Origin of the sequence: Streptomyces pimonensis (assembly GCF_041380215.1) — a bacterium.
In the GTDB taxonomy this organism is placed as follows: domain Bacteria; phylum Actinomycetota; class Actinomycetes; order Streptomycetales; family Streptomycetaceae; genus Streptomyces; species Streptomyces pimonensis.
Window position 1 is genome coordinate 1 of record NZ_JAHWZY010000013.1, and the last position, 57,671, is coordinate 57,671.

General features: G+C 70.6%; 41 protein-coding genes and 1 tRNA gene (1 of these 42 running past the window's edge). 22 read left to right on the plus strand and 20 right to left on the minus strand.

Features of this window, described 5'->3' with window-relative positions:
- Positions 1 to 44: 44 nt before the first annotated feature.
- The 3 genes from KYY02_RS14990 to KYY02_RS15000 all read right to left on the minus strand — a co-directional run bounded on the left by KYY02_RS14990 (position 45) and on the right by KYY02_RS15000 (position 1,934).
- The gene (locus KYY02_RS14990; RefSeq protein WP_371238436.1) at positions 45 to 386 is read right to left on the minus strand and encodes a hypothetical protein; all 342 of its coding nucleotides are present in this window, start codon (positions 384 to 386) and stop codon (positions 45 to 47) included.
- Positions 387 to 1,509: 1,123 nt separating this feature from the next.
- Positions 1,510 to 1,740 (minus strand): DUF7848 domain-containing protein, encoded by a 231-nt coding sequence (locus KYY02_RS14995; RefSeq protein ID WP_371238437.1) that lies wholly within the window; start codon positions 1,738 to 1,740, stop codon positions 1,510 to 1,512.
- Entirely contained in the window at positions 1,737 to 1,934 is a 198-nt protein-coding gene (locus KYY02_RS15000) for a hypothetical protein (RefSeq protein WP_362199496.1), read from the minus strand. The genes KYY02_RS14995 and KYY02_RS15000 overlap by 4 nt, the downstream gene beginning before the upstream one ends.
- A 154-nt stretch (positions 1,935 to 2,088) precedes the next feature.
- On the opposite strand from KYY02_RS15000, the gene KYY02_RS15005 reads away from it, so the two are divergent.
- Positions 2,089 to 2,811: a GntR family transcriptional regulator gene (locus tag KYY02_RS15005; protein WP_371238438.1), complete on the plus strand. Its 723-nt coding sequence runs from the start codon at positions 2,089 to 2,091 to the stop codon at positions 2,809 to 2,811.
- 70 nt (positions 2,812 to 2,881) lie between these two features.
- Here the strand turns inward: KYY02_RS15005 and KYY02_RS15010 are convergent, their stop codons facing one another.
- A complete protein-coding gene (locus KYY02_RS15010; protein WP_371238439.1) occupies positions 2,882 to 3,727 on the minus strand; it encodes a GntR family transcriptional regulator in 846 nt (281 codons plus the stop codon).
- Between the two features lie 259 nt (positions 3,728 to 3,986).
- Here KYY02_RS15010 and KYY02_RS15015 point away from each other — a divergent pair, with 259 nt between their 5' ends.
- The 5 genes from KYY02_RS15015 to KYY02_RS15035 all read left to right on the plus strand — a co-directional run bounded on the left by KYY02_RS15015 (position 3,987) and on the right by KYY02_RS15035 (position 8,569).
- Positions 3,987 to 4,313: an SCO3933 family regulatory protein gene (locus tag KYY02_RS15015; RefSeq protein ID WP_202483932.1), complete on the plus strand. Its 327-nt coding sequence runs from the start codon at positions 3,987 to 3,989 to the stop codon at positions 4,311 to 4,313.
- Complete coding sequence (locus KYY02_RS15020; protein WP_371238440.1) at positions 4,313 to 5,641, plus strand: FtsK/SpoIIIE domain-containing protein; 1,329 nt, start codon at positions 4,313 to 4,315, stop codon at positions 5,639 to 5,641. Before KYY02_RS15015 ends, KYY02_RS15020 begins: the two co-directional genes overlap by 1 nt.
- 138 nt (positions 5,642 to 5,779) lie before the next feature.
- Complete coding sequence (locus KYY02_RS15025; protein WP_371238441.1) at positions 5,780 to 7,126, plus strand: replication initiator; 1,347 nt, start codon at positions 5,780 to 5,782, stop codon at positions 7,124 to 7,126.
- Positions 7,119 to 7,304 (plus strand): helix-turn-helix domain-containing protein, encoded by a 186-nt coding sequence (locus KYY02_RS15030; protein ID WP_047465243.1) that lies wholly within the window; start codon positions 7,119 to 7,121, stop codon positions 7,302 to 7,304. The genes KYY02_RS15025 and KYY02_RS15030 overlap by 8 nt, the downstream gene beginning before the upstream one ends.
- Entirely contained in the window at positions 7,301 to 8,569 is a 1,269-nt protein-coding gene (locus KYY02_RS15035; protein ID WP_371238442.1) for a tyrosine-type recombinase/integrase, read from the plus strand. The genes KYY02_RS15030 and KYY02_RS15035 overlap by 4 nt, the downstream gene beginning before the upstream one ends.
- 137 nt (positions 8,570 to 8,706) lie before the next feature.
- Here KYY02_RS15035 and KYY02_RS15040 read toward each other — a convergent pair whose 3' ends face one another.
- Positions 8,707 to 9,348, minus strand: coding sequence for a hypothetical protein (locus KYY02_RS15040; protein ID WP_371238443.1), 642 nt, complete (start codon positions 9,346 to 9,348; stop codon positions 8,707 to 8,709).
- Positions 9,349 to 19,203 (minus strand): LamG-like jellyroll fold domain-containing protein, encoded by a 9,855-nt coding sequence (locus KYY02_RS15045; protein ID WP_371238444.1) that lies wholly within the window; start codon positions 19,201 to 19,203, stop codon positions 9,349 to 9,351.
- A 564-nt stretch (positions 19,204 to 19,767) separates the two neighbouring features.
- On the opposite strand from KYY02_RS15045, the gene KYY02_RS15050 reads away from it, so the two are divergent.
- The gene (locus KYY02_RS15050; protein WP_371238445.1) at positions 19,768 to 21,753 is read left to right on the plus strand and encodes a DUF8189 domain-containing protein; all 1,986 of its coding nucleotides are present in this window, start codon (positions 19,768 to 19,770) and stop codon (positions 21,751 to 21,753) included.
- Between the two features lie 72 nt (positions 21,754 to 21,825).
- On the opposite strand, the gene KYY02_RS15055 is transcribed toward KYY02_RS15050, so the two are convergent.
- From KYY02_RS15055 to KYY02_RS15070, 4 genes are all read right to left on the minus strand, one after another.
- Positions 21,826 to 22,629 (minus strand): HNH endonuclease family protein, encoded by an 804-nt coding sequence (locus tag KYY02_RS15055; RefSeq protein ID WP_371238446.1) that lies wholly within the window; start codon positions 22,627 to 22,629, stop codon positions 21,826 to 21,828.
- Positions 22,630 to 22,939: 310 nt separating this feature from the next.
- Entirely contained in the window at positions 22,940 to 26,473 is a 3,534-nt protein-coding gene (gene mfd / locus KYY02_RS15060) for a transcription-repair coupling factor (RefSeq protein WP_371238447.1), read from the minus strand.
- 327 nt (positions 26,474 to 26,800) lie between these two features.
- Positions 26,801 to 29,380 carry an ABC transporter permease gene (locus KYY02_RS15065; RefSeq protein ID WP_371238448.1) on the minus strand — a complete coding sequence of 860 codons (2,580 nt, stop codon included), beginning with the start codon at positions 29,378 to 29,380 and terminating at the stop codon, positions 26,801 to 26,803.
- Complete coding sequence (locus tag KYY02_RS15070; RefSeq protein WP_371238449.1) at positions 29,377 to 30,165, minus strand: ABC transporter ATP-binding protein; 789 nt, start codon at positions 30,163 to 30,165, stop codon at positions 29,377 to 29,379. Before KYY02_RS15070 ends, KYY02_RS15065 begins: the two co-directional genes overlap by 4 nt.
- Before the next feature lie 437 nt (positions 30,166 to 30,602).
- On the opposite strand from KYY02_RS15070, the gene KYY02_RS15075 reads away from it, so the two are divergent.
- Positions 30,603 to 32,096 carry an MFS transporter gene (locus KYY02_RS15075; RefSeq protein WP_371238450.1) on the plus strand — a complete coding sequence of 498 codons (1,494 nt, stop codon included), beginning with the start codon at positions 30,603 to 30,605 and terminating at the stop codon, positions 32,094 to 32,096.
- 68 nt (positions 32,097 to 32,164) lie between these two features.
- On the opposite strand, the gene KYY02_RS15080 is transcribed toward KYY02_RS15075, so the two are convergent.
- The 3 genes from KYY02_RS15080 to KYY02_RS15090 form a co-directional block, all read right to left on the minus strand.
- Entirely contained in the window at positions 32,165 to 33,049 is an 885-nt protein-coding gene (locus KYY02_RS15080; RefSeq protein ID WP_371238451.1) for a V-type ATP synthase subunit E family protein, read from the minus strand.
- Between the two features lie 203 nt (positions 33,050 to 33,252).
- Positions 33,253 to 35,787, minus strand: a complete 2,535-nt coding sequence (locus tag KYY02_RS15085; protein ID WP_371238452.1) for an SUKH-4 family immunity protein — start codon at positions 35,785 to 35,787, stop codon at positions 33,253 to 33,255.
- 9 nt (positions 35,788 to 35,796) lie between these two features.
- Positions 35,797 to 36,786, minus strand: a complete 990-nt coding sequence (locus KYY02_RS15090; protein ID WP_371238585.1) for an SMI1/KNR4 family protein — start codon at positions 36,784 to 36,786, stop codon at positions 35,797 to 35,799.
- A gap of 351 nt (positions 36,787 to 37,137) precedes the next feature.
- On the opposite strand from KYY02_RS15090, the gene KYY02_RS15095 reads away from it, so the two are divergent.
- A complete protein-coding gene (locus KYY02_RS15095) occupies positions 37,138 to 37,650 on the plus strand; it encodes a YwqJ-related putative deaminase (RefSeq protein ID WP_371238453.1) in 513 nt (170 codons plus the stop codon).
- 44 nt (positions 37,651 to 37,694) lie between these two features.
- Positions 37,695 to 38,225 (plus strand): SUKH-3 domain-containing protein, encoded by a 531-nt coding sequence (locus KYY02_RS15100; RefSeq protein WP_371238454.1) that lies wholly within the window; start codon positions 37,695 to 37,697, stop codon positions 38,223 to 38,225.
- A 12-nt stretch (positions 38,226 to 38,237) separates the two neighbouring features.
- On the opposite strand, the gene KYY02_RS15105 is transcribed toward KYY02_RS15100, so the two are convergent.
- Positions 38,238 to 39,539 carry a sensor histidine kinase gene (locus KYY02_RS15105; RefSeq protein ID WP_371238455.1) on the minus strand — a complete coding sequence of 434 codons (1,302 nt, stop codon included), beginning with the start codon at positions 39,537 to 39,539 and terminating at the stop codon, positions 38,238 to 38,240.
- Between the two features lie 297 nt (positions 39,540 to 39,836).
- Between KYY02_RS15105 and KYY02_RS15110 the strand changes: the two genes are divergently transcribed.
- From KYY02_RS15110 to pth, 5 genes are all read left to right on the plus strand, one after another.
- Positions 39,837 to 39,913 (plus strand) — tRNA-Gln (locus tag KYY02_RS15110).
- 110 nt (positions 39,914 to 40,023) lie between these two features.
- On the plus strand, positions 40,024 to 41,469 hold the full coding sequence (gene glmU, locus KYY02_RS15115; RefSeq protein WP_371238456.1) for a bifunctional UDP-N-acetylglucosamine diphosphorylase/glucosamine-1-phosphate N-acetyltransferase GlmU: 1,446 nt from the start codon (positions 40,024 to 40,026) through the stop codon (positions 41,467 to 41,469).
- Between the two features lie 88 nt (positions 41,470 to 41,557).
- Positions 41,558 to 42,538, plus strand: coding sequence for a ribose-phosphate diphosphokinase (locus KYY02_RS15120; protein ID WP_371238457.1), 981 nt, complete (start codon positions 41,558 to 41,560; stop codon positions 42,536 to 42,538).
- Between the two features lie 215 nt (positions 42,539 to 42,753).
- Positions 42,754 to 43,347, plus strand: a complete 594-nt coding sequence (locus tag KYY02_RS15125; protein WP_371238458.1) for a 50S ribosomal protein L25/general stress protein Ctc — start codon at positions 42,754 to 42,756, stop codon at positions 43,345 to 43,347.
- Positions 43,348 to 43,442: 95 nt separating this feature from the next.
- Positions 43,443 to 44,057 carry an aminoacyl-tRNA hydrolase gene (pth, locus tag KYY02_RS15130; RefSeq protein WP_371238459.1) on the plus strand — a complete coding sequence of 205 codons (615 nt, stop codon included), beginning with the start codon at positions 43,443 to 43,445 and terminating at the stop codon, positions 44,055 to 44,057.
- Between the two features lie 658 nt (positions 44,058 to 44,715).
- Here pth and ppc read toward each other — a convergent pair.
- Positions 44,716 to 47,448, minus strand: a complete 2,733-nt coding sequence (gene ppc / locus KYY02_RS15135; protein ID WP_371238460.1) for a phosphoenolpyruvate carboxylase — start codon at positions 47,446 to 47,448, stop codon at positions 44,716 to 44,718.
- A gap of 291 nt (positions 47,449 to 47,739) precedes the next feature.
- Here ppc and KYY02_RS15140 point away from each other — a divergent pair, with 291 nt between their 5' ends.
- From KYY02_RS15140 to KYY02_RS15155, 4 genes are read left to right on the plus strand one after another with little or no spacing between them, the layout of a single operon-like run.
- Positions 47,740 to 48,753 carry an acyl-CoA desaturase gene (locus tag KYY02_RS15140; protein WP_371238461.1) on the plus strand — a complete coding sequence of 338 codons (1,014 nt, stop codon included), beginning with the start codon at positions 47,740 to 47,742 and terminating at the stop codon, positions 48,751 to 48,753.
- Positions 48,750 to 49,427 (plus strand): TetR family transcriptional regulator, encoded by a 678-nt coding sequence (locus KYY02_RS15145; protein WP_371238462.1) that lies wholly within the window; start codon positions 48,750 to 48,752, stop codon positions 49,425 to 49,427. The genes KYY02_RS15140 and KYY02_RS15145 overlap by 4 nt, the downstream gene beginning before the upstream one ends.
- 41 nt (positions 49,428 to 49,468) lie before the next feature.
- A complete protein-coding gene (locus tag KYY02_RS15150) occupies positions 49,469 to 49,723 on the plus strand; it encodes a type II toxin-antitoxin system Phd/YefM family antitoxin (protein ID WP_371238463.1) in 255 nt (84 codons plus the stop codon).
- Positions 49,720 to 49,971 carry a type II toxin-antitoxin system RelE family toxin gene (locus KYY02_RS15155; RefSeq protein WP_371238464.1) on the plus strand — a complete coding sequence of 84 codons (252 nt, stop codon included), beginning with the start codon at positions 49,720 to 49,722 and terminating at the stop codon, positions 49,969 to 49,971. Before KYY02_RS15150 ends, KYY02_RS15155 begins: the two co-directional genes overlap by 4 nt.
- Before the next feature lie 2 nt (positions 49,972 to 49,973).
- Here KYY02_RS15155 and KYY02_RS15160 read toward each other — a convergent pair whose 3' ends face one another.
- Complete coding sequence (locus KYY02_RS15160; protein WP_371238465.1) at positions 49,974 to 50,792, minus strand: trans-aconitate 2-methyltransferase; 819 nt, start codon at positions 50,790 to 50,792, stop codon at positions 49,974 to 49,976.
- Positions 50,793 to 50,909: 117 nt separating this feature from the next.
- On the opposite strand from KYY02_RS15160, the gene KYY02_RS15165 reads away from it, so the two are divergent.
- Positions 50,910 to 51,407, plus strand: coding sequence for a MarR family winged helix-turn-helix transcriptional regulator (locus KYY02_RS15165; protein ID WP_371238466.1), 498 nt, complete (start codon positions 50,910 to 50,912; stop codon positions 51,405 to 51,407).
- Here the strand turns inward: KYY02_RS15165 and KYY02_RS15170 are convergent.
- Positions 51,366 to 52,133, minus strand: a complete 768-nt coding sequence (locus tag KYY02_RS15170; RefSeq protein WP_371238467.1) for a LuxR C-terminal-related transcriptional regulator — start codon at positions 52,131 to 52,133, stop codon at positions 51,366 to 51,368. The two genes, KYY02_RS15165 and KYY02_RS15170, sit on opposite strands and share 42 nt — an antisense overlap.
- A 293-nt stretch (positions 52,134 to 52,426) precedes the next feature.
- Here KYY02_RS15170 and KYY02_RS15175 point away from each other — a divergent pair, with 293 nt between their 5' ends.
- Positions 52,427 to 52,882 (plus strand): GNAT family N-acetyltransferase, encoded by a 456-nt coding sequence (locus tag KYY02_RS15175; RefSeq protein ID WP_371238468.1) that lies wholly within the window; start codon positions 52,427 to 52,429, stop codon positions 52,880 to 52,882.
- Between the two features lie 220 nt (positions 52,883 to 53,102).
- Here the strand turns inward: KYY02_RS15175 and galK are convergent, their stop codons facing one another.
- The 3 genes from galK to galT are packed head-to-tail and all read right to left on the minus strand — an operon-like array spanning position 53,103 to position 56,342.
- The gene (galK, locus tag KYY02_RS15180) at positions 53,103 to 54,275 is read right to left on the minus strand and encodes a galactokinase (protein ID WP_371238469.1); all 1,173 of its coding nucleotides are present in this window, start codon (positions 54,273 to 54,275) and stop codon (positions 53,103 to 53,105) included.
- Between the two features lie 28 nt (positions 54,276 to 54,303).
- Positions 54,304 to 55,284, minus strand: coding sequence for a UDP-glucose 4-epimerase GalE (gene galE, locus KYY02_RS15185; protein ID WP_371238470.1), 981 nt, complete (start codon positions 55,282 to 55,284; stop codon positions 54,304 to 54,306).
- Positions 55,281 to 56,342: a galactose-1-phosphate uridylyltransferase gene (galT, locus tag KYY02_RS15190; RefSeq protein WP_371238471.1), complete on the minus strand. Its 1,062-nt coding sequence runs from the start codon at positions 56,340 to 56,342 to the stop codon at positions 55,281 to 55,283. Before galT ends, galE begins: the two co-directional genes overlap by 4 nt.
- 176 nt (positions 56,343 to 56,518) lie before the next feature.
- On the opposite strand from galT, the gene KYY02_RS15195 reads away from it, so the two are divergent.
- A protein-coding gene (locus tag KYY02_RS15195) for a sodium:solute symporter family protein (RefSeq protein ID WP_371238472.1) crosses the window boundary here: on the plus strand, positions 56,519 to 57,671 show its 5' portion. It continues 527 nt past the right edge of the window; only the first 1,153 of its 1,680 coding nucleotides appear in the window; the start codon lies at positions 56,519 to 56,521; the stop codon falls past the right edge of the window.

The following is a 57,671-nucleotide window of genomic DNA, read 5'->3' on the forward strand; positions in this document are numbered from 1 at the left end:
AGGTACGCCAAGGCATACCTAATGACGCTTTTGATTTGCTGTCGCTACCGAGGCAGCCGAGAGAGCATCTGCGCGAGCTCGTCAGGGAACTCTGACAAGTGCGGCTCGGCACAGTACCTCACGGTGCAGGCGGCAGAGAGCAACTCCATCTCCGAGTAATCTCCGCTTGACAGCATTCTCGCAGACATTCCCAAAGGAACCATGAAGTCCGACTGAGCGCCGTCCGATAGCGAATCGAGAAGATCGGAATCCTCTGAGAGGGCGAACTCCACGATTGATTTGAGGGCACCCTTCAGTTCGGAGATATCCACATTTCTGGAAATCTCTATCATGTCTTCGTATTCGGCGAAACCGAAGCGATTCACTCGGAGGTGCTGCCTACTCACATCATTTCCCTCAGTAGCTGATTCCCTGGTGATCCAGCCTAGGTTGACAGACCAGTGAACATGGGCTGGCGGGGGTTCCGTGGGCGCCACCCGGCGGAGAGTTCAATCCTCTCACCTTCACCACTTCGAACGTCCCGCCTCTGAGCCCAGCGGCACCCTCGGCGGCCTCAGCCTGAATGAGACACATCGTCTCTGCGCATCCCGCATGGTAACGGCCATCTTCCGGCGTGAACCGCCGAACAAGGGAGTCCACTTCCCCGCCAGGAGTTGGAATCAGATCATGACCTGAATGACCGAAATAGGTTCGCCCTGACGGAGAGGTGTATTTCGCCGCAAAGAACGGACCGTCTGCCTTGTTGAACCCCGGGCGCAGACTGTCTGCGTACTCCGCCAGCGATGTGTTGCAGTTGTGAACGAGGACCGGCGTGGCCCCCGCCAGCACATAGTACGTGTGCGTGCCGGGCGGTCGTCACCTGCATTTTCGCTGGTCAGCGAGTTCCGGCCGGTCCGTGGGTGTGCGTGGAAGTGCCGTGTTGTGCGCCTGTGTTGCCGTCGGCGTTGCCGTCAGACGGCTACGCGTGTGAGGGCGGTGGAGTGGGCTTTGGCCGGTGTCCTGCCCGGGCTGGGGTCGGGCATGGTCAGGGGGCCGTACGCTGGCCCGGCAACTCGGGCAGGTCGTGATCCTGCCCGGAATTTGAACGAGTGGCCCCCTGGCCTTGCCCGACGCGGGCCCCGGCCCGGGGAGGTGGGTAAAGCCCACGGAGCCGACCGGCCCCACCTCCGGGCCTCCGCCCCGGCCAACTCCCCGCCGTCGCTTTGCCGTCGGCCTGGCGTTCGCCGTGCGGGCGCGTCCGCCTTCTCCTCGCTTCCGGCACAACGCTGTGCTGTTTTTGCGCGGCCTGGTCGCTGGCCGGCCCGCGGTGGCGGAGCCGAGAGCGGGCCGGATGGGCGGCCGTGCCGCGCGCGACCCGCGTCAGCGGGTCGCCTTGAAGACGTAGAGAAAGTTTGGACGCATCCCGCTTTGGCGGTATGCCCTGGCTGTCGGTTGAGCGTCCGGCAGGGCTGCTGGCCTGGCGCGATGGCCTGTGGGGTGTGGGTCCTGTTCCGGCTGGCGGTGGTGGTTCTATTCGGCTCGGGTGACCTTGGCGTGGTCGGTGAAGACGCGTCTGAACAGGTCGTGGCCGGTGCGTCCGGTGTGGCGGAGCGCCCAGTCCTGTGCGGCTTCCTGCTCGGCATGGGGTCCGGATTCGGCTCCGCAGCCGCCGGTGACGCAGAACGCCTCGTAGGTGATGCCGCCTTCGGGCGCGTGGCGGATGGTGTGAACGATGTGCCGGTATACCGCGCGGGTGCTCACTGGTGCCCCTCCGGGTGACGTCGCATGTAAACGTTGCAGTCGCTGACAGTGGTCATGTCGCCGACCACGCGGGCCCGGTCGCGCACGTTGGCCAGTTCGGCACAGCCAGCGCAGCCTTCGACGGGCGTCGGCTCCAGTTCCAGACGCAAGGGCAGTTCGACCGGCGGGGTCGAGTACCTGGTCGGCTCCGTCATACACATCGCCACCTCTCGAACATCACATGGCCGACCTCTTGACAGGCCGGTGCTCTAGTTCAGTATTCGAGTGGCCGAAGCGCTCCCGCTACGGTTCGTAGTGCACTAGTGTGCTCCCACTGACATCACGTCAACTCAACGGAGGGCACACCTTATGCCCAGTCCCAAGACGTTCACGAAGATCGCGGATCACTTCCGGGAGCGCATCCTGTCGGGAGAGCTTGAGCCCGGCGCCAAGCTGCCGACTAACCGGGAGATCGCCGGGCAGTGGCAGGCCGCAGCCGCCACCGTCTCGCGGGCCTTGCAGGCTCTCCAGGTGGAGAACTTCATCCGCACTACTCCCCGGGGTACCTACGTCGCTGATGACCCGCGCTGGACGCTGTCGGCGCGGGACAGGCTGGCCCGGGTCCAGCGGGTGAAGTCGTTCCTGGCGGAGGGCGAGACGAGCCGGGTGACGGCTGCCGAACTGATTACGCCGCCGTTGTACGTGGCAGAGATCTTCGATCTGGAGGCCGAGGATCAGGTGGTCCGACGCGAGTGGCTGGCCGGACGGGGCAAGACCCGGACCGTGTTCGCCGTGACCTGGTACCCGGCCCCGTTCGCCGCCCTCGTGCCGGACCTGCTGAACACCGCCCCGGGCCGCAATCACGGACTGTCCGCCCGGGTTCTGGAAGCCACCGGGCGCACGATCACCCACGCCCGCGACGACATGCACGCCCGCCCCGCCGACGCCCGCGAAGCCAGCGCCCTGGGTCTGCCGGTCGGCTCCCCGATCCTGGCCGGCGCCCACCGCTGGTCGGACGCGGAGGGGATCATCGAGTACGGGGAGTGGTGCCTGCCGCCCCGGTTCACCATCGGCTACGAGTACCAGCCCTGACCGATCGAAGCGAAGCGTCCCCGAAAGCCAGCCTGCGGCCTTCGGGGACGCTGTCGTTCACGTGTCCGCCTCAGTCCGCGTCGCGGCCTTCGAGACGTTCGACGCGTTCCTCCAGCTCCTCGATCCGCTCCAGGGCTCGTTCCAGCTTGTAGGTCAGATCCGCTACTCCGGACGCCGCCGGGAACTCGTTCTGCGGAGCAGTCGACGGTTCGCCCGACTGGTCTGCCGGCTGCACCGTGACCGGCGCTTCTGTGCCGAACTCGCCCCCCACGACGGCATACGCCATCGACCCGTTCCGCTGGTGGGCCTTCTTCATCCTGCCCTCCAGGGCGAGAAAGGTCAGGGCCTGGTCTGCGGATTCCGGGTCGCCGCCGATCATTTCGACCACGTCGTCCACGGTGACCCTGGCTCCCCTGGCCAGTGATCCGTCCCTGATCTTGCGGACCAGGCGGCCGTGGATGAGCTGAGTGGCGAAGCCGTGGTCGTCCCAGTCACGTACGTAAACCTCATCGCCGGGCAGCTCGCCGGGGAAGCGCAGGAGGAAGTTGCCCGCCAACAGGGCGATAGCGTTGGTGACCACGTTGAGCGGCACCGCGTAATGCTCCGCCAGGACCTCGCGGGCGGGCAGCCTGGCACCGGGGGCCAGAGCGCCGGAGTAGATCTGCTGCTGGAGATCGCCGGCGACCTTCTCGAAGGCGTCCTCGAAGTCGGCCGAGCGCGTGACGAACGTGCCGCGCCCCTGGCGCGCGATGACCCAGCCCTCATTCCTGAGCAGCCGGATCGCCTTCTGCACGGTCAGGCTCGACGCCTTGTAGGTCTGCATGAGCTGGCTCTGCGTCGGCAGGAGCTGACCGGGCCGTAGCTCGCCGTCCCGGATCTGCTGCCGCAGGTCGTCCGCAATGCGTTCGAACGTCAAGCGCGCTTCGTCAGCAGCAGCCATGTCCATCCCTGGTCCCAGTCCGATTCCACCCGTCGCAGACCGCCCGCTGACTGTCGTGTTTCACCAGCTCAGCGGCCTCACGGGGTCAGGGTAGCCGCCTGATGGATGGACCACCGCAAGAATGGATGGAACTCAATAGGGATGGAATTCGGATGGAATGAAGGTATGGTTGCGGCACGCGATCACCCACACGGGTGACTTGCACCCCTCTACCTGGAGGTTTGCCGTGAAGACCATGCCCATTGACCAGTCCCAGGCCCTGGTGATCCTGGCCTCCGAGTCCCGCCCGCACTTCAAGGACCGCGAAGGCCAGCAGCCCGCGATCGACCGGCCCACCGGCGCCCACCTGCACCTGGTGGACGTGATGTTCGCCTTCAACGGCCGCGCCGAAGTGATCACCGTGAAGGTCCCGGAGCCCGGTCTCGGCAAGGGCCTCAAGGTCGGCCTGCCGGTCGTCTTCACCGGGCTTGTCGCCTCGGCCTGGGAGAACGAGATCAACGGCAAGGACCGGCACGGCATCTCCCTGCGCGCCGACGCCGTCACTGCCAAGGCGGGCGCCTGATGACTGGGAATCCCCTTGGGCTCGCGCTCATGGCCGTGGTCGGCCTCGGCGCTTTCGGACTGCTGGGCCGGGCCGGGTTCTGCTTCGCCCGCTGGTACCGGGCCGATGCCGAGACCCGGGTCAGTCTGCGGCAGGCGCGGCGGCTGCGGTGGGGCTGGAAGCGGCTCGCCCCGATGCTGGGCCTGGCGGTCAAGGACGCCACCCCGACCGTGCTCCAGCAGTACGGCCCGCAGGACCAACCGACCAAGCCGCGCGTGCTGGTGCCACGCCTGCACACCCGCGCCGACGCCTTCGGCGTCACCGTCAGCGCCGATGCCCTGCCGCAGGTCGGGCTGAGCGCCTGGCAGGAGGCCAGCGAGGGCCTGTGCGACGCCTGGGGAATGCGGCGCATCCGGATCAGCCAGCCCAAGCCCGGAGTGATCGTCGCGCGCGGCTTCCGGCGGGAGCCGTTGGAGGCGGTGATCCGCTCACCACTGCTCGGCCCGGACGGCTCCCCGGTGTGCCGACCGGGGCAGTTCGTCTCCACCGATGACGTGCTACTCGGCTGGGACGAGGACGGCACCCCGATCGTGCTCAACCTCGCCTACTCCGCCCACGCCCTGGTCGCCGGCCTCACCCGCTCCGGCAAATCGATCACCGTCAACACCCTGCTCGCCTACGCATCCCTGATGGGAGACGTGCGTCTGATCGTGATCGACCCCAACCTCGGCGCGGTCGCGCCCTGGTGGCGTACCGCGTACAAGGTGTCCGACGCCATCCACCCCGATGAGCCGACCGAGATCCTGCGGTGGGTGCGCGAGGAAATGCAGCGTCGTGAGCGGCTGTTCTGGTCCGGTCGCACCGACCGCATCACCGACTTCAGCCCCGAGCTGCCGTTGCTGCTGGTGGTGATCGACGAGGTGGCGAACTACACGCGGCACCCGGACCGCAAGGCCCGCGAACGCTTCGAGGCCGAGCTGCTGGCCATCGCCAGCCAGGGCGCCAAGTTCGGTATCCGGCTGTGGCTGCTCACCCAGAAGCCCTCGGCCGACGTGCTCACCACCGCCGTACGCACCAACCTGTCCGCCCGCATCTGCCACCGCGTCGACACCGTCGAGGACTTCCTGCACCTCTTCCCCGACGGCCGGGACCTGGACATCACCGCCGCCGACCGCACCATGCCCCAGGGCGTGTCCATCGCCTCCGTCGGCGACATGCACACCCCCGTCCGGCTGCGCTCGGTCTACCTGCCCACCGAAGCCTGCTGGCAGATCAACGACCTGATGTGCGCCGAAGGGCTGAAAGTCCGCGAGCTGCCCGACCGCGTCGACCTGGACAAGGCCGCGTGACCGCCGCCTCCTGGTCCCGCTTCGCAGTGATCCCCGGCAAGGGCGTGTAGTCGCCAAACCCTCGCCCCTGCCGGGGCCTCCCTCCCATACCCGTTCACGGCACACGCGTGTGCCGCAGTGCAGAGAGGTCCCGCCAGCATGCCACCGCACGACCCGACCACCACAATCCCTCGACCTGAACCGGCCGCACCCGCGCTGCCCACGTTCACCGGGTACCGCGACCTGCTCGGCGTGCTACGGCAACTGTCATCCCTGGGTGGCTGCGCCCAGCCGATTCGGCTCGAAGGCCAGCGCACAGAGATCGACGCCTTCACCGGCGAGATCCTGCGCGAACTGAAATCCAAGGAACTGCCCGCCGGGCACCTCCTGGTCCGCTGTGGCAACCGCCGCACCACCCGCTGCCCCTCCTGCGCCGAGCTTTATCGCCAGGACACCTACCACCTCATCGCCGCCGGCCTGCGCGGCGGCAAGAACATCCCCGAACAGGTCGCCACCCACCCCCGCGTCTTCGCCACCCTCACCGCGCCCTCGTACGGCCCGGTCCACGGGCGACGCGTGGGCGGCTCCGCCCGCTGCCGCTGCGGACGCACCCACGCCAAGGGCGACCCGCTCCTCGGCACCCCGCTCGACCCCGAGCGGTACGACTACACCGGCGCCGTGCTGTGGAACGCCCACGCCCCGGCCCTGTGGGCCCGCTTCATGCTCCACCTGCGCCGCACCATCGCCGCCGCAGCCGGTGTCCCACAACGACTGCTCTCCAAGGTCGTCCGCGTCTCGTACGCCAAGGTCGCCGAGTACCAGCAGCGCGGGCTGATCCACTTCCACGCCGTGATCCGCCTCGACGGCCCCGCAGGCCCCTACACCCCACCACCCGCATGGGCCACGCCCGAACTCCTCACCGACGCCATCCGGCTCGCGGCCACCCATGCCCACATCGACGGACCGGAGATCAACGGCCGCTCCCGCTCCTTCGCCTTCGGCAAGCAGATCGACACCAGGATCATCCGGTCCACGGCCTTCCAGGCCGGGACCACGATCACCGAGGGCAAGGTCGCCGGATACGTCGCCAAGTACGCCACCAAGGGCACCGAAGCCGCGACCGGCACCCTCGACCACCGGCTGAAGAGGATCACCGACCTCTGGTTCGAGTCCGTACCTGAGCACGCCGCCCGGATGATCCGCACCGCCTGGGCCCTCGGCAGCCGAGACGACCTCAAGCACCTGAACCTGCGCAAGTGGGCCCACATGCTCGGCTTCCGCGGCCACTTCTCCACCAAGACCCGCGCCTACTCCACCACCCTCGGCGCCCTCCGGGCCGCCCGAGCCGCCTGGCACAGCCGCCACACCCCTCTGCCCTCCCCGACCACCCTCGTCATCGCCCACTGGGCCTATGACGGCACCGGCCTCACCCCCGACCTCGAACGCCTCGCCGCACTCATACACGGCGGCCCGACACGCGAACAGGGAGTGACAGCCGGTGCGTGACGACGAACTCCTCACCGTCCCCGAGGCGATGGCCCGACTCAAGATCGGCCGCTCCGCCCTCTACGACCTCCTGCGCACCCGCCGCCTCGCCTCGCTGACCATCGGCCGCGCCCGCCGCATCCCCACCCACGCCTTGGACGACTACGTCCAGCGCCACCTGGAAGAAGCCGCCCGATGACCGCCCCCAAGCGCAAGAAGGCCCGCGCCAACGGCGAAGGCACCATCTACCAGCGCAAGGACGGCCGCTGGGAAGCCGCTGGCTACGTCCTCGCCGCCAACGGCACCCGCAAACGCGTCCGCGTCTACGGCACCACCCGGAGAGAAGCCGCCGACAAACTCGCCGAGAAGATCGCAGACAGCAACCGCGGACTGCCCGTCGCCACCGCCGACAGCACCGTCGGCGACTACCTCACCTACTGGCTCGACAGCGTCGCCGTCCACCGGCTTCGGGAGAACACCCACACCCGCTACGCCGCCTGCGTCCGCCTCCACATCATCCCCGGCCTCGGCACCAAGAAGGTCGCACGCCTCACGGCCAAGGACGTGCGCACCTTCCTCGACCGGCTCCGCACCACCTGCCAGTGCTGCACCCAGGGCCTGGACACCGAACGGAAGAGGTGCTGCGCGATCGGCGAGTGCTGCCAGAAACGGTTGTCCCCCTTGACCGTGACCTACGTGCACTCGGTGCTCAAGTCGGCTCTGGAACACGCCGTCCGCGAGGACGAGCTGCCGCGCAACGTCGCCCGGAACGTCAAAGCCGCCACGCCCCGGCCCAGGCGCTTCCGGCCCCTGACTGCGACGGAGGCTCGTCAGTTCCTCGACGCCGCCCGCACGGACCGGCTCCACGCGCTGTACGAACTCGCGCTGCGCACCGGACTCCGCAAGGGCGAACTCCTGGGCCTCCGATGGGAAGACCTCGACCTCACAACCGGAACGGCCAGCATCCGCCGCTCGCTCCAGCGCACCCGCACCGGCGGCCTCACGCATCTGCCCACCAAGACCCGGGCGTCTGAGCGCCGTATCGCGCTCCCGACCGAATGCCTCCACTCCCTCAAGGAGCACAAACAGCAGCAGGACAAGGAGCGCGGGACAGCAGGGTCAGCTTGGCAGGACAGCGGCCTCGTCTTCACCACCCCTACCGGCCGGCCTCTCGACCCGGCCAACCTCACCCGCCGCTTCCGCAGCTTCCTCGACCGGGCCGACCTTCGCCGCATCCGCTTCCACGACCTCAGGCACTCGACCGCCACCTTGCTCCTGGAGCAGGGGGTTGAGCTGGTCGTGATCAAGGAACTCCTCGGCCACGCCCACATCGGCGTCACCGCTGGCGTCTACGCCCACGTCCGACTCCGCCTCCAACGCCAAGCCATCGACACCCTCGGCAACACCCTCGGCTCAGCGGACGACGGCCCCGAAGACCCACCCGCCGCAGCCGTCGTCCGCTGACGTTGCCGTCACCGTTGCCGTCAAGACGCCCAGAGGCCGCCATCGGGATTAGCCGATGGCGGCCTCTGGGCTTGCCGCATGCTTCCTACCCAAAGACTCTCTGTTATCCAGAGCCAAGGGCCGTCACCCGGAGTGGGCTAGCGCATCAGGAACGAAATTCGCGAGACCACGAATTCTCCGTAGGAAAATTCGTGACCCAGCTCTACGAATCTCGCATACAAATCATTGTCGATCTCACAAGAATACTCCATGAGGAATCTCAGGAGGACCCTAAAGGCGAGTTCTGGGCAGATATCCGAGGCGCACACCCTCAGCGCCGATACGGCGCCCGGGATACTTGCCATTGGATTGTTCGTGATCGCCTCATCCAGAGCAGGCTCAAGCCCGTCGATTTCCGCGACAACCCTGCCCGTGAAGGCACCGTACGCGCTTTCACCGACTTCGAGGTTTGCGTGTACGTCGGCTTGAGCGAGGCCCCTTTCGCAGATATCTGCAACTTCCCGGAACCAGTCCAATCCACTGACCGAATCGCCGTTGAGGCGATGATAGGAGCCAGTTGCACATTCCCAGAGGGTGGCAACAGTGCCAGCTTCACCACTGGCTGCCAGCCTGAGTGCATCCTCGGCGAGCGCTAGCGCGAACGGATCTGACGTTTGGGCGACGTAGCTCATGACCACATCGCGCGCGCTCCCCGATAGCCTCCAGTCTTGATGGAACATAGAGGCTAGATGCGTGATGCCGAAGTCATCCTCGGTAAATCTGATCCCCACAGAGAACACCTATCTCGGGTATGCGGTCGACACGTAATATCCCCCCGGGTGCCCAGCCGCACGCTGAAGGATTATTGTGTACGCGTTACTTGTGGGGGTAATACTTCCGCTCGCATCAGCCCTCACCCCAATTGGGTTATTGGCGCCGAATCTCCCCTTGATTTCAAGCGGTCCTACGCCACCACCTCGAAGCCAGTTACCGATGCGCTTCTGATTTGACGCGATACCGTAGTCGACGACTTGCTGGGCAGTCTGAAGATCAGTAAAGCGAGACTTCACTCCCGAGGTTTGCGCCATCTGAATGAGCCGCTGATCACTTACATTCACATGCTCGTCGAGAACGTGCGCAGCAGGGAATCGAGCGTCATCAGCAGTCAGGTTGTTGCAGTTGTGCACCAGGACCGGAGTTGCCCCCGCCAGCACATAGTACGTGTGCGCCCGGTCCACCGTCAGGTTGTGGACTGCCGTGGTCTGGGTCCACGCCCGTACCGCCGTCAGTTCGACCTTCGTGCCCGAGCCCGTGCTCAGCCACTGGCCCGGCTTCAGGTCGCCGGCGTCCAGCCACTCCTTCAGGTCGGGGACCCAGAAGGGGTGGCCCTCCGTGGCGGTCAGGACGGCTGTCGCGTCGCCGGCGGCGCCGTCCGTGTCGATCGTCAGGTCGACGAGGTGCTTCTCGCCCTTGCCGGTGATCGTGGCGGTGACCTTCTCGGACGAGGTCTCGTTTGTCGTCGGGTCGGTGGCCTTCACCTCGTCGCCGACGTCCACGTCCTCGATGGGTTTGCGGCTGCCGTCCGCCATCAGGACCAGCGTGCCCTCGGTGAAGCTGTTGGCCGAGGCCAGCATGTCGGCCCCGTCCGCGACGCAGGACGTGTACTCCACCGCGGTGTCCAGCTTGTCCGCGGCCTCCGCGATGTCGTCCCCGTACTTCGCCGCCGTGGTCGCCATGCGGCTTGCCTTGGCCGCGCGGACCACGCCGGCTCCCGCGCCGCCCGCGAGGGCACCGGCCACCGTGGCCGCCGCCCAGGCACAGGCCTCCATGTCGCCCTTGGTGAGGCAGTTCTTGAAGTCGTTGAAGCCGGAGGCCTCCTTCGCGAACTCCAGGCCCGCCTTCAGGCCGTCCCTGATGTAGGGGGCCGCCGCGCGGGCGAACTCCGTCGCGGCCTGGACCGCGCTGGAGACCGTCTCCACGACCTCACCGGTCGCCGCGACCGCCGCATCCCGCAGGTCGGTCGCTGCCTGCGCCGCGTCCGCGATGACGTTGCGGGCGGTGTCCACCACCGCCGCGGGCAGGTTCGCCGCCGCGGACACGATGTCCTTCGTCACCGATATCAGCGGTTTCACCGCCGCCGCTATCTCCGGCAGCGGGCTGTGCTGGATCGCGTAGGAGACGGCTGCCTTGGCCTTCCTGGTGATGGCCTTCGCACGGACCACCGCGACGCGCTTGGCCTCCGCCGCTTTCTCGCGGGCCCACGCCGCCGCCGATTTCGCCGCCGATATCGCCTTGCTCGCCACCCAGCTGACCGCCGAGGACACCTTCTGCGCGACCGAGCGGATGGCCGACTTGGCCTTGCGGTAGATCCAGCCGGCAGCCTCGCTCAACCCACTTCCGGCCGCCTTGAGCGTTGACTTCGCGAAGCGCCAACCGGTGGTAACGATTCCCCAGACTGAACTGGCCGTCTTCTTGAGACCGCCCTTGACCAGGTTGTAGCCGCTCTTCACCCCGTTGCCGACCCATTTAGCGCCGCTCTTCACCCCGTTGCCGACCCATTTAGCGCCGCCCTTGATGCCGCTGCCGACCTTCTTCACCCCGGACTTCACCCCGGAGGCGACCTTCTTGCACCAGCCGCAGCTCGGCCAGTGGCCGTCGGGGTCGACGTAGTCCAGCGGTGCGCCGGCGCCGTAGGTGTAGCGGTTGGCGAGGATGGAGGCGCCGCCCGCGTAGTTCACCGAGTCGCGGGAGTTGAAGGTGCCCGTGCCGGAGTTGTACCAGCGGGCCCCCATGTTCACCTGGTCGGTGTCGGGGTCGGTGTAGTCGCCCTGGTAGCCGAGGTCGCCGGACACTCCGGAGCCGGTGCCTTCGTCCTCCAGTTCCTCGCCGAACGGGCTGTACGTGGTCGTGCCGGCCAGCTCCGTCAGGTCCGAGTCCGTCGCGTCGAAGTCGCCCACCACGTCGCCGTGCGAGTCGGTCAGCACGAGCTGCGCGGTGCCGTTCTCGGAGACCGACATCAGCTCGTCCATCGGGCCGCGGCCGTAGGAGGAGGTGCCGTCGCTGACCGGGTCGGGGCTGAGGCCCGCGTAGGAGAAGTCGGTGCCGTTGCGGGAGTCGACGCGGTCCAGGGAGTCGTAGTCGTAGGAGACGTCCCCGGCCTGGAGCAGCCGGTCGAAGGCGTCGAAGGCGAAGTCCTCGGTCAGCCCGGAGCTGGTGCGGGAGGCCAGGGTGCCGCGCGCGGTGTACGTGTAGGTGTAGTCGCCGTCGGACTGGACGCGGTTGCGCTCGTCGTAGACGGCGGTCTTGTCACCCTCCCGGGTGCGGTTGCCGGAGGCGTCCCACGCGTACTCGGTGGTGTCGCCGCCGGCGGTCCAGGAGGTGAGGCGGCCGGCCTGGTCGTAGCCGTAGGTGTTGTCGGCCGCGTTGCTTCCGGTGACCTTCTTCGAGGTCAGGTGGTCGTTGTCGTCGTAGCCGTAGTCGATCGAGGTGACGGCCCGGCCAGCGCTGTTGGTCAGGGTGTCGGTGTCGATGCGGCCCAGGTCGTCGTAACCGTAGGTGCGGCTCTGTCCGGCGCCGTAGGAGACCTGGCGGAGCATGCCGGAGGTGTCGTAGGCGTAGCTCTGGCTGGTGCCGGTCAGGGAGTCCTTGGCGGTGGACAGCTGCTGCCTGGTGTAGGTGAACAGCGACGTGCCGGTGGCGTCGGTGCGACTGGTCAGCAGGCCGTCGTCGTCGTACGCGTAGCTCGCCTCGCCGGACGGGCCCTCGGCCGACAGCAGCAGGCCGCGGTCGTTGTAGGTGTAGGTGTTGTCGCCGTCGGGGGTGCCGGCGGAGGTCAGGCGGCCCGCCGCGTCGTAGCCGTAGCTGCGTTCGGAGGTGGCGGCCTCGGCGCCGGTACCGGTCTCCTTGACCAGCCGGCCGGTGTTGTCGTAGACGCGGGTCTGGGTGACGCCGCCGGGGGCGGTCGCCCGTACCGCCTGGCCCGCCGCGTCGTAGGCCGTGGTCCAGGTGCGGTCGGCGGCGGCCGGGTCGGCCTCGGTGGCCGGTTCGATCACCGACTCGGCGAGTCCGAGGGTGTTGAAGGTGTAGTGGGTGGAGTTGCCGCGGCCGTCGGTGTAGCGGGTGCGGTGGCCCGCCGCGTCGTAGCCGAAGGACGTGGTGATGGACTCGGTGTCGGTCACCGGCTCGGTCTGCTTGACCAGGCGGCCCAGCGCGTCGTAGGCGTACCGGGTGGTGTGGCCGAGGGGGTCGGTGGACGCGGTGAGGTTGCCCGCGTCGTCGTAGTCGTAGCCGATGGTCCGCAGGGAGTTGTTGTCCGGGGCGCGGTCGGACTCGGAGACGAGGCGGCCGGCCTGGTCGTAGAGGAGCGAGGAGGTGCGGCCGAGGCCGTCGGAGCGGCGGACCTCGCGGCCGGCCAGGTCGTAGCCGAACTCGGTGACCGTGCCGCTGGGCTCGGTCAGCCGGATCACCTGACCGAGGCTGTCGTAGGTGAACGACGTCTTCGCGCCGCTGGGGTCGGTCTGCTCGGTGACGTTGCCCGCGTCGTCGTAGGTGTAGCGGGTGGTGAACGCGTTCTCGTACGGTTCGCGGTCGATCTGCGTCCGGGTGACCGGGCGGTCCAGGTCGTCGTAGGTCGTCTCGGCGCGGGCGCCGGTCGGGCCGGTGACGGAGAGGACCTCGCCGGTGCGGGTGTAGGTGTACTTCCACTGGGCACGGTCGTCGCCGGTACCGGTGGGTTCGTCGCGGACGGTGACCCGGTTCAGCCGGTCGTAGCTGTAGCGGGTGACCTGGTCGAGCGGGTCGGTCGCCTCGACCACGTTGCCCAGCGCGTCGTAGCGGTACTGGGTGGTCGGGGTGACGGGCGTGCCGGCGCCGGGCGCGGTGTACGCGGCGCCCGTGGTGCTGATCCGCCGGCCCAGCCGGTTGTACTCGGTGCGGGTGACGTTGCCCAGCGGGTCCTGGACGGAGGTGGCGGCACCGTAGGTGTCCAGGCCGACGATGGTCAGCGGGCGGGTGCGCCGGACGGCGCCGCCGTCCTGCTCGGTGTCGACCTCGGGGGCCAGCGTGGAGATCTGGCGGCCCAGCGCGTCGTAGCCGTAGGAGGTGACGTTCCCGGCGGGATCGGTCACGCTCTTCGTCAGCCCGCGCTGGTCGTAGGCGTACGTCGTGGTCAGCGTCTCGGAGCCGTTGTGGGTGATCTCCTTGGTGGCGTTGCCCGCGAGGTCGTAGACGTAGTCGACCTGCTCGGGGGTGGCGCTCACCGGCCACGGCACGTGGGAGGGGTTGCCGCTGTTCTTCGTCGTGGTGACGTTGCCGGCCCGGTCGTAGGTGTAGGTGGTGGAGCGGGCCAGGCCGTCGGGGTCCGTCACGGTGGAGGCGACGCGACCCACCGCGTCGTAGGTCGTCCTGGTGACGGTCTGCCCGTTGTCGGTGGTCTCCTTGGTGAGGTTGCCGGCGCCGTCGTACTCGTTGGCCTCCAGGACGATGTCGCGGGTGGTGCCGTCGGCGTTGCGGAAGCCCTTCAGGGTGATGGACTTGACCAGGTCGTCGCCGTAGTACCGGTACTCCAGGGTGCGGCCCATGGCGTCGGTGTGCTGGGCGAGGCGGCCGGCCATGTCGTAGGCGTAGGACTGCATGACCAGGTCCTCGCCGGACCCGTCGGCGTCCTCGGGGTCGCCGTCCCAGTCGACCAGGCGCACCTCGGCGATCATGTTGCGCGCGGTGTAGGCGTACTCGAAGCGGTTGCCGTTGCCGTCGACCATGAAGGTCTGGTTGCCGAACGGGTCGTAGCCGTAGGAGGTCTCGTTGCCCTCGGCGTCGGTGACACGCACCGGGCGGCCGTGGTCGTCGAGTTCGTACGTCATCGAGCGCGGCAGGTCGGCGCCGACGACGTCGTCGATCTCGGTGGCCGTCACCACGCCGTCGGGGTCGTACGTCGTGGTGGTGCGCTGCTGGTGCTGGGCACCGGTGACGGCGTCGCCGACCTGCGGGTCTGTGGAGGACACCAGACGGGACAGCTTGTCGTACCGGTAGGTGGTGGTGACCCCGTCCGGCTGGCTGTCGGAGATCTCGGTCTCGCTGGTCCGCCGGCCGATGGCGTCGTAGGTGTAGCGGGTGACGAGGCCGGACGGTTCGGTGACCTCGGCGATGTCGCCGCTGTTGAAGTAGGCGTAGCGGGTGACGGCGCCGCGCGGGTCGGTGCTCGTCTTCAGCAGCCCGGTGGGAGTGTTGCCGCCGTCGCGGGCCGGTTCCACACCGGTGGTGTAGGTGTTGACGACCGAGCCGCCGTCGGGGTTCCTCTGGGTGAGCAGACTGCCGTTGGCGTCGTACTTGTACGTCGTCAGGTAGCGGTTGTCGGTGGCGCTGGTGGAGCGGGCGTCGCGGGTCTCGGTGGGCAGGTCGATCCGCAGGTCCAGCTCGTCCAGGCCCGCCGGGTAGGTGGTGTACGAGGTGTGGCAGTCGTCCTTGGCCCGGCAGGTGGTCTGGCGGTTGACGTTGCCCCGGTCGTCGTAGCCGAGGGTGACGGTGTCGCCGGTCTCGCTGGTGACGCCGGTCTGGTAACCGCGGTCGTCGTAGGTGTAGCTGCGGATCGCGACACCGTCGACGGGGTGCCGGATGAAGTCGGGGCTGCCGTCGTCGTTGCCCGGCGGGGTGGTGCAGAACATCGGGTCGCCGGGGTCGGGCTCCGAGCAGACCTCCGTCGGCGGGGAGGTGGACGGGGACGGCTCAGGGGTCCCGTCGTACTCGCGCACGCCCAGGCCCAGCGGTTCGCCGTAGCGCAGCAGCTGCGAGGTCAGGCCGTCGTACTCGTAGAAGTACGGCTGGCCGACCGGGTCGTGCACCTCGACGGTGCGGCGCAGGTCGTCCTCGTCGCCGAAGACGGCGGGGGCGCCCACCGCCCAGGTGCCGCCGTTGGCGTCGGTGTACTCGCTGACCCGGTCGCGGGCGGTGTCGTAGGACACCTCGGCGGCGATCCGGCCGCTGGGCAGCGTGGTCCTGGTGAGCAGGTCGGCGGCCCTGGTGCCCAGGGCGTAGTGGGCGGACACGGCGTGGGAGCCCAGCGGGTGGTGGTAGACGGCGACCTCGTCGATCGAGCCCGCGAAGGAACGGCCCTGGGCTGCGCCCCAGCCGGGCCAGCTCGCCGGGGAGCTGGGCCGGGCCGCGCCGATCTGGTTGTGGGTGAGGTTCTGCGCCTGGATCTGGCCGCCGGCCAGGGTGGCGGCCTGCTTGCCGTCCAGGTAGAGGGTCTGGGTGGCGCCGGAGACGGAGAGCACGGCGTGGTGCCACTTGCCGTCGTTGACGTTGGTGGTGGTGGCGGTCATGGGGTGGGCGGTGCCGTCCCAGAACTGGCCGCGCAACTTGCCGTCGGTGCCGACGTACAGGGTGGGCACGCCGGTGCCGGGGGCGGTGCCCCACGCCTTGTCCTGGTATCCGATCAGCGGGCCGCCGACGCCGCCGGCGATGGTCTTGAACCACACCTCGACGGCCGCGTCCCGGCTCGCCTTCAGGGTGCCGCCGGGCAGGGTGACCCGGGAGGTGGTGCCGTTGAAGGTGGCGGCGGTGGAGGGGTCGCCGGTGGCCGCGCCCGCGGCACCGAGGGTGACGTCGGTGTAGGTGCCGCGGTCCTTGCCGAGGTTGACCTCGATGGCGCTCTCCGCCGAGGTGGTGCCCGTCTCCTCGCCGAGCCGCCAGTACGACTCGGGACGCGAGTCACGGACGCCCGCCGCGTAGTGGCTGCCTGCGGTGTAGGTGTAGGCCGTGCAGCCGCCCGTGGGGTCGCAGACCTGGTCCAGGACGTCACCGGTGTAGGAGTACGTCCAGGCCAGCGGGGCGCCGTCGACCGCGTTGGTGGCGACCCGGGTGACGTGGGCGCCGGTCCAGGTGAAGGTCAGGGAGCGCTTGCTGCGCGGGTTCTCGGCCTTGGCGAGCTTGCCGCCCGAGTAGGTGTAGTTGACGACGTTGGAGGTGGCGTCGGTGATCCTGACGAGCAGGCCGGTGTTGCTGAAGGAGTACGTCGTGCCCGACTTGTCCTGGAGGGTCCAGGTGCCGGCGGTGGCGTTCCGGGTCAGCTTGGCGAACCGGCCGGGCGGCGGTGCGTAGGAGCCGTCGGGGTTCTTGCCGAAGCGGACGTCACGACCGTCCGGGTAGCGGATGACGACGTTGCCGGTGCCGTCGTTGTCGGGGGTGAGCCGGATGTCGTAGCGGGTGGTCCAGCCGGTGCCGAAGGCGAGATCACGGCGCGGGTCGAGGCTGTTGTAGGTCCGCACCAGGGTCATGTCCGGGCCGACGCCGGCCAGTGAGGCGTCGATCGCCGAGGTCGCGTAGTTGCCGACCTGCGGGTCGAACTCCAGCTCCTGCCCCTCGCTCAGCCGGGAGGTGATCTCCGGCTGCGGGACCGAGGTGAGCATGGCGATCCGCGCCGTGGTCACCTCGTTGCTCGCGTCCTTGGCGAAGCCGCGCCACAGGTAGGTCTTGTTCCAGGACAGCCGGCCGGCCGGGACGGTGTAGGCGGGGCTCGACTGGTAGGCCGAGGTGACGCAGTCGACGGGCTCGTCGTCGCCCTGCTCACAGACCTCGAACTTGTACTGGAGGGTCTGTCCGGCGGGCGCGTCGATGTCCACGGCGCTGGCCCACAGCTGCGGGCTGAGCGTCTGCGCCTGGTAGCCGTTGGGCGGGTACTGCTCCTGCACCACGGGTGCGATGTCGAAGACCTGGAGGGAGAGCCGGCCCGGGGGGACCTGCTCGTCGGTGAAGACCGGGCCGCCGGACCTGACCATGGTGAAGTCCAGCAGGTAGGAACCCGGCGGCAGCGCCTTGATGGTGGCGGTGAAGGTGGTCCTGGCGCCGTGCGCGACGTTCGTGGTCAGGTTGGCGGCGCGCTGCTGGGTGACCAGCTTGCCGTCCTTGTCGTACGCCCGGTAGGCCAGGTAGTACGCGCCGGGCGTCCAGGTCTGCCCGCCCTTGTTGGTGACGGTGACCTTGACCTGGCCGTTCTGGTTCTGCAGGACGGGCGGGTCGGGGACGGGCTGGGCGAAGGAGTAGCTCGCGTTGTAGGGCGAGTGGGTGACGTACAGCTTGGGCGGGTTGGCCGTGCCGTGCCCGGCGAACTTCTTCCAGCCGAGGGAGTCGGTGGCCGAGGCCCGCACCGACAGGCCGTAGTTGGCCTGGGTGCCGTCGACCCAGCGCTGGACGAGGTCGCGGCCGGACTTGCCGAGGTCGAACAGCTCCGAGGCTGCGGGGCAGGCGGACTTGGACTTGCCGGTCGCGATGTAGCCGTAGGCGAAGGACTTCGACGCGAGACTGCCGCCGACCGCGGGGCCGGGATAGCTGAGACCGGTACCGGCGGACCACGCCCCGGTGACCGGGTGGACCGACACCGGGCGGGCCCTGCAGGAGGCGGAGTCGTAGTTGGTGAGCTGGAGCTGGGCGCCGAAGATCTTGTGGTGGCGCAGTTCCTCGTCGAGCGAGGGGAATCCGAGGTAGGTGGCGGTCGCGCCGTCGGCGCCCTTGCCGACCTGGAGTTCACTGGTGCCGACGACGGAGCCGCCGCTCCTGACGTAGACGCTGGTCTCGGCGGACGAGGTGTCCACGGAGGGGTCGACCTTCACCGGGAAGACCCGCTCCGGGGCCCGCAGCCAGTCCGCGTCGACGGTGATCCGCAGGGCCTGACCACCGCCTTCCTGCTCGACGAGGTCGTAGGTGACGTCCTCGGAGCGGGCGGGGGCGCCCTGCTCACCGCCGCGCCCCGAGTCCTCCATGAATCCGGCGGGGATGACACCGGCGACGCGGCCCCTGGCGTCGGTCAGCTCGACGGCGCCGTCCGCGATCCGTGCCGTCAGTCCGTCCAGGGCGAGGGGGAAGTCGAAGGTCGTCGGGGCGTCGGCGGAGTGCAGGACGAGGGTCTCCTTGACGCCGCCGGCCTGGGACTCCAGCGTCAGGTCGGTGTCCGCGAGGACGCCCTCGTAGGTGACGGTGTTGCCGTCGGCGCGGCCCTGGACGCCGGCCGCGCCGCTCAGGCCGTACGACAGGCCGCGGCCTCCGGGGAGTTCGACGGTGGCCAGGCGCGCGGAGTCGGCCCGCTGGTCGATGCGTACGCCGACCGAGTCGGCGGTGTTGCGCCAGCCGTCGCCGTCCGCCCGCAGTCCCGTGTCGATGGGCTGCCAGTCCCCTTCCTCGTCCCGGTAGTTGACCGACGTCGGGGACATCTCGGTGGTCCGGGTGCCGTCCTCGTTGGCGTAGGTGCGGCTGAAACCGTCGCGCTCGGCGGGCAGTTCCTCGCTGCGCTCGGGGTCGAAGCCGGTGACCTCCGCGGCCGGCGAGTCGACGACCTCGGCCTTGTTGCGGGCCTTCCTCCCGGCCGCGGCGAGGCTGCCCTTCCTCACCGTCGTCGGGTACTTCGACCGGAGGGTCTGCGGTGGCTTGGTGTTGGTGTCCTCCTCGCCGACCAGGTGGTCCTTGCCGTCGGCGGACGCCCACCGCTGATCGGGGGCCGAGCGGCCCTGGGGGTCCTCGGGGAACAGCGGGATGCCGGCACCGGACAGCGCCAGGGAACTGGTCGCGATCACCGACGCCAGGAGGATGCCGAGGGCCATGCCCCAGCGGCTGCGACGCAGCCGACGGGACAGCAGTCTTCGGGCGACTTTCCGGTAGTCAGGCACAGTTCCCCCTCAGCACCACATGTGGGTCATGAATCGACTTATGGATCCTGCGAGTTGGGTAGGGACCCTGTCCAGACGATCACCGACTGTCCACCCGGTTGTCATGTACACGGAATAATTGTTCACCTCTCCGCTACTGCCGCGTTAACCGGGATCTGCCTAACGTCCCCCTGCCGGGGTGCGCGATCACGTCGAGCCGCTGCTCTCCCGCTCGGAATAACTGCGCTGAGCTGGAAGGACGTCCATGAGATCCACATCCGGCAGACGGCTCGGCCCTCGTGCGGTCGCGTCGCCGGCGGCGACTGCCGCCCTCCCCACCGTCTCCGTGTCGACAGCGCGCGCATGCACCGCGGACCACGTCACACGCACGACGACCACCGGCGGCGACGCGGCCGAGCCCGCGCCGTCCCCGGGGAGCACCGCCTCCCCGCACCGCCGGAAAAGCAGCCCCGACCCCACCGATGTCCTGCTCGCGGGACCGTCGCCGTACCTGCGCCGGTCCCGTTCCCCCCGCCGTCCCGTGACCCGGGGCCGCCAGATCACACGAAGTCCGGAAGGATGCTGATGAGACCCCTCTCCCGTGGACGGCTCAGCCGTCGGGTAATCGCGATCACCACCGCGGTCGCCGCGCTGCCCATAGCCATGACCACCACCTCGGGCACAGCCCAGGCCGCGGACGAGATCACCTGCACATCGACCGGTGCCCTCTACTCGGTCACCACCGCGGGAGCCCTGCTGCGGCGCGATGTCGCCGATCCGGCCGGCGCGACGGGCACGCTCCCCGCGGCCAGCACCATCGACACCGGCTGGGACCAGTACCCGCGCGTGCTGACCGCCAACGGAGCGACCTTCTACGGCATCAAGTCGGACGGCCTGTACTTCAGCCACCGCGACTCCTCGACCTCCACCTGGGACGTCCACCACCGCAAGATCAGCGACTCCTACGCCGACTACCGCCTGGACGCCAACCGCAACAAGATCAGCGCGGACCGGGGCGGCAACCTCTGGTTCGTCGACGGCGGCGGCGACCTGCGCTACGCCCGCTACATCAGTTCCACCGACACCTGGACCGCGGACAGCAACAAGAAGATCGCCTCCGGCTGGGGCCGTTACGGCTTCATCGTCGCCACCGAGCTGGGCGTGGTCTACGGAGTCGACTCGGCCACCGGCGATCTGACCCGCTCCCGCTACGACTTCACCAGCCAGCGGTGGATCGAGCAGCACCGCACGGTCAGCTGGGCGGACTGGCGCGACACCGAGGACCTCACGTCCTTCGGCGGCGACACCATCCTCCGCGTCAAGCCCAACGGGGAGGTCCGCCAGTACCGCTTCCGCGAGGACGCGGGCAACTTCGACCCCTACAACGTGCTCCTCGGCAGCGGCACGTGGTGGTCCGGCTACACCAGCGTGACCGGCGCGCCGGACGCCTGCCGCCTGACCGCGAACCACACCCCGGCCACTCCGGCGATCAGCACCGAGTCCTTCACGCCGAACAGTGTGCTCCAGATGTCCAGCGGTGAGGTCGAGTACGCCTACACCGACAACATCGGACGTCTGGTCCACGGCCGGCAGACCGACCCGACGGACTTCAACTCCGTGCAGTGGACGACCGTCTCGGGCAACGACGCCTTCTCCGGGCAGCCGCAGCTCGCCGAGCAGCCGGACGGCAGGACCGCGCTGACCGCGCAGAACGTCAACAGCGAGATCTGGTGGCGCCGCCACGCCGCGAGCAGCCCCGACTGGGGCGGCTGGGTCAACCTGGCCGGTGCGATGGCCGAACCCCCGGTCACCGCCAAGACGTCCGCCGGGGTGCTCGCGCAGTTCGCGGTGGACGCCGACGGCAAGCCCTGGTACCGCGTCCAGCAGCGGGCCAACGTCGACTTCATGGGGTGGATGCCGCTGGCCGGCGAGGGCTTCGCCGGCCCGCTCACCGCCGTGACCGTACGCAACGGCATCCAGCTCTTCGGCACCGACGCGGGCGGCACCCTGCGGACCGCCACCTTCAGCAACGGCAGCGTCGGCACCTGGACCGCCCTCGGCGACCGGGCCATCACCGGCACCCCTTCCGTCGTCGTCTACCCCGGCTACCGCCTCGGCGTCTTCGCCCGCGACACCGCCGGGCACATCGTCGGCCTCACCCAGACCGCCGAGGGTGCCGCCTTCCCCGACACCTGGTCCCAGGTCGGCGACAGGACCTTCGCCGGTTCCCCCTCCGTCGTCATCAGCCCCCTCACCGGCATCACCGAGATCATGGCCCGCGCCGACGACGGCTTCCTCTACAACACCGGCGAACGGACCCAGGGCTCCGGCACCTGGCGCACCTGGAAGCAGGAGACCTACGAAGCGGCGGCCACCGACCCCACCGCCTTCACCTACACCAACGCCTCCGGCCCCACCTGGGCCTTCACCTACCGCACCAGCACCAACCAGACCCGCCTCTACGCGGCCTCCAGCGCCCTCACCGCCTTCCGCAGCGACAGCGACGAGGCCAAGGCCGAGCCCGCCCCCGTCTTCGAGAAGCACGAGCTCCCCGCACCCCCCGCCCAGTGACCACGCCCGACAGCACGACCGGGGCCGGCACCACCAGCGTGCCGGCCCCGGCCCGGCGCTCGGAGCGCGTCCTCAGGCCCCGCACTGTTCCAGCATGGCGCTCCGGTCCGGCGCGGTGACCGGAAGGTCGTACTTCAGCACCACCTGGGCGAACCGCACCGAGTACGAGCAGCGGACCGCCTTGCTGGGCGGGAGCCAGGACGCGGGTCCGGAATCCCCCTTGGCGGAGTTGGCGGAGCCGTCGACCGGCATGAGGTTGAGGGGGTCGTTGGCCAGTTGCCGCCGCTTGTCCTCCGGCCAGCGCGAGGAGCCCATCTGCCAGCTGTAGGACAGCGGCACCACGTGGTCGACCTGCACCTCGGCGGCCTCCTGCTTGCGCCACTCGATGGTCGTGCCGGTGTACGGGTCGTCCAGCGTCATGGCGACCACCACACAGTCGGACCCGGACCGGAAGCGCACCTCCCGGCCGTCGCGCTGCAGCAGGTCGTTGCGGGTGTCGCAGCCGTTCCTCGCGAGTGGCACTCCGTCGGCCGTGTCCATCCAGGCGTAGCCGAACTCGTCCCGGTCGTAGCCCGTCTTCGGTCCGCGGCCCTTGGTCGTCACCTTCGTGATGAGGTCGACGGCCTCGGCCCGGTCCGACTCGCCGGTCACGGGAGCGAGGCCCGGTCCGGTGCCGTCGGGGTTGTCCAGCGGGCTGGCGGCACGTCCGCCGGAGGCGGCGCCCCCGCTTTCGTCGCCGGCCGGGGATCCCGCGTCCTGGACGCCCTCGCAGCCGGCGAGGAGGGCCGCCGCGGCGATCACCACGGGTCCGGTGCGCCAAACCCGTGCGCTCCACCCCTTGTTGCGCGTCACCGCACCCTCCTTCGGCCTTCTCATGTCTCCTGCCCCGGCGGGGGCGGACCGTTCCGGACCTCACCGTATCGAGTGAGAGGCCCGGACCGATCCGGTACTACGCGGGCGTTCGCCGCGCAGCGCGCACCGTCGGTCCGAGTCACCCCGTCAGGAGTCCCCGCAGGGCGCCCTCGGCAGGTCCATGAGCGGCAAGTCGGCGCGCGACAGGGCCGAGCAGGTCCTCGGACGCCGGCTCGGCACGGACCGGCGACCGTCCCGGCCGGCCGTGGGACCCCGCGCACCCGCCGGGCCGTCCACGGCGACCTCGCGCCGTGGACGGCTTCCCCTGCGCGGGTCAGGATCCCAGGACCGACGTCAGGAACTCCCCGACCCAGCCCAGCAGTTCCCGCCCGACCAGCGGCTTGCCGCCCACCTTCGCGGTCTTCGGGCGCGGGACCAGCACCTGGTGCGCGGTCGCCCTGATGACCGTGCCGGGGTACAGGCGCTTCAGGCGCAGTTCCTGGGACTCGCGCAACTCCACGGGCGCGAAGCGGATGTTGTTGCCCTGGAGCACGATCTCGCCGACCCCGCACGCGCGGGCCAGCATCCGCAGGCCCGCCACCAGCAGCAGGTTCTCCACCGGCTCCGGCAACTTGCCGTAACGGTCGACGAGTTCCTCGCGCACGGCCTTGACGTCCTCCTCCGAGTTCGCGGAGGCGATCGCCCGGTACGCCTGGAGGCGCAGCCGCTCGCCGGGCGCGTAGTCGTGCGGGAGGTGCGCGTCGACGGGCAACTCGATCTTCACCTCGAGCGGCGGCTCCTCCTCGGCCTCACCGGTCTCCAGCTGGCGCCGGTAGTCCGCGACCGCCTCGCCCACCATCCGCACGTACAGGTCGAAGCCGACGCCCGCGATGTGACCGGACTGCTCGCCGCCGAGGAGGTTTCCGGCGCCACGGATCTCCAGGTCCTTCATCGCCACGTACATGCCCGCGCCCATCTCGGTGTGCTGGGCGATGGTGGCGAGACGCTCGTGCGCGGTCTCCGTCAGCGGCTTCTCCGGCGGGTACAGGAAGTACGCGTACCCGCGCTCCCTGCCTCGCCCCACCCGGCCGCGCAACTGGTGCAGCTGGCTGAGGCCGAAGTTGTCGCCGCGCTCGACGATCAGGGTGTTGGCGTTGGAGATGTCGATGCCGGACTCGACGATCGTCGTCGACACCAGCACGTCGAACTTCTTCTCCCAGAAGTCGACGACGACCTTCTCCAGCGCCGACTCCGACATCTGGCCGTGGGCGGTGGCGATGCGTGCCTCGGGCACGATCTCCCGCAGCCGGGCCGCCGCGCGGTCGATGGACTCCACCCGGTTGTGGATGTAGAAGACCTGGCCCTCGCGCAGCAGTTCGCGGCGGATCGCGGCACCGATCTGCCTCTGCTCGTACGGCCCGACGAACGTGAGCACCGGGTGCCGCTCCTCCGGCGGGGTGGTGATCGTCGACATCTCGCGGATGCCGGTGACCGCCATCTCCAGGGTGCGCGGGATCGGCGTGGCGGACATGGTCAGCACGTCGACGTTGGCGCGCAGCTTCTTCAGCTGCTCCTTGTGCTCGACGCCGAACCGCTGCTCCTCGTCGACGATGACCAGGCCCAGGTCCTTGAACCTGGTCTCCGAGGAGAACAGCCGGTGGGTGCCGATGACGATGTCCACCGAGCCGTCCCTGAGGCCCTCCAGGACCGCCTTGGCCTCGGTGTCGGTCTGGAAGCGGGACAGCGCCTTCACCACCACCGGGAACTGCGCGTACCGCTCGCTGAACGTCCCGAAGTGCTGCTGCACCAGCAGCGTGGTCGGGACGAGCACGGCGACCTGCTTGCCGTCCTGTACGGCCTTGAAGGCGGCCCGCACCGCGATCTCGGTCTTGCCGTAGCCGACGTCGCCGCAGACCAGGCGGTCCATGGGGACCGACTTCTCCATGTCCTCCTTGACCTCGGCGATGGTGGTGAGCTGGTCGGGGGTCTCCGCGTAGGGGAAGGCGTCCTCCAGCTCGCGCTGCCAGGGCGTGTCGGCGCCGAAGGCGTGGCCGGGGGCGGCCATGCGGGCGCTGTACAGCTTGATCAGGTCGGCGGCGATCTCCTTGACGGCCTTCTTGGCGCGCGCCTTGGTCTTGGTCCAGTCGGCGCCGCCCAGGCGGTGCAGGGTGGGGGCCTCGCCGCCGACGTACTTGGTGATCTGCTCCAGCTGGTCGGTGGGGATGTAGAGCCGGTCGCCGGGCTGGCCGCGCTTGGCGGGGGCGTACTCCACGACCAGGTACTCACGGGTGGCGCCCTGCACGGTGCGCTGCACCATCTCGATGTAGCGGCCCACGCCGTGCTGCTCGTGGACGATGTGGTCGCCCGGCTCCAGGGTGAGCGGGTCGATGGTCTTGCGGCGCCGGGCCGGCATCCGGGCGCCCTCACGGCCGGAGGCCTTCTGGCCGGTCAGGTCGGTCTCGGTGAGCACGGCGAGCCCGAGCGCCGGGTCGACGAAGCCGTGGTCGATGCAGCCGCAGGCGACGTGCACGACGGACGGGGTGATCTCGCCCAGGTCCGCGTCCAGACGGGCCGCGATGCCCTCGCCGCCCAGCACCTCGACCGTGCGGGCGGCCGGGCCGTGGCCCTCGGTGACGAACACCGTGCGCCAGCCGTCGGCGAGCCAGCCCTTGGTGTCGGCGAGCGCCCGCGCGGTGTCGCCGCGGTAGGTCTCCGGGGCGTGCATGCCGAGCTTGAGGGTGTCCGCGTCCAGCTCCTCGTCGGCGGCGAACGGCGACACCGACCACCACATCATGTCCAGTTCGCGGGCCCGGTCGCGGACGTCCGCGATGGACCACAGGGAGGCCGCGCCGACGTCGATGGGCGCTTCCCCGCCGCCGGCGGTGGCCGCCCAGGACGCCTGCAGGAACTCCTGGCTCGTGGCCACCAGGTCCGCGGCCCGGGTCCGCACCCGCTCCGGGTCGCAGACGACGGCCATGGCGCCCTCGGGCAGCACGTCCAGCAGCAGCTCCATGTCGTCGACGAGGACGGGGGCCAGGGACTCCATGCCCTCCACCGCGATCCCCTCGGCGATCCTGCCGAGCAGTTCGCCCAGCTCCGGGTGCTCCTCGGCGAGGACCCGCGCACGTTCCCGCACGTCCTCGGTGAGCAGCAGCTCGCGGCACGGCGGGGCCCACAGGCCGTGCTCGGCGACCTCCAGGGAGCGCTGGTCGGCGACCTTGAAGTAGCGGATCTCCTCGACGTCGTCGCCCCAGAACTCCACGCGCAGGGGGTGCTCCTCGGTGGGCGGGAACACATCGAGGATGCCGCCGCGTACGGCGAACTCGCCGCGCTTCTCAACCAGCTCCACCCGCGCGTACGCGGCGGCGGCGAGGGCTTCGACGGTCTTGTCCAGGTCGGCGCGGGAGCCGCTGCGCAGGGACACCGGCTCCAGGTCGCCCAGGCCCTTGACCTGCGGCTGGAGCACCGAACGCACGGGCGCGACGACGACGGAGACCGGGCCGGTCCCGGGGTCGTCCGGGCAGGGGTGGGCCAGGCGGCGCAGTACGGCGAGGCGGCGGCCGACGGTGTCGCTGCGAGGGCTGAGCCGCTCGTGCGGCAGCGTCTCCCAGGACGGGTACTCCACGACTCCCTCGGGCGGGAGCAGGGAGCGCAGGGCCGCCGCCAGGTCCTCCGCCTCGCGTCCCGTCGCCGTCACCGCCAGCACGGGGCGGCCGGTGTCACGGGCCAGGGCGGCGACCACGAAGGGACGGGCCGCGGGCGGGCCGACCAGGTCGACGTGCATGCGGTTGCCGTCGGCGGCCGCGGCGATCGCTTCCGCGAGGGCGGTGTCCTTGACGACGGCGTCGAGCAGACCGTGCAGGCTCATTCGGGGCGCTTTCCGTCCGGGGGTGTGCAACACGTCGGACCCGACGCGCGCGGCGGGCCGGGGGTGTCCAGCGTACGTCGCCGGACACCCCCGGTGCCGAGGCTGTGGACAACGTCCGTCGCCGGCGGGCGGTGCCGGCGCCCGGCTCCCGGCTCCCGAGGGGGTCCCGAGGAACCCCCGGCCCCTGTGCCCCGGGCCCGTGTCGACCCGCCACCTGACTCGGCCGGGTGAGAAAGCCGAGGTGACGGTGTACACGCGTCCGGCGCCGGGAGTCCTCGGAGGACTCCCGGCGCCGGACAGCACCCCCGCAACCCCCGTGTGCGGTGGCTAGTCGGTGGCGATGGCGTTCAGGACGTTCATGCGGCCGGCGCGGAAGGCCGGGACCAGGGCGGCGAACAGGCCCACGAAGGCCGAACCGATGAACACACCGATGATCGTCGGCCACGGGATGTCGAGTACCTTCAGCCCCTCCAGGGCGAGCAGCTGCTGCGCGGTGGCGCCCCAGCCCATGCCCAGCCCCAGGCCCAGCAGGGCGCCGAAGAGAGCGATCACGACCGACTCCATGCGGATCATGCGGCGCAGCTGCCGACGCGAGAGGCCGATGGCCCGCATCAGGCCGATCTCCCGGGTGCGCTCCACCACCGACAGGGCCAGGGTGTTCACCACACCGAGGACCGCGACGACGATCGCCAGGGCCAGCAGACCGTAGATCATGTTCAGCAGCTGGCCGATCTGGTCCTTCAGCGCCTCCTTGTAGTCGGTCTGGTCGCGCACCGTGTACTGCGGGTAGTCGTGCAGCGCGTCCTTCAGCGCCGTGTACGCGGCGTCGGTCCGTCCGTCCTTCGCCGAGGCGAAGACCAGGGCGTCCAGCGGCATCCTGTCGGCCGGGACGTACGTGGCGAGGGTGTCGATGGACGTGTACATCGCGCCCGCGTCGACGACGGCCTCGCTGCTGGTGATCGCCCGGACCGTCAGCGTGCCCGTCCCGCCGTCCTTGAACGCGACCTCGACCTTCGAGCCGAGCCTGATGCCGTGGTCCTTCGCGAAGTCCTCGTGGACGGACATCGCGTCGGGCTCGTAGGCGTCGCCGAGCTTTCCGGCGACCGTCTCGACCCGCAGGTCGGTCGCGTACGTCGGGTCGGCCGCCGTGATCGCCGTGTCCTTCAGCGTCTTGCCGTCGGGCGTGGTGAGGTCGGCCTCGGTCCACTTGTACTCGGTGACCCGGTCCACCTCGGGCACCTTCTTCACGGCCTCGACCGCCTGCGGGGTGATCAGCTGGCCGTTGCCGGACTGGACGATGAAGTCCGTGCCGATGGTCTTGTCGAGCTCGTCGGTGGCGGACGCCACCATCGAGGAGCCGACCACGGACAGGCACGCCACCAGCGCCAGACCGATCATCAGCGCGGCGCCCGTCGCGCCGGTGCGGCGCGGGTTGCGCAGGGCGTTGCGCTCGGCCATGCGGCCCACGGGGCCGAAGGCCCGCAGCAGGATCGCGCCGAGGACGCGCACCACACCGCTCGCCAGCACCGGGCCGACGACGACGAAGCCGATCAGGGACAGCACCACGCCCAGGCCCAGCCACATCGAGCCGTCCGTCGCCTTGTCCGCGCTGCCCGCCAGGTACAGGGCGAAGCCGCCGGCGCCGGTGAGGACCAGACCGATCCCGCCGCGTATCCGGCTCGCCTTGGCGTCCGCCGGGGTGCCGGCGTCGCGCAGCGCGGCCATCGGGGAGATCTTCCCGGCCCTCCGGGCGGGCAGGTAGGCGGCGAGCACCGTGACAACCACGCCGAGGAGCAGTCCGAGCGCCGGGGTCGTCCAGGCCACCGTGAGGTCGTCCGTGGACAGCTCCATGCCCATCATGCCCATGAGCTCCATCAGGCCGACCGCGAGACCGACGCCCGCGCCCACCCCGAGGACCGAGCCGAAGACGCCGAGCAGCAGCGCCTCGGCCAGCACCGAGCGGTTGACCTGCCTGCGGGACGAGCCGATCGCCCGCATCAGGCCGATCTCCCGGGTGCGCTGGGCGACCAGCATGGAGAAGGTGTTGACGATCAGGAAGATGCCGACGAGGAAGGCGATCCCGGCGAAGCCGAGCATCGCGTACTTCATGACGTTCATGAAGTCCCCGATGCTCTCCTTGTTGGCGTCCGCGTTCTCCTTCGCGGTCTGCACCTTGTACGCGCCGCCGAGTTCGGCCGCGACGTTCTTCTTCAGCTGCGCGTCGCTGACGCCGGCCGCGGCGGTGACGTTGACGTTGGTGTAGACGCCGCTCTCTCCGACCAGGGTCTGCTGCGCGGTCCTGGTGTCCAGGTAGAACAGCGCGGCGCCGGGGTTGGTGACGGTGAAGTCGGCGATGCCGGAGACCTTCGCGGTGTGCGTGCCGAGCGCGCCGATGACGGCGATCTCGTCACCGAGCTTCAGGTCGTGCTTGTCGGCGGTGTCGGCGTCGACCATGACCTGGCCGGCGTTCTCGGGCGCGGCACCGGAGGTGATCTCCATGGTGCGGGCGTCGTTGTCGTTCCAGCTGCCGACGATGGTCGGGCCGCCGCTGGTCGGCGAGAGGCTGTCCTTGTCGCCGTCGACGACGGTCACCGAGGTGGAGTGCACCGTGCCCTCGGCCGACTTCACGCCGTCCACGCCCTTGACCCGGTCCAGCACGGAGGCCGGTACCACCGGCGGCCTGCCGTTGCCGGAGATCGTCTCACCGCCGTCGGAGGCGTCCTTGGAGCTGACCGTGACGTCCGAGGAGGTGGCCGCGAACAGCTTGTCGAACGTCGTGTTCATGGTGTCCGTGAACACCAGCGTCCCGCACACGAACGCCACGGACAGCAGCACCGCCGTCGCGGACAGCGCCATCCGCCCCTTGTGCGCGAAGAAGTTGCGCAGGGAGGTCTTCAGGACGGTCATGACGTGCGCCCCCGGGCGTCGAAGTCCTTCATGCGGTCCAGGACCTGCTCGGCGGTCGGCTGGTGCATCTCGTCGACGATGCGGCCGTCGGCGAGGTACAGCACCCGGTCGGCGTAGGAGGCGGCCACGGGGTCGTGGGTGACCATCACGATGGTCTGGCCCAGCTCGTCCACCGAGCGGCGCAGGAAGCCGAGCACCTCGGCGCCGGCGCGGGAGTCGAGGTTCCCGGTCGGCTCGTCACCGAAGATGATCTCCGGCCGGGCCGCCAGGGCCCGCGCCACCGCGACCCGCTGCTGCTGGCCGCCGGACAGCTGCGTCGGCCGGTGCTTCAGCCGCTCCGCGAGGCCGACGGTCTCCACCACACGGTCCAGCCACGCCTTGTCGGGCTTGCGGCCGGCGATGTCCATGGGCAGCGTGATGTTCTCGATCGCGTTCAGCGTCGGCAGCAGGTTGAACGCCTGGAAGATGAAGCCGATCCGGTCCCGGCGCAGCCGGGTGAGCTTCTTGTCCTTCAGACCGGTGATCTCGGTGTCGTCCAGGTGGATCTGACCGGACGTCACGGTGTCGAGCCCGGCGAGGCAGTGCATCAGCGTGGACTTGCCGGACCCGGAGGGTCCCATGATCGCGGTGAACCGGCCGCGGGCGATGTCCACGTCGACGTGGTCGAGGGCGACGACACGGGTCTCGCCCGACCCGTAGGCCTTCACGACCTGCCGCGCCCGCGCGGCAACGGCCGTACTCTCTCCAGTGCCCCCGTGCCTGGGAATGGTCACAGCCGATGTCACGGTAAGTCTCCTATGTCGGTCAGCAGATGAAAGCGGTGTTCCGGCGCCCGCCCGTCGTGTCCGGCGGCCGCTCCGTGCGTGTTCGTGCGACGTGGTCCAGTCTGGCGTCCGGCAGGGCTCCCGCGCCCTGGTGTCCAGCGCAGTCCTGTTGCTGGGGAAAACCCCACCCCCGCCGGTGCGTCGCGCCCCCCAGCGGCGTAAAGCCAGGTTAAGGACGGCCCCCGCCCTGTCTCGTCCTCCGCCGGTACGAACCCTCCCCGACCCGTAGTACGGAGGCACCCCTAAGGGCTCTCCCCCGGCGGGTGGGCACCTTCTCGGGGGCGCTCCGCCCGTCGGCCCATCGGGGCTCCGCCCTCCCGCCGCGCGAGGGTCGGGTGCGAAGCTGTTCCGCGACAGACAGGTGCAGGGGGCACTCAACCGCGAGGAAGGGAATCCGGGTGGACGGCACCAGACCGGTGGCACGCGACAGCGGGCGATCCGCCGCGACCGGACGGCGCGGCGCCGTCGTCGCCGCGCTGATGCTCGTGATGGCCCTGGCGGCGCTCGACGCCACCGTCGTGTCCACCGCCGTCCCGCAGATCGTCGGCGACCTCGGCGGCTTCTCCCACTTCTCCTGGCTCTTCTCCGGCTACCTGCTGGCCGTGACGGTCACGCTCCCCGTCTACGGCAAGCTCTCCGACACCTTCGGCCGCAAACCGGTCCTCGTCGCGGGCACCGCGCTGTTCCTGCTGGGCTCGCTGCTGTGCGCCGCTGCCTGGAACATGGCCGCGCTCATCGCGTTCCGCGTCGTGCAGGGCCTGGGCGGCGGCGCCCTCCAGGGCACGGTGCAGACCCTCGCCGCCGACCTGTACCCACTGGAGGAACGCCCGAAGATCCAGGCCCGCCTCTCCACCGTGTGGGCCCTCTCCGCGGTGGCCGGCCCCGGCCTCGGCGGACTGCTCGCCTCCTACGCCGACTGGCGCTGGATCTTCCTCGTCAACCTGCCCGTCGGAGCGGTGGCACTGTGGCTGGTCGTCCGCCACCTCCACGAGCCGCGGCGGGAGAACGGCCGCCACGCACGCGTGGACTGGACGGGCGCGGCCACGGTCTTCGCCTGTGGCGGCGTCCTCCTCACCGCCCTCGTCCAGGGCGGGGTCGCCTGGCCGTGGCTGTCCGCCCCGTCACTCGCCCTGTTCGCCGCGGGAGCCGCGCTCCTCGCCGCCGCGGTCGTGGCGGAACGCCGCGCGGCGGAGCCGATCATTCCCGGCTGGGTGTGGCGCCGCCGCACGATCGCCGCCGTCAACCTGGCCCTCGGCGCCCTGGGCCTGCTGATGGTGGCCCCCACGGTCTTCCTGCCCACCTACGCCCAGTCCGTCCTCGGCCTCACCCCGGTGGCCGCCGGATTCGTCCTCTCCGTGTGGACGCTGACCTGGCCGGTGTCGGCCGCCCTCAGCCAGCACGTGTACCGCCGCATCGGCTTCCGCAGCACCGCGATGCTCGGCATCGGAACGGCCGCGCTCGTCCTCCTCGCGTTCACCTTCCTGCCCTATCCCGGCGAGGCGTGGCAGCCGACCCTGCTGATGATGCTGCTGGGCGCGGCCCTCGGCCTGTTCCAGCTGCCCCTGATCATCGGGGTGCAGTCCTCGGTGGAGTGGGAGGAACGCGGCACGGCGACCGGGTCGATCCTCTTCTGCCGGCAGACCGGCCAGACCATCGGCGCGGCCCTCTTCGGCGCGGTCGCCAACGGCGTCCTGGCCGCGCGCCTCGGCGGCGCGAACGACCTGGACTCCGTCACCCGCGCCCTGGACTCGGGCACCGTCCCCGAGGCGACCCGCCGGGCCGTCGCGGACGCCGTGCACGCCGTCTACCTCGGCGCGGCAGGCGCGGCGGCACTGGCGTTCCTGGTCCTGCTGCTCCTCGCCCCGCGCACCTTCCCGGTCCTCAAGGACTGAACCGGCCCCGCACCCCGAGCGGCCCCTCCCCCTGCCGGCCTCGGCACAGGACCACGCCCGGAACCGGGTCACTCCACGGCCCGTCCCGTCAGCGCACTGAGACCGGCGCACACCTGGTCCAGCTGCGCCTGCACCTCCTCCCGCCTCCCGGCGTGCTCGCGCAGCACCCGCTCGGTCTCCCGCGCGACGCCCTCCGCGCGGACGCGCGCCTCGGCCAGCAGCCCCGCCGCCCGCTCCCGCGCCTCCTCCGCACGGCGCCGCGCCGACTCCTCCGCGTCGGCGAACACCTGCCGCGCCTCGGCCAGCGCACGCTCGGCACGCTCCTCCGCCTCCGCGTGCCGGGCCTCCAGCGCGGCCACCCGCGCGGCCTCCTCCCGGGCCACCGCGTCCAGCCGTTCCGCCTGCTCCCCGGCCGCCCCGGCGAGCACCCCCGAGGTGCGCTCCCGCATCTCCCGCAGCACCGCCAGCGTCTGCGCGCGCCGCTCCTTCACCTCGGCCCGGGCCTCGCCCCGGATCCGGTCGGCCTCCGCACGGGCCGCCGACAGCACCTCCCCGGCACCCTCGTCGGCATCGGCGCGCACGGCGTCCGCGTACGCCTGCGCGGCCTCCCGCACGCCGGTCGCGTCGTCCGCCGCCAGGTCCGTCACGTCCTGCGCGTACTGCCGGGCCGACTCCCGCACGGCCACAGCCTCCTCCCGGGCCAGCGCGAACAGCCGCCGCGCGCTCTCCCCGAGCGACTCGTACGTCTGCGGCGCCAGCCCCGCCACCCGCACCCGCAGCAGCGCCAGCTCCTCCTCCATCTCCCGGGCGAGGACGGTGAGCCGCGCGGCCCGCTCCCAGGCGGCGTCACGACGACTCGAAAGGGCCTCGACGTACGCGATCACCTGCAGGGGACGGTAACCACGTCCCCGCACCACCTCGAAGCCCTGCGACGACACCGATGCGCTGCTCACCCTGGAACCCCTCTCCACCGACGGACCCGAAGCCCAGCACGAAAGACCGGGCACGAAATGGGATGAATCGCGCACATCTTGATGGATGACACGGAAGTGTTCATAACGCGACACTCCGCGAGGAGGGCATGCAAAAGCCGGGTCCGGTCGTCCTGACGACCGGACCCGGCTCCTCGCGTCACACGGGCTTCAGCAGCGACGGATCACAACAACCCGTCCCACATCTCCTCCAGCAACACCGACCACCAGCTCTCCGGCGAACCCAGCGCCGCCGGATCCAACGCCGCCAACTGCGCCTGGAAGTCCACCGTCCAGCGGCCCGCCTGCTCCTGGTTCAGCCCGAACCGCAGCCGCCACATCCGGCCCAGCAGCGCCAGACAGCGCGTGAACTCCGGCAGACCGGTGTTCACGAACTGCGGCGCGGTCGGCACACCGCCCGGCCCGGGCTCCACCGGCACCGCGACGATGTTCGCCGTGCCGTACTGCACACAGATCGCCTTGCCGAAGTCACTGCCCACCACCAGGTACGAACCCGCGTCCGAAGCCGGCTGCACACCCCGCTCCGCCGCCAGCTCCGCCAGCGTCGGCACCGGCCGGCCCGGCTGCGCCTGCGCCCAGAAGAACGGACCCATGTCCAGCGGCAACCCCGCCACCACCAGGGTGTGCGCCACGACCGGCGGCACACCCTGCCGGGACACCGCCGCCTGCTCGAACCGGAACACGCCCGGCCCGAACGCCCCTGCCAGCTCCTGCGCGACGGCCTCCGGCGGAACCGGCGGCGCGGGCGGCACCGGCGGAATCGGCGCACGCACCGGCGCGGGCCGCGCCGGACCGTCCGCCACCTGGTGCAACTCACCCTGGTGGGCGAGCAACTGCCGCATGCCCTGCTGCCGGCTCGCATGGTCGGTGCCGTACGGGGCGATGGACGTGATCCGCGCCTGCGGCCACTGCTCACGGATCATCCGCGCGCAGTACGCGCCCGGCAGTTCGCACGACTCCAGCTCGGTGTGCAGCTCCAGCACCTGGCCCGGCGGCACGTTCATGGCACGCAGCTCGTGGAAGATCTGCCACTCCGGATGCGGCGTCCCCGGCGCCGAACGCCGGATCAGCTGCTTCTCGCTGCCGTCCTGCGCACGGTAGCGCAACACGGCCTGGTAGCCCGGGCCGACGGTCGGCCGACCGGCGGACGGCTGACCGGCGGGCGGCTGCGGATAGCCGTACGCCGACGGCTGCCCCGGCACGGGAACACCGGGCGGGGGCGTGCCGGGGGGCATACCCGGCGGCGGAGGCACACCGGGCCCGGCCACCGGCGGCGCGGCCAGCACGGTCTCCGCGTGATGCACGGGCCCGCGCCCCGCGGCACCGTGAGCACCCGGCGGCGGACCCGGAGGCGGCGCAGGCGCACCGGGAGCACCCGGAGGCGGCGCAGGCGCACCGGGAGCACCCGGCGGCGGACCCGGAGGCGGCGGGACACCGGGTCCGCCCGGGCCCGTACTGCCTCCCGGGCCCGCGAGCATCGTCGCCGCGTGATGGACACCACCGGGCGGCGCAGGCGGCGGGGTCGGACCACCTGGCGCCTCCGGCCCGTCCGGGCCGAGCGACGCCACCATCTGCGTCGGCACGTACCCGCCTGCCGGAACGGACGGCGGCACAGGCGCACCGCCCGGACGCGCACCCGGGGCCCCCGGCGGGGGCGGGGGCGTCGCACCCGGGTCGCGCCACGCAGGGGGAGTCGCCTTGCCGGTCCCGGCGTCCGCGATGTCCCCGGCGTCGGGCGCGAGCGGCCGGGCCGGCGCCTCCGGACCGGCCGGCGGAGGCGTGGGCGCACCACCGGGCGCGTGCGGGGAGTCGTACGGCGCGCCGCCCTGCGTGGGCGGCGTACCCGGCGCCCCCTGCGGCGCACCGGAATCCCGGACCGCCGGCGCGACGGCCGTCGGCGGAAGCGCGCTGCCGCCCGACATCAGCGCCGTCTTCGCCTCCGGCGACGCCGCGGGCGGCGGAGCGTCGTCACCGGACTCGCTCAACTGCGACGCGAACACGGTCTCCGGCAGCGGCACCGAACGGTCCTCACCGGTATCGGCGTTGGTGTCCGTACCGGCCCACGGAGTCGCCCCGGTCCCCTGCTGCACACCACTCCCCCCGGCAGCGGGCCACACGGCACCGCTTCCCGTCCCGGAGCCCTCCCCCGAGGAACCGGCAGGCGCATCCGCCGGCCCCGCAGCGGCACCCCCGGACCGGGCCGGAGCCGCTCCCCCGGCGCCCGGAGCAAACCCCGGAACCGGCCCCGGCCCGTCGGACGCACCCGAAGCCACACCCGCGACGGACCCCGCGGACGAGCCCGAACCCTCACCCCGCCGATCCGGAATCCCCAGCCGGTCCGCCGCCTCCTGCAGCCACTCCGGCGGACTCAACAGGAACGACGTCTGATTCAGATCCACCCGCGCCGCAGCCGCCGGCACCGGCTCGGACACCGCGTCATCACGGCCGTACTCCTCCTCGTACCGGCGGATCACCTCACCCACCGGCAACGCCGGCCACAGCGTCGCCTCACCGCTGTCCCGGGCGATCACCAGCCGCTGCGCGCCCCCGTCCGAACGCGGCCCGCCCGCACGGTCCTCCGCCCACACCACGAACCCGAGGTCGAACTCCCGTACCCGCACCTCACGGTGCTGGTACGACGGCACGTCCCCGTTGACCCACTCCTCCGCGCGCTCCTGCGCCTGTGCGAACGTCACCATCGCCGAAGCTCACTCCCCCGCGGAAGAAACCGGGACGGCACGCGCGAACCCGCCGTCCACCATCAGATTCGCCACCGTCTCCAGCTCCGGGGGAGACCCCGCCAGCCGGGACAGGAACACATCGAAATCGTCCCCGCACGGCGACAGCAGCCGCTCCACCCGCTCGGCCGGCGGCCACGACGGATCCACGTCCCGCGCGTCGTCGTACGCACAGAACCACACCGAACCCTGCCGCTCGCCCCGCACCTTCACCGCCAGCAGACCACCCTGCACGAAAGCCACGCACAGGTAGTCCTTGGTCAGGTGATCACGCAGGCACTTGTTCACATACACGAGATCATTGACCGCCGCCTCGTCCCGCACCGTGAAGAACGGCTGGTCCACCAGCAGCCCCAGCTCCGCGTCCAGCGCCGTCCCCACCGGCGCACAACCACCCGCCGCCTTCAGGAACGACCGGTACGCGCCCGGCAACCGGTACCCGAGGTCCTCCTCGACCCCCAGCACCTGCGACTCCGTCACCGCCGCACCCGACTTCGGCAGCCCGAAATGCGCCGGCCGCGTCTCCTGCAACGGCCGCGTCCCCCGCTTCCCATGATCCACCGCCGATGTCGCCACCCCGCCGTGATGCCGCAGCAACGCCTTCACCTCGACCGGCACCAGCTCCAGCCGCCGCGCCCCCGCCACGTGATGCCACGTCCAGCCGTGCGGCGTGGCCACCGCCGGCACCGTGTCCCACAACTCATGACCACTCGCCGCCAGCGCCGCGTTCGCCGACACGTAATCCGTCAGCCGCAACTCGTCCACGCCGAACCCCTCCGGCGGCTCCGCCACCTCCGCCGCCGCACGCGCGTAGGGCGAGAAATCGGGGTAACCGCGCTCGTCCACCCGCACCCCCCTCGGGTGACGCGCCGCCCGCACCGGATCCGGGAAGTGCACGACCTGCCCGGCATAAGCCGCGTTCGGCGGCACGGCCTTCTGCCCGAGCCGACCTGTCGTCATGGCGGTTGCCCCCTGCGGCACTCTGCACGTCCGCGCCGCCCGCTTCCGGACCGCTACGGAACGTATTCGACTGTCACGTCTGTCTCGACTGCTTACCGTCACGACCCCCACGGCGCCCGCGCGCACCGGCGCGCAGAACACCGCACGGATCGCGGTGCCGACAGCCTATGCGGTACGCCCCCACCGGTCACCGGCACCGGCCACCAACCCCTCCTCTTCCGTGACCAGCCGTCACCTTCCCGTGACAGCTCGCCCAAACCCGGGCGTGTCGCCCCGCCCCAGCTTCCACATCGGCCACCCCATTTGGCACTCTGTGACCTCCGGGGGGATGCTCTGGAGGGGATGATGATCATGAACGTGACGCAGACGGGGCCGCACACCGGCCCATCCGGCGACCCCCGCATCGGCTGGAGCGCCACCGACGCCCCCCGCATCCCCACCCTCCGGCACCGCCGTGACGGCATCCTCCCCACCATCGCCGCAGCCCTCTCGGTCCGCGGCACCACCCTCACCTGCACCGCCGCCCGCGGCGACACGCCCCCCGCCCTCCACCCCCTCGTCCAGGACTTCCTCGACACCCTCACCAGCGACCAGCGCGACCGCTTCACCGGCCGCTGCGCCGAAACCATCCTCGTCTCCCGGCACATCACCACCGCCGACGCCGCACGCAGCAAACGCGCCGCACGCAAACCCATGACCAACGGCGAAGCCCGCAGAGCCCTCAAGCACGCCAAACTCACCACCCGCCGCATCCGCGAGGACGGCGACCCCCTCCACGGCTCCTACGCCGCCCCCTGCCGCGCCTGCACCGCCCTCACCGCCCACTTCGGCATCCGCCTGGTCGACCCCGCCACCACCGGCTGACCCCAGCCCCCGCACCACCCACGACCCAGACGAACGAAGGGCAGATGCACACCGACCGCACCTCCTCGCCCGGTCTCGGCTTCGCTCGACCGGGGGGACCCCCACCCCGCTTCGCCGTACCCGTCGACGCCGCCCTGCGCGCCGCCGGCTGGCACCCCGGACGCTGGGACATCGGACAGGCCGAGATCTGGGCCGACGCCCTCCGCGACCACACCTCACCCGCCGGACACCGCCACACCGTCTTCCCCGCCGCCGTCGAAGCCTGGGCCGAATTCGGCGGACTCCACATCAACTCCACCGGCCCCGGCCGCCAGATCGCCCCCGCCACCCTCCACCTCGACCCCCTGCACGGCCTCCACATGGCCCGCACCCTCGGCGACCTCGGCCGCGCCCTCGACACCGATGTCTGCCCCCTCGGCGCGGAGACCGACACCCGGGCACTCCTCGCCATCGACGCCCAAGGCCGCGCCTACGCCCTCGACCACACCGGCGACTGGTACCTCGGCCCCGACATCGACCGCGCCCTCGCCACCCTCATCACCGGCGTACAGCCCACGCGCCTCACCGCCGGCTGAACCCACCACCGGCTACGACGCCGGGATCACCGCAGACACCCGAAACCCCCCCGCCTCCGTCGGCCCCGACACGAACACCCCGCCCAACGCCGACACCCGCTCCTTCATCCCCACCAGACCGTTCCCCCCCGACGGCAACCCCGCCGACGACGCCGCCTTCGGCGGCGGCTCGTTCTCCACCTGCATCGCGATCTCCGACACCCGGTACGCCAGACGCACATACGTCCTCGCACCCGCCGCATGCTTGTGCACGTTCGTCAACGCCTCCTGCACCACCCGGTAAGCCGTCGACTCCACCTCCCGCGCACACGACCGCGCCTCCCCCACCACCGACAGATCGACCGCCATCCCCGCCGCCGCCGACTGCCCCACCAACTCCTCGATCTCCGACAGGCACGGCCCCTCCCCCTCGTCCACCGCCCGCGACGCAGCCGCCGCAGCAGCCACCCCCACCGCCGCCAACGGCACCGACGCCCGCTCCCGCCGCTCCCCGTCCCCACCTGACCGCAGCACCCCGAGCATCTCCCGCAACTCCGTCAACGCCTGCCGCCCCATGTCCCCCACCAGAGCAGCGTTCCTCACGGCCTTCTCCGGGTCCTTCCGCGCCACCGCCTGCAGCGCCGCAGCGTGCACCACCATCAGACTCACCCGGTGCGCCACCACGTCGTGCATCTCACGCGCGATCCGCGTCCGCTCCTCGCCCCGCGCCCACTCCGCCCGTTCCTCCGCCCGCTCCGCGAGCAGCTGCAGCTCCCGTTCCAGACTGTCCGCCCGCTCCCGCAGACTCTCCATCAACCGCCGCCGCGCCCCCACGTACAGGCCCAGCAACAACGGCGGCGCCGTCATCCCCAACGCCGTCGTGATCGACGCGAACGGCACCAGCCAGTCACCGACGCCCACGTCCTCCTTCGCGATGTCCTGCCGCATCCGCACGGACATCACGACGAGCACACCCACCAACTGCATCCCGGCCAGCGACCCGATGATCCGCCGCGGCACCTCGGACGCCGCCAGCGAGTACAGGCCGACGAGACCCACCAGGAAACCCATCGCCGCCGGCGTCACCGCGATCGCCACCAGCACCACCGCGATCGGCCACTTCCGCCGCACCAGCAGCACCGAACCGGCCAGCAGACCGAAGACGACCCCCACAGGGACCGGAACCCCCGCCTCCCGCGCGAACGGGATCCCCTCCAGCCCGCACTCCGCCGCGGACGCCACCGCGAGCCCCACATCCAGCACGGCACTACGCCGTCTGTCCCACCACCACGGCCCTCCCCGGGCCGTCACCAGCTCTTCCCCCGTCGTGGTCATGTGTCCAGCCTACGGGCGGGCGACGCCGCTTTTCCGGCGAGATTCACACGACGGATGATGTCGTGGGCGCCGAGAACCACTGGGCGAACCCGGCAGGCATCGGCACCACCCGGCCCCAGCGGAGATGCCCGAGAAGCACGACCCCAGGACCGTGCCGCGGGAACGTGGGTTGGGAACCAACGGGGTTGTCCCGTGCCCACGGTCCTGCGCAGCGCCGGACTCCACCGCCGCGTCGAAGGACGGTGGCCCGGGACGGTGGCAGCCGAACAGCGAACCCCGTAGGCTGACCCCCGGCATTCCCGGGTTGCTCTGTCGGTAGGGGCGACTGGACTTTGAATCCAGGTAAGACGCAGGTTCGACTCCTGCCCCGGGAGCCGGCAGCGGGCCCTGACAGTACCGTCGGGGCCCGCTCTCATGTGCCCCACAAACACCCCCGGTATCCTGCGGATGTCACCCCCTCCCCATCACAGCCGAAGGGCATCCCGTGAGCACCAGTCGCCCGGCAGCCGTCGTCGTTCTCGCAGCGGGTGAGGGCACCCGCATGAAGTCGGCCACACCGAAGGTCCTGCACGACATCTGTGGCCGTTCCCTGGTGGGTCATGTGCTCGCCGCAGCCGGTGAGCTGGAGCCGGAGCACCTGGTCGTCGTCGTGGGCCACGCCCGCGAGAAGGTGACCGCGCATCTCGCGGGGATCGCCCCGGACGTGCGCACCGCCGTGCAGGCGCAGCAGAACGGCACCGGGCACGCCGTGCGGACGGGCTTGGAGGAGCTGGGCGGTTCCGTGGACGGGACCGTGGTCGTGGTCTGCGGTGACACCCCGCTGCTGACGGGTGGGACGCTGCGGCGGCTGTCCGCCGCCCACGCTTCCGACGGCAACGCGGTGACGGTGCTGACGGCCGAGGTGCCGGACGCGACCGGTTACGGGCGGATCGTGCGGGACGACAGCGGTGCGGTCACGGCGATCGTGGAGCACAAGGACGCGTCCGAGGAGCAGCGGGCGATCCGGGAGATCAATTCGGGTGTGTTCGCGTTCGACGGGGCGTTGCTGGCGGACGCGTTGAAGAGGGTGCGGACGGACAACAGTCAGGGTGAGGAGTACCTGACGGATGTGCTCGGGATCCTGCGTGGGGCGGGGCATCGGGTGGGCGCGTCGATGGCGCGGGACCACCGTGAGATCGCGGGGATCAACAACCGGGTGCAGTTGTCGGAGGCGCGGCGGATCCTCAACGACCGGCTGCTGACCGCCACCATGCTGTCGGGGGTCACCGTGGTCGACCCGGCCACGACGTGGGTCGACGTCACCGTGACGTTCGAGCAGGACGTGGTGGTCCATCCGGGGACGCAGCTGCACGGTGCCACGCATCTCGCGGAGGGGTGCGAGGTGGGGCCGAACACGCGGCTGACGGACACGCGGGTGGGTGCGGGCGCGCGGGTGGACAACGCGGTGGCGGTGGGCTCCGAGGTGGGTCCCGAGGCGAACGTGGGGCCGTACGCGTATCTGCGTCCGGGGTCGCGGCTGGCGCGCAGGGCGAAGGTCGGTACGTACGTCGAGACGAAGAACGCGTCGATCGGTGAGGGGACGAAGGTTCCGCACCTGTCGTACGTGGGGGATGCGACCATCGGCGAGTTTTCGAACATCGGGGCGGCGAGTGTGTTCGTCAATTACGACGGACAGGACAAACATCACACGACGGTCGGGTCGCACTGCAAGACGGGTTCGGACAACATGTTTGTGGCGCCTGTCACGATCGGGGACGGTGCTTACACGGCTGCCGGTTCGGTGATCACGAAGGATGTGCCGCCGGGTTCGCTGGCCGTGGCCCGTGGCCAGCAGCGGAATATCGAGGGCTGGGTGGCCCGTAAGCGTCCGGGGAGTGCTGCCGCGAAGGCGGCGGAGGCGGCTTCCCGGGAGTCGGCCGGCGAGGGCTGACCGGATTCGGCCCTCCCCTGCAGGGCGTACCGTGATAAGTGCACTTCCGCACCGCCACCAGCTGCGACACCTCTGAGGAGATTGTGCTGTGACCGGGATCAAGACGACCGGCGAGAAGAAGATGATGTTCTTCTCCGGCCGCGCCCACCCCGAGCTTGCCGAGGAGGTCGCCCAACAGCTGGATGTCGGGGTCGTGCCGACGAAGGCCTTCGACTTCGCCAATGGCGAGATCTATGTGCGGTACCAGGAGTCGGCCCGTGGTGCCGACTGTTTCCTGATCCAGAGCCACACCGCGCCGATCAACAAGTGGATCATGGAGCAGTTGATCATGATCGACGCGTTGAAGCGCGCGTCGGCGAGGTCCATCACGGTCATCGTGCCGTTCTACGGTTACGCGCGGCAGGACAAGAAGCACCGGGGTCGTGAACCGATTTCGGCGCGTCTGATCGCGGACCTGATGAAGACGGCGGGTGCGGACCGGCTGCTGGCCGTAGATCTGCACACGGATCAGATCCAGGGTTTCTTCGACGGGCCCGTCGACCATCTCTTCGCGCTGCCGCTCCTTGCGGACTACGTGGGTGCGAAGGTGGACCGTTCGAAGCTGACGGTGGTGTCTCCGGACGCGGGTCGCGTGCGGGTCGCGGACCGTTGGTGCGACCGGTTGGGCGCGCCGCTGGCGATCGTGCACAAGCGGCGCGACAAGGACGTGGCGAACCAGGTCACGGTGCACGAGGTCGTGGGTGACGTGAAGGGACGCATCTGCGTCCTGGTGGACGACATGATCGACACGGGTGGCACGATCTGCGCCGCGGCGGACGCCCTGTTCGCGCACGGTGCGGAGGACGTGATCGTGACGGCGACGCACGGTGTGCTGTCGGGTCCGGCGGCCGATCGCCTGAAGAACTCGCGGGTGAGCGAGTTCGTGTTCACGAACACGTTGCCGACGCCGGGTGAGCTGAGCGAGTCGTTGGACAAGATCACGGTGCTGTCGATCGCGACGACGATCGCGCGTGCGGTGCGTGAGGTGTTCCGGGACGGTTCGGTGACGAGCCTGTTCGACGAGCAGTAGTCCCGTGCGGCCCGTGCAGGAAGGGTTCTGCACGGGCCGCACGGTGATCGTTTTGGGTGCGGCCTCCTGGTCCGAGTAGACTGTCCAAGTTGCTCGGCGAGGGAGGCCGCACCTCTTTTCAGGAGGCGTGCGGCGGTCCGTTATCGACGCGCTCTTCGTAGCAGGCCGTTCGTGGCCGGGTGACCACGTCCGTTTCTGACTTTCGAGGAGTGAGCATGTCCGAGGTGAAGATCTCCGCCGCGACGCGCACCGAGTTCGGCAAGGGTGCCGCGCGCCGTATCCGTCGTGACAACAAGGTTCCGGGTGTGCTGTACGGGCACGGTTCGGACCCGCTGCACCTGACCCTTCCGGGCCACGAGCTGCTGCTCGCGCTGCGGACGCCGAACGTGCTGATCGCGCTGGACATCGACGGCGAGTCGAACGAGCTGGCGATCCCGAAGTCGGTGCAGCGTGACCCGATCAAGGGCTTCCTGGAGCACGTCGACCTGCAGCTGGTGCAGCGCGGCGAGACGGTCAGCGTGGAGATCTACGTGCAGACCGAGGGTGAGCTGGCGCCGGGCGGCAACCTGCTGGAGCACGTGCTGAACACGCTGCCGGTCGAGGCCGAGGCGACCCACATCCCCGAGTCCGTCACGGTGTCCGTCGAGGGTCTGGAGGCCGGCGCCTCCATCCTCGCCAAGGACATCCCCCTCCCGAAGGGCACCAAGCTGGCCGTCGACGAGGACGCGGTCGTCATCCAGGTGCTGGCCGCGCAGGCGGAGGAGGCGCCCGCCGAGGGTGCCGAGGGCGAGTCGGCCTCCGAGGCCTGATCCTCACTCCGAGTCGTCGTTTCGTCGGCCGCTGTTCCCGTACGGGGCAGCGGCCGACGCGTATGGGGGCGTGGCTAGGGACGTATGAAGGAGACATGGACGTGACGACGGATGCGGCGGCCGGTGCGGCGGGTCCCTGGCTGGTCGTGGGGCTGGGCAACCCGGGGCCGGAGTACGCGATGAACCGCCACAACGTGGGGTTCATGGTGGCGGATCTGCTGGCGGAGCGGATGGGGGGCCGGTTCAAGCGGGCCGGCAAGGCCCAGGCACAGGTCGTGGAGGGGCGGGTCGGGCCGCCGGGGCCGGCGAACCGGCGGGTGGTTCTGGCGAAGCCGATGTCGTACATGAACCTGTCGGGCGGGCCGGTGAACGCGCTGCGGGAGTTCTACAAGGTGCCGGTGGCAAACGTGGTGGCGGTCCATGACGAGCTGGACATCGACTACGGGACGCTGCGGCTGAAGCTGGGTGGCGGGGACAACGGTCACAACGGGTTGAAGTCGATGACGAAGGCGTTCGGGCGGGAGTACCACCGGGTGCGGTTCGGGATCGGGCGGCCGCCGGGGCGGATGCAGGTGGCGGACTTCGTGCTGAAGGACTTCTCGTCGGCGGAGCGCAAGGAGCTGGACTACTTCGTGGACCGGGCGGCGGACGCGGTGGAGTGTCTGGTGGTCGAAGGGCTGGAGCGGGCGCAGAGCACGTACAACTCGTGACGTGTCGATGGGCGCGCCGGTCGGTTCGTCCCTGTGCCCGAGGCCTGCCGGAACCCGCCCGGAGTTGACCGGCCGCGAGGTCACGGCCGAGGAGCTCGGCCGTGTCTCCCGCTGCCCGCTCCTCCCGTGGCTCCTGCGCCCTGCGGTTCGGCCGGTTCGCGGCGGTGGGCGGCGCGGTCGCCGTGCTGATCCTGGTCGCGGGCGTGCGGGCTTCGTGGGGCACGGCGCAGTACGTGATGCCGACGAAGGGGCGCGGGCGGGGCACGGTGGAGGTGACGCGGTGCGGCGCGAGGACCTGCACGGGGCCGTGCACCCCGCTGTCGCCGGGTCGCAGCCGCGTACGGAGGCCGCGCCGGAGGACTCGGTGACCCTGGCGGGGGGCGGACGTGCACGGTGGTGCCGAAGCCGGGCGGCACCCATGCGGTCCGTCCGGGTGGTGCCGGGGTTCCGCACGCGTGGGTTCCGCCGGGCGGCGCGCTGCTGCTCGCGCCGGTCGTGGTGGCCGGCGGTCCGCTGCGGACGCGGGCGGCGTGGGTGCCGGCGCCGTCGGGAGCGGCACTGCCGGCCGCGGCTCTCCCGGCCGTACGAGCCCGAGGAGGCGCACACGAAGGGCGCCCCCGGCCGTACGAGGCCGGGGGCGCCCTTCACCGCGGTCGGGTCAGCCGGTGTTGCGCAGGCCGGCAGCGACGCCGTTGACGGTGAGCAGCAGGGCGCGGGAGAGCAGCGGGTCGGGCTGTTCGCCGGTGCCGACGGCGTCGCGCTGGCGCTTGAGGAGAGCCACCTGGAGGTAGGAGATCGGGTCCAGGTAGGCGTCGCGGATGGCGAAGGTCTGCTTGAGGACCGGGGTGGCGTCCAGGAGTTCCTGCTCGCCGGTGACGCGCAGGACCTCGGTGACGGTCAGTTCGTGCTCGGCCCTGATGGCGTCGAAGACGTGCTTGAGGTGGTCGGGGACGAGGGTGTCGACGTAGTGCTGGGCGATGCGCAGGTCGGTCTTGGCGAGGGTCATCTCGACGTTGGAGATGAAGTTGCGGAAGAAGTGCCACTGCTGGTGCATCTCGTCGAGGACGGTGTCGAGTCCGGCCTCGCGCAGGGCCCTGAGACCGGAGCCGACGCCGAACCAGCCGGGGACGATCTGCCGGGACTGGGTCCAGCCGAACACCCACGGGATGGCGCGCAGTCCGTCGAGCGAGACGCCCGAGCCGGGGCGGCGGGAGGGCCGCGAGCCCAGGTGCAGGTCGGCGAGCTGGTCGACCGGCGTGGAAGCCAGGAAGTACGCCGGCAGGTCGGGGTCCTCGACGAGCCCCCGGTAGGCCGTGTGGGCGGCGTCGGAGACGACGTCCATGGCGGCGTCCCAGCGGGCGAGGGCCTCGTCGGACTGGCGGGGCGCGGTGTGCAGGGCGGATGCCTGGAGGGTGGCCGCGACGGACAGTTCCAGGTTCTCCCGGGCGAGGGAGGGGATGAGGTACTTGTCGGAGATGACCTCGCCCTGTTCGGTGACCTTGATCTCGCCCTCGAGGGTGCCCCAGGGCTGGGCGAGGATGGCGTCGTGGGTGGGGCCGCCGCCGCGGCCGACGGTGCCGCCGCGGCCGTGGAAGAGGCGCAGCCGTACGCCGTAGCGGTGGGCGACGTCGCGCAGGCGGCGCTGGGCGCGGTGGATCTCCCACTGGCTGGTGGTGATGCCGCCGAACTTGGAGGAGTCGGAGTAGCCGAGCATGACCTCCTGGACATCGCCCCTGAGGGCGACGAGGCGCCGGTAGGAGGGGTCGGCGAGCATGTTCTCGAGGATGGTGTCGGCGGCCTTGAGTTCGTCGGTGGTCTCCAGGAGCGGGACGATGCCGATCTTGGCCCAGCCGGCGTGCAGGTCGATGAGTCCGGCCTCACGGGCGAGGACGGCGGCGGCGAAGACGTCGTCGGCGCCCTGGCACATGGAGATGATGTAGGACTCGACGACCTCGGGGCCGAAGACCTCCAGGGCGCGCTTGACGGTCTGGAAGACGCCGAGGGTCTTCTCTCCGGCGGCGTCGACGGGCGCGGGGGTGGGGGCGAGGGGGCGCCTGCTGCGGAGCTCCTTGGCGAGCAGCTTGGACCGGTACTCGCGGGGCATGTCGGCGTACCGCCAGGATTCCTCGCCGAGCCGGTCGAACAGCTGGCCGAGGGCGTGGTGGTGGGCGTCGGCGTGTTCACGCACGTCCATGGTGGCGAGCTGGAGCCCGAAGGCGGCCAGGGTGCGGATCGTGCGGGCGAGGCGGCCGTCGGCGAAGAGGCCTCCGCGGTGTTCGCGCAGGGATGCCTGGATGAGCCGCAGGTCGGCGAGGAGCTCGCCGGTGCCGAGGTAGTCGCGGCCGGGTTCGTGGGCGGTGCCCTTGGCGAGGCGGAGCTTGGTGTTCTCCAGCTTCTGGCGGATGCAGGTGGCCTTGAGCCGGTAGGGCTCCTCGGCGTTGAGGCGCTTGTAGCGGGGGCTGATCTCGGGGAGGGCGTCGAGGTCGGCCCGGAGGGAGGCGAGCAGTTCCTCCGTCGCACCCGTGTAGCGGATGGAGTTGGAGAGGAAGCCGCGCAGTTCGTCGATCATCTCCAGGGCGTCGTTGATGCCGTGTTCGTGCTGGAGGATGAGCACGTCCCAGGTGACCTGGGGGGTGACGTTGGGGTTGCCGTCGCGGTCGCCGCCGATCCAGGTGCCGAAGGTGAGGGGGCGGGTGTCGTCGGGAAGGTGGACGCCGACGCGCTCCAGCTCGGCGGTGAGGTCCTCCAGGACGTCGCCGACGGCGCCGGCGTGCAGTTCGTCGAGGTAGTAGACGGCGTTGCGGGCCTCGTCGGCGGGTTCGGGACGGACCACGCGCAGTTCGTCGGTCTGCCAGACGAGGTCGATGTTCTCGGCCAGCCGGGTGTCCAGGCGACGCCGGTCGGAGGCGATGACCGGGGTGTCGAGGAGCGCGGCGATGCGGCGGAGCTTGTTGAGGACGGAGCGGCGGGCGGCCTCGGTGGGGTGCGCGGTGAAGACGGGCCGGATGTTGAGGTTGCGGACCGTTTCGCTCAGGTGTTCGGGGTCGGCGTCCTTGAGGCGGTCTGCGGTACGGGAGAGCAGTCCGCCCTCGGCGGCGCGGCGGGCGCGCAGTTCGCGGCCGCGATGCACCTGCTCGGCGACGTTGGCCAGGTGGAAGTAGGTGGAGAACGCGCGGACCAGCTTGGCCGCGGTCTGCAGTTCGGCGCCCCGCAACAGCTCGGCGGCGGCCTCGCCGTCCTCACGGGTGAGTCGGCGCACCTTCTCGACGAGGTCGAGCAGCTCCGGGCCCTCCTGCCGGACCAGGGTCTCCCCCAGGAGGTCACCCAGTCGGCGGATGTCGGCGCGCAGCTCGCTGCTCGTCGTGGTGGTCTGGTCGTCGGCACTGCTCACAGGTGCGGCTCCTTGCAGTGTTGAAGCTCGTCTGGGAGGGAACCCGGACAGCGTCTCGCGCGGCGTACGCCGCTTGCGGGCCGGACGTCCGGGAAGAAATCAGAGCGGACCGCGCTGTCCGACCGACTTCAAGGATAGGTGTCGACCCGGACGCGCAGGCCCACGGGCTCTTGCCGCCGGGCGACGCGCTGACATACTTACGTTGCCGTAGGTTACGGAGGCGTAGGTATGCAGTGCGTTTCCGGAGGCCGGGCACCCACCCCCAGTCCACATACCCCACAGGGAACACGCATGACCTCAGGCTCCGACGTGCTGCACGAAGCTACGGACCGATCCGGGCCCGACGACGTGGCGCCCTCCGCCACGCTGGGCGGCGAGCGCAAGCGCTCCATCGAGCAGATCACGCTGCTGCTCTTCATCATCGTCCCCTTCCTGGCGCTGGTGGCGGCGGTGCCGCTGGCGTGGGGGTGGGGGGTGAGCTGGCTGGACCTCGGTCTGCTGGTCTTCTTCTACTTCCTCGGCTGCCACGGCATCACCATCGGTTTCCACCGGCACTTCACGCACGGTTCGTTCAAGGCGAAGCGGCCGTTGAAGATCGCGCTGGCGATCGCCGGTTCGATGGCGGTGGAGGGGCCGCTGGTGCGGTGGGTGGCCGATCACCGCAAGCACCACAAGTTCTCCGACGACGAGGGCGACCCGCATTCGCCGTGGAAGTACGGGGAGACGGTCCCGGCGCTGATGAAGGGCCTGTGGTGGGCGCACATCGGCTGGATGTTCGACGAGGAGCAGACGCCGCAGGACAAGTACGCGCCGGATCTGATCAAGGACCGGACGCTGCGGGCGATCTCCCGGCAGTTCATCCTGTGGACGGCGCTGTCGCTGGCGTTGCCCGCGCTGATCGGCGGTCTGGTCACCATGTCCTGGTGGGGCGCGTTCACCGGGTTCTTCTGGGGATCACTCGTCCGGGTGGCGTTGTTGCACCACGTGACGTGGTCGATCAACTCGATCTGTCACGCGGTCGGCAAGCGTCCCTTCAAGTCGCGGGACCGTTCGGGCAACGTGTGGTGGCTGGCGGTGCTGTCCTGCGGTGAGTCCTGGCACAACCTGCACCACGCCGACCCGACGTCCGCGCGGCACGGTGTGGAGCGCGGGCAACTGGACTCCTCCGCCCGTCTGATCCGCTGGTTCGAGCAGTTGGGCTGGGCGTACGACGTGCGGTGGCCGTCACGCTCGCGTATCGATTCGCGCCGCAACACCTCGGAAGGCGGCTCCCGGCGCGGGAAGGAACCCGCTGAGGCGGCATGATGGTCGCCGTGGCGACCGACTCGAGCAGCACCCCGAGCAATGACAAGCCGCGGCGCGTGCGTCGCACCCGGATGACCGGTGCCGAGCGGCGTCAGCAACTGCTGGAGATCGGCCGCACCCTGTTCGCGGCGAAGGGCTTCGAGGGCACGTCGGTGGAGGAGATCGCGGCGAGGGCCGGAGTCTCCAAGCCGGTGGTGTACGAGCACTTCGGCGGCAAGGAGGGCCTGTACGCGGTGGTGGTGGACCGCGAGATGCGGCGGCTGCTGGACATGGTGACCGGCTCGCTGACGGCCGGCCACCCCCGCGAGCTGTGCGAGCAGGCGGCGTTCGCGCTGCTGGACTACATCGAGGAGTACACGGACGGTTTCCGCATCCTGGTCCGTGACTCCCCCATCCCCCAGTCGACGGGTTCCTTCGCCTCGTTGATCTCGGACATCGCCACCCAGGTGGAGTACATCCTGGTCCGGGAGTTCAAGTCCCGCGGCTTCGACCCGAAGCTGGCCCCGCTGTACGCGCAGGCCCTGGTCGGGATGGTCGCGCTGACGGGCCAGTGGTGGCTGGACGTCCGCAGGCCGAAGAAGGCGGAGGTGGCGGCCCACCTGGTCAACCTGGCGTGGTACGGGCTGGACGGCCTGGAGCCGAAGCCGCGGCTGATAGGTCACCGGAAGAGCTGAACCGATGACACACAGGATCGACCTTGTGCGATTCTGCCCGCATGACCGAGATCACGATCAGCGCAGCCCGTGCCCAGCTCGGCGACCTCGTCCGTCGCGCGGCCCACAGCCGCGAGACCATCGCGCTCACGGACCACGGGCGCGTGGCAGCACTTCTCGTGTCACCACAGGTCATGGAGGATCTCGAAGACGCATGGGCGGTCGCCGACTACCAGCGGCGCAGGGCCGAGGGAACGCTCGGACCGGGCATCCCCATGGCCGAGGTGCGCAAGCGGTTGCGGCTCGAACAGAAGTGACCCGCGAAATCGTCTTCGAGCCGCACGCCCTCGACTCCGCGGCCCGATTCCTCGACGAGGACGCGAGCGGCCTCTCGCTGGTCCTCGACACCATCGACAAGCTCGCCGAGAACCCCCGGCCGGCGGGTTCGGTTCCGTACGGATCACCAGACCTCCGGCGCCTGCACATCGGCGAGTACCGGATTCTGTACATCATCGACGACCAGGTCATCCGCATCCTGGTCACCCACCTGGGGCGCACGCCCTGAGGTCAACTCCCCTTGACAGCGACCGCGAAGACGCGGCGGAAGGGGAACGGGGTGCCGTGGGGACCTGCCGGATAGGCGGCTCGCAGGGCCGTCCGGTATTCGGCGACGAAGGCCTCCCGCGCCTCCGGGTCGTCGGCGAGGGCGGTGAGGACGGGCCGCAGGCCGGCGCCCTCGACCCAGTCGAGGACCGGGTCCTCGCCGGTCAGCAGGTGGATGTACGTGGTCTCCCAGGCGTCTGTGGTGCAGCCGAGGGCGGTCAGGTGCTCCAGGTAGGCCTCCGGCCGCAGCACGGCGTCGTCGTGGCGCAGGACGCCGTCCAGGCGGGCGCGCCGGCGCGGGGAGGCGGCGATTTCACGCATCAGGGTGTGGCTGGGGGCGTCGAAGTTGCCCGGCACCTGGAAGGCGAGGGCGCCCCCGGGGGCGAGCCCGGCGATCCAGTCGCGGAAGCGCTCCACGTGCCCCGGGACCCATTGCAGCGCGGCGTTGCTGACGATCAGGCCGTACGGCTCCTCGGGCGTCCACGTGCGGATGTCGGCGTGGGCGAAGTCGAGCCTGCCTCCCCCGGGACTCGGGCCCTCGTGGTCGGCGCGGGCCTTGGCGAGCATCTCGGGCGAGTTGTCGTAGCCGGTGATGCGGGCGGCGGGCCGGCGCTCGGCGAGCAGGGCCGTGACGTCGCCGGCGCCGCAGCCGAGGTCGGCGATGCGGGCCGGTTCTCCTGGGGGTTCCGGGATCCGGGCGAGCAGGTCGGTGAAGGGCCGGGTGCGGTGACCGGCGTGACGCAGGTACTGGGCGGGGTCCCAGAGGGGGTCGGTGACGGACATGGGGCCTCCCGGTGCGGTGCGCAGGGCCGGGTACCCAGCGTCACCTCCATTCATCTCGACGTCAAGAGATTTGACATCAAGAGACTTCACGTCGACACAACCACTACACTGATCGTCATGGAGGACGAGGTCGATCGGCTGGTCGCAGCGTGGCGCCGGGAGCGCCCGGACCTCGACGTGGAACCGCTCGAGGTGCTCAGCCGGGTGAGCAGACTGGCCCGGCACCTGGACCGGGCACGCCGGCTCGCCTTCGCCGAGCACGCTCTGGAGTCCTGGGAGTTCGACGTCCTGACCGCGCTGCGCCGCGCGGGCACCCCGTACCAGCTCTCGCCGGGGCAGCTCCTCACGCAGACGCTCGTCACCTCGGGCACGATGACCAACCGTATCGACCGCCTCGCCAAGAAGGGCCTGGTGGAGCGGCTGCCCGACCCCAGCGACCGGCGCGGCGTCCTGGTCCGGCTCACGAAGGAGGGCCGCGACCGCGCCGACCAGGCACTGGCCGGGCTGCTGGCGCAGGAGCGGGCGATCCTCGCGGAACTCACCCACGCCCAGCGCGGTGAACTGGCTGGGTTGCTACGCCAGTTGACCGCCCCGTTCGACAACATCCCCGGTTAGGTCGACGGGCCCGACACCCGCCCGTCGGGCGAGGGCCACCGCGGCGAGGGTGGAGTGCACTCCCAACTTCCCGAGGACGTTCTGCATATGGGTCCGTACGGTGTGCGGGGACAGATACAGGCGCTCGGCGACCGCCTTGCGCCCCAGTCCCGCGACCATGCACCGCAACACCTCCCGCTCGCGCGGGGTCAGGGACTCCACGAGCCGTTCGCTCTCCGTGCGGTGCCGCCGGGCGGTGGTCAACTCCCGCAGCACGCCCGTCAGCAGCGCGGGCGGCAGATGCGTCTCGTCGCGCAGCACCCCTCGGACGACGGTGAGCAGCCGGTTCAGCGAGCAGTCCTTGGCCACCCACCCGGAGGCCCCCGCCTGCAGGGCGAGCGCGGCCCGGACCGGCTCGTCCTTCTCGGCGAGGACGACGACCCGTACCTGCGGCTGCGCCGAACGCACCTCGGTGACCAGTGTCATCCCGTCGACGAGCCCGTCCTCGTCACCGGTCTGCATGGGTACGGCCGGTCGGCCGCCCGGCACCTTGCCGCCCAGGTCGGCGTCGACGAGCAGCACGTCGAACCGCCGCCCCTCGGCGGCCGCCCGCTCCAGACAGCGCAGCGCTGCCGGGCCGCTGCCCGCCGCGGACACGTCGACATCGGGCTCCGCGGCCAGGGCCGCGGCCAGTGACTCCGCGAAGATGCGATGGTCGTCGACGACCAGGACCCGGATACGAACCACGCGAAACCCCCTTCCCCCGAGCTCCTCCCGGAGCAGGGGATCACCCCATCGTCGGAGGGCGACACCGGCGCGGGTACGACGCCGAGGCCCCTGTCACTCGCTCACCGGACGCAGGACGGGTCGCCGCAGCCGCACGGCCGCCGCCGCGCGACAACCGCCGCCCCCGCCCCGGACGCCGTACCCGACCGTCTCGCCCCCTGAACGGCGCCGGCCCCCACCGGCGCTGTTCATCAGAGTACGGGCGGGCGCCGGGAGCGGAAGGCCATTTGCAGAACTGGCGGCCTTGCGCGTCTATGGTGAGCCGCATGTTCCGTCTTGAGACAGAAGTCGACAAGGCCCGACGTGATCTGCTCCGCAGGAGGCTGAGGGACACCAATACGGCGGCCTCACCGGTCCTGCGCGCACTGCGCGGAACCCCGGGCGAACGCGAAACGCCTTTGCACGTGTGGGCACGGGACGCGAACGGTGATCTCGCGGGCGGTCTGGTCGGCCACACCTGGACGGCCTGGCTGCACGTGGCCTACCTGTGGGTCGACGCCCGCCACCGGGGAGCGGGCCTGGGCTCCGGCCTCCTCGCGGAGGCGGAACGCGTCGCCGCCGCCGAACGCGCCTGCACGGCCGCCCGCGTGGAGACCTGGGACTTCCAGGCCCCGGAGTTCTACAAGCGGCAGGGCTACGAGGTGGTGTGCGTGATCCCCGACTACCCTCCGGGGATCACGGAGTACACGCTGACGAAACGGCTGCGCTGACCGGGCCCCGGCTCCGGCGACCGCCGCCCCTGCTCCAGCCCCACGGCCTCGGCGCTGTGGCGGGACGACCCGGCCCTCCGCCCGAGCCCGGCCCGATCCGCTCGGAGCGGGCCCCGGGTGCCACGCCGCCTGCGCGTCGTCCGGCCCGGAGATCCGCTCCCGTCGGTGTCCTGCCGCTGGTCCTCGACAGCACGGGGGCCGGACCGCCCCTCCCCGGCCGTCAGCGCACCCGCCGCGCGCCCGCCGCCGGCACCGCCTCGAAGACCCGGGGGGTCTTGAAGCCGGCCGCCGCGAAGGCCTCCTCCACCGCCTTGGTGATCGTCGGGACGTCCGTCTCCTCCGCCAGGACGATGGCCGAGCCCCCGAAGCCGCCGCCGGTCATGCGGGCGCCGAGGGCGCCGGAGGCCACGGCGGTCTCCACCACCAGGTCGAGTTCGGGGCAGGAGACGCGGAAGTCGTCGCGCAGCGAGGCGTGGCCCTCCACGAGCACCGGGCCGATGGCGCGGGTGTCGCCCGACTCCAGCAGGGAGACGACCCGTTCGACCCGCTCGTCCTCCGTCACCACGTGCCGGACCAGCCGGCGGACCTCCTCCTCGTCGCCGAGCCGCTGGAGCGCCGCGTCCAGTTCCGCGTACGGGACGTCCCGCAGGGCGTCGACGCCCAGCAGGGCCGCGCCCTTCTCGCAGCCGGAGCGGCGCTTTCCGTACTCGCCCTCGCTGTGGCTGTGCTTGACCCGGGTGTCGACGACGAGCAGGCGCATGCCCTCGGCGGCCAGGTCGAAGGGGATCTGGCGCTGGGAGAGGTCACGGGTGTCGAGGAACAGGGCGTGGCCGGTCCCGCAGCAGGCCGAGGCCGTCTGGTCCATGATGCCGACGGGGGCACCGACGTAGACGTTCTCGGCACGCTGGGACAGCCGGGCCAGCTGCCAGCCGCGCAGACCGAGGCCGAACAGGTCGTTCAGGGCGAGCGCGACGACGACCTCCAGGGCCGCCGAGGACGACAGGCCCGCGCCCGCCGGGACGGTCGAGGCGAGGTGGACGTCGGCGCCGGTGACGGTGTGCCCGGCCTCGCGCAGCGCCCACACGACGCCCGCCGGGTAGGCGGTCCACCGCTTGTCGGACTGGGGGACCAGGGCGTCCACCGCCAGTTCCACGACCGGCCCGTCCACGTCGGCGGAGTGCAGCCGCAGGATGCCGTCGTCCCGCCGGGACACCGCGGCGACCGCGGTGTGCGGCAGGGCGAACGGCATGACGAAGCCGTCGTTGTAGTCGGTGTGCTCACCGATGAGGTTGACCCGGCCCGGTGCCGCCCACACCCCGTCCGGCGCAGCCCCGTACAGCTCCTCGAACCGTTCGGCGACGGACCCCGCGACGGCCTCGCTGGACTCGCTCATGCCCTGAACCCTGCCCCTTCGTGACGTTCTACTCGGCCTGTTCGGCCTGTTCGGCGCGCTGCTGCGCGAACTCCCACGCGTCCGCGACGATCTCCGCGAGGTCGGCGCGCGACGGGTTCCAGCCCAGCTTCTCGCGGGCGGTGGCGGCCGACGCGACCAGGACCGCCGGGTCGCCGCCCCGGCGGGGGGCCACGACCTCGGGGATCGGGTGGCCGGTGACCCGGCGGACCGTCTCGATGACCTCACGGACGGAGAAGCCGTTGCCGTTGCCGAGGTTGCAGATCAGGTGCTCGCCGGGCACGGCGGCCTTCAGTGCGAGCAGATGGGCCTCGGCCAGGTCGGCGACGTGGATGTAGTCGCGCACGCAGGTGCCGTCGGGCGTCGGGTAGTCGTCGCCGTAGACGGAGATCGCCTCGCGCCGTCCCTGGGCCACCTGCAGCACGAGCGGGATGAGGTGCGACTCGGGGTCGTGCCGCTCGCCGTACTGTCCGTACGCGCCGGCCACGTTGAAGTAGCGCAGGGAGACCGCGCCCAGTCCGTGCGCCGCCGCCTCGCCGGTGATCATGTGGTCGACGGCGAGCTTCGAGGCGCCGTAGGGGTTGGTGGGGCTGGTCGGCGCGGACTCGACGATCGGGACCTGCTCGGGCTCGCCGTACGTCGCCGCCGTGGAGGAGAACACGAGCCGGTGCACGCCCGCCTCGCGCATCGCGCCGAGCAGCGCCATGGTGCCGCCGAGGTTGTTGTCCCAGTACTTCTCCGGCTTCACCACCGACTCGCCGACCTGCGAGAAGGCGGCGAAGTGCAGCACGCCGTCGTAGGAGGGGTCCAGCCACTTGGCGGCGTCGCGGATGCCGCCCTCGATGAACGACGCGCCCGCGGGAACGCCCTCCCGGAACCCGGTGGAGAGGTTGTCGAGCACGACGACCTCGTGGCCGGCCTCCAGCAGGTGCTGGGCGACGACACCGCCGACGTAACCGGCCCCACCCGTCACCAGGTACTTCCCGCTCATGAACTCGCTACCTCTCGCAGTCGCTCGGCCGCGCGCTCCGGCGGCACGTCGTTGATGAACACGTTCATGCCGGACTCGGAGCCCGCGAGGAACTTCAGCTTGCCGGACGTGCGACGGATGGTGAAAAGCTCCAGGTGGAGGGCGAAGTCGTCGCGCGTGACGCCGTCGAACTCCTCCAGCGTGCCGAACGGGGCCTGGTGCCAGGCCGCGATGTACGGCGTCGGAGGCTCTCCCTCCCCGAAGATCCGGTCGAAGCGCTTCAAGAGTTCCAGATACACCTGGGGGAACTCTGTGCGCGCCGCCTCGTCCAGTCCGAGCAGGTCGGGCACCCGGCGCTTGGGGTAGAGGTGGACCTCGTAGGGCCAGTGCGCCGCGTACGGCACGAAGGCCACCCAGTGTTCCCCCTCGAGGACGATCCGCTCGTCGGCCCGCTCCCGCTCCAGCACGGCGTCGAACAGGTTCTCACCGCCCGTCGCCTCCTTGTGTGCGGCCACTTGGCGCAACGTCAGGGCGGTGCGGGGGGTGGTGAAGGGGTAGGCGTAGATCTGCCCGTGCGGGTGCTGGAGGGTGACGCCGATCTCGGCCCCCCGGTTCTCGAAGCAGAAGACCTGTTCCACGGAGGGCAGATGCGACAGCTCGGAGGTCCGGTCGGTCCAGGCGTCGAGCACCAGTCGCGCCTGCCGCTCGCTCAGACCGGCGAAGGAGGAGTGGTGGTCGGAGGTGAAGCAGACGACCTCGCACCGGCCCGAGTCCCCGGCCAGCGAGGGGAAACGGTTCTCGAAGACGACCACGTCGTACGACGAGTCCGGGATCTCGCTCAGCCGGTCGCCCTCGGAGGGACACAGCGGACATTCGTCGGCCGGCGGGTGATAGGTGCGCCCCTGGCGGTGGGAGGCGATGGCGACGGAGTCGCCCAGCAGCGCGTCGCGGCGGATCTCGGACGTGGTGACCGTGGCGTCCAGCGGCCGGCGGTCGACGGCGTCGCGGACGGTGTCGTCGCCCAGGTCGTAGTAGATGAGTTCGCGACCGTCGGCCAGCCGGGTCGAGGTCTTCTTCACTGCCGCTCTCCTCTGCACCCGTCCATCACTCAACACAATCAAACATAACACATCATAACCAATCAGCAAGCCCTGCTTATCACAATCAAACAAAGGACGCCACGGGAAGTGTTCAGTAACTGAACACGGAGGCATGGGTTCCGTACCGGATCAGTTCGCGACCGAAGCGAGTGTGTATGCAGACCCCCACATACCTAGCCGCGGAGCTTCGGCTCCCCACCAACTGGCTGGACTACACGATCCTCGGGATCTACTTCGTCGTCGTGCTGGGCATCGGCTTCGCCGCCCGCCGCTCGGTCAAGACCAGCCTCGACTTCTTCCTGTCCGGCCGCTCCCTGCCCGCCTGGGTCACCGGTCTGGCCTTCATCGCGGCCAACCTCGGCGCCACCGAGATCCTCGGCATGGCGGCCAACAGCGCCCAGTACGGCGTCTACACGACCCACTGGTACTGGATCGGCGCCATCCCCGCGATGGTCTTCCTGGGCCTGGTGATGATGCCGTTCTACTACGGCAGCAAGGTCCGCTCGGTCCCCGAGTTCCTGCTGCTGCGCTTCGACAAGGCCGCTCACCTGTTCAGCTCGGTCCTCTTCGCGGCGGCGGCCATCCTGATCGCCGGCGTGAACCTGTACGCCCTCGCGATCGTGGTCGAAGCCCTCCTCGGCTGGCCGCAGTGGGTGGCGATCGTCGTCGCCGGCTTCTTCGTCCTGGCCTACATCACCCTCGGCGGTCTCTCCTCGGCGATCTACAACGAGGTCCTGCAGTTCTTCGTCATCCTCGCCGCGCTCATCCCGATCACGGTGCTCGGCCTGAAGAGCGTGGGCGGCTGGGACGGTCTGTCCGACTCCCTCACCCAGGCGCGCGGCGACGACTTCATGACCGCCTGGGGCGGCACCGGCATCGGCAGCGACAACCCGCTCGGCGCCAACTGGCTGACCATCGTCCTCGGCCTCGGCTTCGTCCTCTCCTTCGGCTACTGGACGACGAACTTCGCCGAGGTGCAGCGCGCCCTGTCCGCCAAGAACCTCTCGGCCGCCCAGCGCACCCCGCTCATCGCCGCGTTCCCGAAGATCTTCATCGTGTTCCTGGTGATGATCCCGGGCCTGGTCGCCGCCGTACTGGTCCCCGCGATCGGCACGGGCGACTCGGACCTGCAGTACAACGACGCGATCCCGTACCTGATGCAGCAGCTCCTGCCCAACGGCGTCCTGGGCATCGCCGTCACCGGCCTGCTGGCCGCGTTCATGGCCGGCATGGCGGCCAACATCTCCTCCTTCAACACCGTCTTCACCAACGACGTCTGGTCGAAGTACGTGGTGAAGCACCGCGCGG

Bases quoted from the DNA above. Each gene is read 5' to 3' on its own strand.
- KYY02_RS15000 (WP_362199496.1), bottom strand. From the start codon at position 1,934: ATGACGGAGCCGACCAGGTACTCGACCCCGCCGGTCGAACTGCCCTTG.
- KYY02_RS15005 (WP_371238438.1), top strand. From the start codon at position 2,089: ATGCCCAGTCCCAAGACGTTCACGAAGATCGCGGATCACTTCCGGGAG.
- KYY02_RS15015 (WP_202483932.1), top strand. From the start codon at position 3,987: ATGCCCATTGACCAGTCCCAGGCCCTGGTGATCCTGGCCTCCGAGTCC.
- KYY02_RS15020 (WP_371238440.1), top strand. From the start codon at position 4,313: ATGACTGGGAATCCCCTTGGGCTCGCGCTCATGGCCGTGGTCGGCCTC.
- KYY02_RS15025 (WP_371238441.1), top strand. From the start codon at position 5,780: ATGCCACCGCACGACCCGACCACCACAATCCCTCGACCTGAACCGGCC.
- KYY02_RS15035 (WP_371238442.1), top strand. From the start codon at position 7,301: ATGACCGCCCCCAAGCGCAAGAAGGCCCGCGCCAACGGCGAAGGCACC.
- KYY02_RS15050 (WP_371238445.1), top strand. From the start codon at position 19,768: ATGAGACCCCTCTCCCGTGGACGGCTCAGCCGTCGGGTAATCGCGATC.
- KYY02_RS15055 (WP_371238446.1), bottom strand. From the start codon at position 22,629: ATGAGAAGGCCGAAGGAGGGTGCGGTGACGCGCAACAAGGGGTGGAGC.
- mfd (WP_371238447.1), bottom strand. From the start codon at position 26,473: ATGAGCCTGCACGGTCTGCTCGACGCCGTCGTCAAGGACACCGCCCTC.
- KYY02_RS15065 (WP_371238448.1), bottom strand. From the start codon at position 29,380: ATGACCGTCCTGAAGACCTCCCTGCGCAACTTCTTCGCGCACAAGGGG.
- KYY02_RS15085 (WP_371238452.1), bottom strand. From the start codon at position 35,787: ATGGTGACGTTCGCACAGGCGCAGGAGCGCGCGGAGGAGTGGGTCAAC.
- KYY02_RS15090 (WP_371238585.1), bottom strand. From the start codon at position 36,786: ATGACGACAGGTCGGCTCGGGCAGAAGGCCGTGCCGCCGAACGCGGCT.
- KYY02_RS15095 (WP_371238453.1), top strand. From the start codon at position 37,138: ATGAACGTGACGCAGACGGGGCCGCACACCGGCCCATCCGGCGACCCC.
- KYY02_RS15100 (WP_371238454.1), top strand. From the start codon at position 37,695: ATGCACACCGACCGCACCTCCTCGCCCGGTCTCGGCTTCGCTCGACCG.
- KYY02_RS15105 (WP_371238455.1), bottom strand. From the start codon at position 39,539: ATGACCACGACGGGGGAAGAGCTGGTGACGGCCCGGGGAGGGCCGTGG.
- KYY02_RS15125 (WP_371238458.1), top strand. From the start codon at position 42,754: ATGTCCGAGGTGAAGATCTCCGCCGCGACGCGCACCGAGTTCGGCAAG.
- pth (WP_371238459.1), top strand. From the start codon at position 43,443: ATGGACGTGACGACGGATGCGGCGGCCGGTGCGGCGGGTCCCTGGCTG.
- KYY02_RS15140 (WP_371238461.1), top strand. From the start codon at position 47,740: ATGACCTCAGGCTCCGACGTGCTGCACGAAGCTACGGACCGATCCGGG.
- KYY02_RS15145 (WP_371238462.1), top strand. From the start codon at position 48,750: ATGATGGTCGCCGTGGCGACCGACTCGAGCAGCACCCCGAGCAATGAC.
- KYY02_RS15150 (WP_371238463.1), top strand. From the start codon at position 49,469: ATGACCGAGATCACGATCAGCGCAGCCCGTGCCCAGCTCGGCGACCTC.
- KYY02_RS15160 (WP_371238465.1), bottom strand. From the start codon at position 50,792: ATGTCCGTCACCGACCCCCTCTGGGACCCCGCCCAGTACCTGCGTCAC.
- KYY02_RS15165 (WP_371238466.1), top strand. From the start codon at position 50,910: ATGGAGGACGAGGTCGATCGGCTGGTCGCAGCGTGGCGCCGGGAGCGC.
- KYY02_RS15175 (WP_371238468.1), top strand. From the start codon at position 52,427: ATGGTGAGCCGCATGTTCCGTCTTGAGACAGAAGTCGACAAGGCCCGA.
- galK (WP_371238469.1), bottom strand. From the start codon at position 54,275: ATGAGCGAGTCCAGCGAGGCCGTCGCGGGGTCCGTCGCCGAACGGTTC.
- galE (WP_371238470.1), bottom strand. From the start codon at position 55,284: ATGAGCGGGAAGTACCTGGTGACGGGTGGGGCCGGTTACGTCGGCGGT.